At 55.0% G+C, this 45,199-nt stretch carries 40 protein-coding genes and 1 other annotated feature; of the genes, 23 read left to right on the top strand and 17 right to left on the bottom strand.

The genetic code is table 11. From position 1 onward, the window contains the following. Positions 1-21: 21 nt before the first annotated feature. The 3 genes from purE to mnmH all read left to right on the top strand — a co-directional run bounded on the left by purE (position 22) and on the right by mnmH (position 2,777). On the top strand, positions 22-531 hold the full coding sequence (gene purE, locus JTI85_RS06750) for a 5-(carboxyamino)imidazole ribonucleotide mutase (RefSeq protein ID WP_005125240.1): 510 nt from the start codon (positions 22-24) through the stop codon (positions 529-531). Then, on the top strand, positions 528-1,595 hold the full coding sequence (purK, locus tag JTI85_RS06745) for a 5-(carboxyamino)imidazole ribonucleotide synthase (RefSeq protein ID WP_219352314.1): 1,068 nt from the start codon (positions 528-530) through the stop codon (positions 1,593-1,595). Before purE ends, purK begins: the two co-directional genes overlap by 4 nt. Positions 1,596-1,691: 96 nt before the next feature. Continuing rightward, complete coding sequence (mnmH, locus tag JTI85_RS06740; protein ID WP_219352312.1) at positions 1,692-2,777, top strand: tRNA 2-selenouridine(34) synthase MnmH; 1,086 nt, start codon at positions 1,692-1,694, stop codon at positions 2,775-2,777. Here the strand turns inward: mnmH and JTI85_RS06735 are convergent, their stop codons facing one another. The 6 genes from JTI85_RS06735 to ybbA form a co-directional block, all read right to left on the bottom strand. Then, a complete protein-coding gene (locus tag JTI85_RS06735) occupies positions 2,778-3,437 on the bottom strand; it encodes a methionine ABC transporter permease (protein WP_048212383.1) in 660 nt (219 codons plus the stop codon). After that, entirely contained in the window at positions 3,430-4,446 is a 1,017-nt protein-coding gene (gene sfbB, locus JTI85_RS06730; protein ID WP_219352310.1) for a virulence-associated ABC transporter ATP-binding protein SfbB, read from the bottom strand. Before sfbB ends, JTI85_RS06735 begins: the two co-directional genes overlap by 8 nt. A 63-nt stretch (positions 4,447-4,509) precedes the next feature. Then, the gene (locus JTI85_RS06725; protein WP_040232652.1) at positions 4,510-5,340 is read right to left on the bottom strand and encodes a MetQ/NlpA family ABC transporter substrate-binding protein; all 831 of its coding nucleotides are present in this window, start codon (positions 5,338-5,340) and stop codon (positions 4,510-4,512) included. 256 nt (positions 5,341-5,596) lie between these two features. Then, positions 5,597-6,730 (bottom strand): porin, encoded by a 1,134-nt coding sequence (locus JTI85_RS06720; protein ID WP_048212385.1) that lies wholly within the window; start codon positions 6,728-6,730, stop codon positions 5,597-5,599. Between the two features lie 188 nt (positions 6,731-6,918). Then, entirely contained in the window at positions 6,919-9,333 is a 2,415-nt protein-coding gene (ybbP, locus tag JTI85_RS06715) for a putative ABC transporter permease subunit YbbP (protein ID WP_137364674.1), read from the bottom strand. After that, positions 9,330-10,016 carry a putative ABC transporter ATP-binding protein YbbA gene (gene ybbA / locus JTI85_RS06710; protein WP_219352309.1) on the bottom strand — a complete coding sequence of 229 codons (687 nt, stop codon included), beginning with the start codon at positions 10,014-10,016 and terminating at the stop codon, positions 9,330-9,332. The genes ybbP and ybbA overlap by 4 nt, the downstream gene beginning before the upstream one ends. On the opposite strand from ybbA, the gene tesA reads away from it, so the two are divergent. From tesA to JTI85_RS06695, 3 genes are read left to right on the top strand one after another with little or no spacing between them, the layout of a single operon-like run. Continuing rightward, positions 9,984-10,610 (top strand): multifunctional acyl-CoA thioesterase I/protease I/lysophospholipase L1, encoded by a 627-nt coding sequence (gene tesA, locus JTI85_RS06705; protein ID WP_101741825.1) that lies wholly within the window; start codon positions 9,984-9,986, stop codon positions 10,608-10,610. The two genes, ybbA and tesA, sit on opposite strands and share 33 nt — an antisense overlap. 28 nt (positions 10,611-10,638) lie before the next feature. Further along, positions 10,639-11,409 (top strand): SDR family oxidoreductase, encoded by a 771-nt coding sequence (locus JTI85_RS06700; protein ID WP_172743038.1) that lies wholly within the window; start codon positions 10,639-10,641, stop codon positions 11,407-11,409. 58 nt (positions 11,410-11,467) lie between these two features. Next, entirely contained in the window at positions 11,468-12,322 is an 855-nt protein-coding gene (locus JTI85_RS06695; RefSeq protein WP_080625608.1) for a co-chaperone YbbN, read from the top strand. A 45-nt stretch (positions 12,323-12,367) separates the two neighbouring features. On the opposite strand, the gene fetB is transcribed toward JTI85_RS06695, so the two are convergent. Both fetB and fetA read right to left on the bottom strand, forming a co-directional pair. Continuing rightward, positions 12,368-13,147, bottom strand: coding sequence for an iron export ABC transporter permease subunit FetB (gene fetB / locus JTI85_RS06690; RefSeq protein ID WP_016149725.1), 780 nt, complete (start codon positions 13,145-13,147; stop codon positions 12,368-12,370). Further along, on the bottom strand, positions 13,134-13,811 hold the full coding sequence (gene fetA / locus JTI85_RS06685) for an iron ABC transporter ATP-binding protein FetA (RefSeq protein WP_219352306.1): 678 nt from the start codon (positions 13,809-13,811) through the stop codon (positions 13,134-13,136). Before fetA ends, fetB begins: the two co-directional genes overlap by 14 nt. Before the next feature lie 330 nt (positions 13,812-14,141). Between fetA and JTI85_RS06680 the strand changes: the two genes are divergently transcribed. Genes JTI85_RS06680 through JTI85_RS06665 form a run of 4 tightly spaced genes read left to right on the top strand, consistent with a single transcriptional unit; the run spans position 14,142 to position 18,364 of the window. Continuing rightward, on the top strand, positions 14,142-15,059 hold the full coding sequence (locus JTI85_RS06680; RefSeq protein WP_003021835.1) for an SPFH domain-containing protein: 918 nt from the start codon (positions 14,142-14,144) through the stop codon (positions 15,057-15,059). Further along, positions 15,056-15,514 carry an NfeD family protein gene (locus JTI85_RS06675; RefSeq protein WP_061067452.1) on the top strand — a complete coding sequence of 153 codons (459 nt, stop codon included), beginning with the start codon at positions 15,056-15,058 and terminating at the stop codon, positions 15,512-15,514. The genes JTI85_RS06680 and JTI85_RS06675 overlap by 4 nt, the downstream gene beginning before the upstream one ends. A gap of 19 nt (positions 15,515-15,533) precedes the next feature. Further along, positions 15,534-17,678: a hypothetical protein gene (locus JTI85_RS06670; protein WP_219352304.1), complete on the top strand. Its 2,145-nt coding sequence runs from the start codon at positions 15,534-15,536 to the stop codon at positions 17,676-17,678. Beyond that, positions 17,648-18,364 carry a DUF3142 domain-containing protein gene (locus tag JTI85_RS06665; protein WP_219352302.1) on the top strand — a complete coding sequence of 239 codons (717 nt, stop codon included), beginning with the start codon at positions 17,648-17,650 and terminating at the stop codon, positions 18,362-18,364. The genes JTI85_RS06670 and JTI85_RS06665 overlap by 31 nt, the downstream gene beginning before the upstream one ends. Here the strand turns inward: JTI85_RS06665 and cueR are convergent. Further along, positions 18,361-18,771, bottom strand: a complete 411-nt coding sequence (gene cueR, locus JTI85_RS06660; RefSeq protein ID WP_219352300.1) for a Cu(I)-responsive transcriptional regulator — start codon at positions 18,769-18,771, stop codon at positions 18,361-18,363. The two genes, JTI85_RS06665 and cueR, sit on opposite strands and share 4 nt — an antisense overlap. A 290-nt stretch (positions 18,772-19,061) precedes the next feature. Between cueR and JTI85_RS06655 the strand changes: the two genes are divergently transcribed. The 10 genes from JTI85_RS06655 to ybaK all read left to right on the top strand — a co-directional run bounded on the left by JTI85_RS06655 (position 19,062) and on the right by ybaK (position 30,555). Then, positions 19,062-21,206, top strand: coding sequence for a TonB-dependent siderophore receptor (locus tag JTI85_RS06655; protein WP_219352298.1), 2,145 nt, complete (start codon positions 19,062-19,064; stop codon positions 21,204-21,206). Between the two features lie 2 nt (positions 21,207-21,208). After that, positions 21,209-22,033 carry a hemin ABC transporter substrate-binding protein gene (locus JTI85_RS06650; protein WP_219352296.1) on the top strand — a complete coding sequence of 275 codons (825 nt, stop codon included), beginning with the start codon at positions 21,209-21,211 and terminating at the stop codon, positions 22,031-22,033. A gap of 18 nt (positions 22,034-22,051) precedes the next feature. Next, a complete protein-coding gene (gene hutW, locus JTI85_RS06645) occupies positions 22,052-23,389 on the top strand; it encodes a heme anaerobic degradation radical SAM methyltransferase ChuW/HutW (RefSeq protein ID WP_219352295.1) in 1,338 nt (445 codons plus the stop codon). 12 nt (positions 23,390-23,401) lie between these two features. Beyond that, on the top strand, positions 23,402-23,896 hold the full coding sequence (hutX, locus tag JTI85_RS06640) for a heme utilization cystosolic carrier protein HutX (RefSeq protein WP_003847520.1): 495 nt from the start codon (positions 23,402-23,404) through the stop codon (positions 23,894-23,896). Further along, positions 23,896-24,519: an anaerobilin reductase gene (chuY, locus tag JTI85_RS06635; RefSeq protein ID WP_003021809.1), complete on the top strand. Its 624-nt coding sequence runs from the start codon at positions 23,896-23,898 to the stop codon at positions 24,517-24,519. The genes hutX and chuY overlap by 1 nt, the downstream gene beginning before the upstream one ends. A 51-nt stretch (positions 24,520-24,570) precedes the next feature. Beyond that, complete coding sequence (locus JTI85_RS06630) at positions 24,571-25,563, top strand: iron ABC transporter permease (RefSeq protein ID WP_219352294.1); 993 nt, start codon at positions 24,571-24,573, stop codon at positions 25,561-25,563. Next, on the top strand, positions 25,560-26,330 hold the full coding sequence (locus JTI85_RS06625) for a heme ABC transporter ATP-binding protein (protein ID WP_101741772.1): 771 nt from the start codon (positions 25,560-25,562) through the stop codon (positions 26,328-26,330). The genes JTI85_RS06630 and JTI85_RS06625 overlap by 4 nt, the downstream gene beginning before the upstream one ends. A 147-nt stretch (positions 26,331-26,477) precedes the next feature. Next, entirely contained in the window at positions 26,478-28,979 is a 2,502-nt protein-coding gene (gene copA, locus JTI85_RS06620; protein ID WP_219352292.1) for a copper-exporting P-type ATPase CopA, read from the top strand. Between the two features lie 100 nt (positions 28,980-29,079). After that, positions 29,080-29,874: a TraB/GumN family protein gene (locus JTI85_RS06615; protein WP_115600822.1), complete on the top strand. Its 795-nt coding sequence runs from the start codon at positions 29,080-29,082 to the stop codon at positions 29,872-29,874. A 201-nt stretch (positions 29,875-30,075) separates the two neighbouring features. Beyond that, the gene (gene ybaK, locus JTI85_RS06610; protein ID WP_003021794.1) at positions 30,076-30,555 is read left to right on the top strand and encodes a Cys-tRNA(Pro)/Cys-tRNA(Cys) deacylase YbaK; all 480 of its coding nucleotides are present in this window, start codon (positions 30,076-30,078) and stop codon (positions 30,553-30,555) included. A 181-nt stretch (positions 30,556-30,736) separates the two neighbouring features. On the opposite strand, the gene ushA is transcribed toward ybaK, so the two are convergent. Further along, positions 30,737-32,389, bottom strand: coding sequence for a bifunctional UDP-sugar hydrolase/5'-nucleotidase UshA (ushA, locus tag JTI85_RS06605; RefSeq protein ID WP_219352290.1), 1,653 nt, complete (start codon positions 32,387-32,389; stop codon positions 30,737-30,739). Positions 32,390-32,562: 173 nt separating this feature from the next. Between ushA and fsr the strand changes: the two genes are divergently transcribed. Both fsr and ybaL read left to right on the top strand, forming a co-directional pair. Next, entirely contained in the window at positions 32,563-33,783 is a 1,221-nt protein-coding gene (gene fsr / locus JTI85_RS06600; protein WP_003021788.1) for a fosmidomycin MFS transporter, read from the top strand. Between the two features lie 225 nt (positions 33,784-34,008). Further along, positions 34,009-35,688 carry a YbaL family putative K(+) efflux transporter gene (ybaL, locus tag JTI85_RS06595; protein ID WP_003835904.1) on the top strand — a complete coding sequence of 560 codons (1,680 nt, stop codon included), beginning with the start codon at positions 34,009-34,011 and terminating at the stop codon, positions 35,686-35,688. A 92-nt stretch (positions 35,689-35,780) separates the two neighbouring features. On the opposite strand, the gene gsk is transcribed toward ybaL, so the two are convergent. Continuing rightward, positions 35,781-37,085, bottom strand: coding sequence for an inosine/guanosine kinase (gsk, locus tag JTI85_RS06590; RefSeq protein ID WP_101741776.1), 1,305 nt, complete (start codon positions 37,083-37,085; stop codon positions 35,781-35,783). A 152-nt stretch (positions 37,086-37,237) separates the two neighbouring features. Here gsk and aes point away from each other — a divergent pair, with 152 nt between their 5' ends. After that, the gene (gene aes / locus JTI85_RS06585) at positions 37,238-38,197 is read left to right on the top strand and encodes an acetyl esterase (protein ID WP_115643759.1); all 960 of its coding nucleotides are present in this window, start codon (positions 37,238-37,240) and stop codon (positions 38,195-38,197) included. On the opposite strand, the gene hemH is transcribed toward aes, so the two are convergent. From hemH to dnaX, 6 genes are all read right to left on the bottom strand, one after another. Continuing rightward, on the bottom strand, positions 38,194-39,156 hold the full coding sequence (gene hemH, locus JTI85_RS06580; RefSeq protein WP_048212403.1) for a ferrochelatase: 963 nt from the start codon (positions 39,154-39,156) through the stop codon (positions 38,194-38,196). The two genes, aes and hemH, sit on opposite strands and share 4 nt — an antisense overlap. 180 nt (positions 39,157-39,336) lie before the next feature. Next, a complete protein-coding gene (adk, locus tag JTI85_RS06575) occupies positions 39,337-39,981 on the bottom strand; it encodes an adenylate kinase (RefSeq protein ID WP_003021773.1) in 645 nt (214 codons plus the stop codon). 231 nt (positions 39,982-40,212) lie between these two features. Then, the gene (htpG, locus tag JTI85_RS06570) at positions 40,213-42,087 is read right to left on the bottom strand and encodes a molecular chaperone HtpG (protein WP_048212404.1); all 1,875 of its coding nucleotides are present in this window, start codon (positions 42,085-42,087) and stop codon (positions 40,213-40,215) included. A gap of 110 nt (positions 42,088-42,197) precedes the next feature. Then, positions 42,198-42,803, bottom strand: coding sequence for a recombination mediator RecR (gene recR, locus JTI85_RS06565; protein WP_003021767.1), 606 nt, complete (start codon positions 42,801-42,803; stop codon positions 42,198-42,200). After that, positions 42,803-43,132 carry a YbaB/EbfC family nucleoid-associated protein gene (locus JTI85_RS06560; RefSeq protein ID WP_003021764.1) on the bottom strand — a complete coding sequence of 110 codons (330 nt, stop codon included), beginning with the start codon at positions 43,130-43,132 and terminating at the stop codon, positions 42,803-42,805. Before JTI85_RS06560 ends, recR begins: the two co-directional genes overlap by 1 nt. A 57-nt stretch (positions 43,133-43,189) precedes the next feature. After that, positions 43,190-45,115, bottom strand: coding sequence for a DNA polymerase III subunit gamma/tau (gene dnaX / locus JTI85_RS06555; RefSeq protein WP_219352289.1), 1,926 nt, complete (start codon positions 45,113-45,115; stop codon positions 43,190-43,192). Continuing rightward, positions 43,793-43,857: a sequence feature (DnaX frameshifting element), on the bottom strand. (Overlaps the previous gene by 65 nt.) Positions 45,116-45,199 lie beyond the last annotated feature (84 nt).

Raw genomic sequence — 45,199 nt, 5'->3', positions numbered from 1 at the left:
ACCACAGGAGTTTTTAGACGCATGTCTTCCCGCAATAATCCGGCGCGAGTCGCCATCGTGATGGGGTCCAAAAGCGACTGGGCTACCATGCAGTTCGCCGCCGAAATCTTCGAAATGCTGGACGTTCCGCATCATGTTGAAGTCGTCTCCGCTCACCGTACCCCTGATAAACTGTTCAGCTTCGCCGAAAGCGCTGAAGAAAACGGTTATCAGGTGATTATTGCCGGTGCTGGCGGCGCAGCGCATCTGCCGGGCATGATTGCAGCGAAAACGCTGGTCCCCGTGTTAGGCGTTCCGGTGCAAAGCGCAGCGTTGAGCGGCGTAGATAGCCTCTACTCCATTGTTCAAATGCCGCGCGGCATTCCCGTTGGAACACTGGCGATCGGCAAAGCGGGTGCGGCAAATGCGGCCCTGCTGGCAGCACAAATTCTGGCAACACACGACAAAGCATTACATCAGCGTCTGAGCGACTGGCGCAAAGCGCAAACCGATGAGGTACTGGAGAACCCGGACCCGCGAGGTGCGGCATGAAGCAGGTCTGCGTACTCGGTAACGGTCAGTTAGGGCGCATGTTGCGTCAGGCCGGCGAGCCGCTGGGCATTTCGGTCTGGCCCGTCGGACTGGATGCAGAGCCCGCCGCCGTCCCCTTTCAGCAAAGCGTCATTACCGCTGAGATCGAGCGCTGGCCGGAAACCGCACTCACCCGCGAACTGGCGCGCCACCCGGCGTTTGTTAACCGCGACGTTTTCCCGATTATTGCCGACCGTCTCACGCAAAAGCAGCTTTTCGACAAGCTCGGCCTGGCAACTGCGCCGTGGCAACTGTTGGCGGATAAAAGCGAGTGGCCTGCGGTATTCGACAAACTGGGTGCGCTGGCGATCGTCAAGCGTCGCGTCGGCGGCTACGACGGTCGTGGACAGTGGCGTTTACGCGCCAATGAAACCGAACAACTGCCGGATGATTGCTACGGCGAGTGTATCGTCGAGCAGGGAATCAATTTCTCTGGTGAAGTGTCGCTGGTAGGCGCTCGTGCGCACGACGGCAGCACCGTCTTCTATCCGCTGACCCATAACCTGCACCAGGACGGTATTCTGCGCACCAGCGTGGTCTTCCCGCAGGCTAACGCCAGACAGCAGGCACAGGCCGAAGCGATGCTCTCTGCCATCATGCAGGAACTGGGGTATGTCGGCGTGATGGCGATGGAGTGTTTCATCACCCCGGAAGGTCTGTTGATCAACGAACTGGCGCCTCGCGTGCACAACAGCGGGCACTGGACGCAAAACGGCGCCAGCATCAGCCAGTTTGAGCTGCACCTGCGCGCCATTACCAGCCTGCCGTTACCGACCCCGGTGGTGAATAATCCTTCGGTGATGGTAAACCTGATTGGTAGCGACCTGAACTACGACTGGCTGAAGCTGCCGCTGGTGCACCTGCACTGGTATGACAAAGAAGTGCGTGAAGGTCGTAAGGTGGGTCATCTGAACCTGAGCGACAGCGATACTGCACGTCTTAGCGCGACGCTGGAGGCGCTTATCCCCCTGCTGCCGCCGGAATATGCCAGCGGCATTATCTGGGCGCAGTCAAAGCTGAAATAAGCCATTAATGCCGGGGAGTTGATTTTATCCTTCCCCGGCCCCTCTTCTGGCGCGTAAAATCTCCTCCATTGCTGTTTTGTATTTTCAGGACTGAACATGAACGATGGAACGGACTATCGCGCAATTCTGCTCGCCGGTACGCCTTTAATCGATGTACGCGCCCCCGTCGAATTTCAGCAGGGCACAATGCCGGGCGCAATAAACCTTCCCTTAATGAACGATGACGAACGTGCCGCCGTGGGTACCTGTTATAAACGTCAGGGGCCTGAGGCCGCCCTCGCGCTCGGCCATCAACTGGTCTGTGGCGAGACTCGCCAGCAACGCATGAAGGCCTGGCTGAATGCTTGTCGCCAGCACCCAAAAGGATATTTATGCTGCGCGCGCGGCGGCCAGCGCTCGCACATTGTGCAGCAGTGGCTGCACGAGTCCGGTGTTGACTACCCGCTAATACAAGGCGGTTATAAAGCATTGCGTCAGGCGGCGATTCAACTGACTGAAGAGCTGGTGCAAAAACCGATCGTCTTAATTGGCGGCTGTACTGGGAACGGTAAAACGCAGTTGGTGCAACAACAGCCAAACGGTGTGGATCTCGAAGGTCTGGCGCACCATCGCGGTTCCTCGTTTGGTCGCACCGTTGAACCGCAGCTTAGCCAGGCAAGCTTTGAAAACCTGCTGGCGGTCGAAATGCTGAAAACCGACAGCCGTCAGGATCTGCGTCTGTGGGTACTTGAGGACGAAGGCCGCATGATCGGCGCTAATCATCTGCCCGAATGCCTGCGCGAGCGCATGACCCAGGCATCTATTGCGGTGGTGGACGATCCTTTTGAGCTACGGCTGGAGCGCCTGCGCGAAGAGTATTTTATCCGTATGCACCACGATTTCACCCACGTTTATGGCGAGAGTCAGGGCTGGCAGGAGTACTGTGAATATTTGCATCACGGCCTGTTTGCTATCCGCCGCCGTCTGGGTTTACAGCGTTTTGCCGAGCTGACCGCACTGCTCGACGTCGCCCTGCAAGAGCAACAAGCCAACGGCAGTACCGACGCGCATATGGGCTGGCTGGTGCCGTTGCTCAACGAATATTACGACCCGATGTATCGCTATCAACTGGAAAAGAAAGCCGCGAAAATCGTCTTTCGCGGCTCATGGCAGGAGGTGGCTGACTGGCTTAGCGTACAGTAATCAATGTCTGTCGCGCTTGTCTGCGCGTTTCGCCAACCAGTCGCCCAGCACCTGAACGACCTGCACCAGAATAATCAGCGCCACCACGGTGACTACCATGACCTGGGTTTCGTAACGGTAATAACCAAAGCGAATCGCCAGGTCGCCCACCCCACCGCCGCCAACGATACCGGCCATTGCGGAGTAACCGATCAAACTCACCAGCGTTATCGTCAACCCACGCAGCAGACCCGCGCTCGCCTCCGGTAACAGAACGGTGCAGATGATGCGCATCGGGCTGGCGCCAAAGGCTTCCGCCGCCTCGATAATGCCTTTATCGACTTCACGTAGCGCGCTATCAACCAGACGGGCATAGAAAGCAATTGCTGCTACCGAAAGTGGGACCGACGCCGCGATGGGTCCAATGGTATTGCCGAGCAAAAACTGGGTGAGCGGCAACAACAGAACCAGCAGGATCACAAACGGCACCGAACGGATAATATTCACCAGCACGGAGCTGAGCAGATACACAAAACGGTTTTGCCAGAATAAATGCCGATCGGTAACGAAAATAAGAAAACCGAGCGGCAGACCGCCAATAATCGCCAACAGCGTAGAGATGCTCAGCATCTGGAAGGTTTCATTGAACGCCAGCGTCAAATCCGGCAATAAATCATCCACGAATCACCTCCACCTGTGCAGTACGTTGACGAATATGTTCCACGGCGATATCCACCGCAGAAGGGTTATGCGGCGCGGTGAGTTGCACCACCAGAATCCCCAGCGCACGTTCGCCGATATATTCAATTTTGCCGTGCAGAATGTTCACCGCCACGCCAAATTTAACCGCCACGTCTGACAACACCGGCTGTTCTGCCGAATCACCGATGAACAGAATTTTCAGCAACTGACCGGGCAGATGCTGGCGCAGACGGTCGGGTAGCGTCAGATTGAGAGTATGCGACACCAGTTGCTGAGTGAAAGCGTGCTGCGGGTGAGCAAAAACATCAAACACCTCACCAGACTCCACTACCTTGCCACCGGACATCACCGCCACGCGATCGCAAATGGATTTGATCACGTTCATCTCATGGGTGATCAGCACGATCGTGATCCCCAACTGTTGGTTGATCTGCTTAAGCAACGTCAGAATCGTGGCTGACGTTTCCAGATCCAATGCGGAAGTCGGTTCATCACACAGCAACACATCCGGGTGATTAGCAATCGCACGGGCAATACCCACGCGCTGCTTTTGCCCACCGCTGAGCTGAACCGGAAAGCGGTTCGCCTTGTCTGACAGCCCCACCAGCGACAGGATTTCGCTCACGCGCGGGCCAATTTTACTGCGTTCCCATCCGGCAGCCTTCAGGCTAAAGGCGACGTTTTGCGCCACGGTACGGGTATGCATCAGATTAAAATGTTGAAAAATCATCCCTATACGCTGACGGGCTTTACGTAGATGCGCGCCTTCCAGTGCGGAAATTTCTACGCCGTTCACCTTTACGCTTCCCTGGCTCGGACGCGTTAAGGCGTTCAGGGTGCGCAGCAGCGTACTTTTTCCCGCACCGCTGGTTCCAACAATGCCAAATATTTCACCTGCGCCAATGCGCAAGCTGACGTCATCAACCGCCCGGGTTGATGCTCCACGGCCTGCGGCGAAGTCCACGCAAACCTTTTCTATCTCAATCATAGCCACCTCAGAAATGCGAAAAGGGCAGTCGTCGCTGCCCCTGTTAACCCTTGTGCGCAGCGATTATTGGGCTGCCGACATCCATTCCGGTTTCTGGAAGGCGCTGTAGATATTTTTCGGGTCGTCGATCACGGCGCGATATGCCGGAGATTTCACCGCCTCAACAATATCTTTGGCGAACGGTTTATCTGCATCTTCACTGCGTACCGCAATGATATTTTTCAGATTTTCATCCAGATGCTCTTGCTTGATGGCGCTGGCGAGATCCAGTTTTGCCGCCACGGCAAAGTTACCGTTAACCAATGCCCCGGTCACGCCGTCCAGCGTGCGCGGCAGCTGTGCTGCCTCCAGCGGTTTAAACACCAGCCCTTTCGGGTTGCTGGCGATATCGCGCTCAGAGGCTTTAGTCGGGTCGATGTTATCTTTGATGGTGATAAGGCCAATTGACTGCAGGAATCGCAGGCCGCGAGCCAGGTTGGTGGGATCGTTGGAAAGCGTGATCACATCCCCTTTTTTCAACTCATCCAGGCTTTTGATTTTATGTGAGTAAAAACCCATCCCGGCCGTTGGAACCACAATCAGCTTGCTCAGCTTCAGGCCTTTATCGGCGGTGAATTTGTCAAAGTAAAGCGAGTGCTGGAACAGGTTGGCATCAATGCTGCCGTTGGAGAGCGCCATGTTCGGCTGCACGTAGTCGCTGAATTCGCGCACCACGACCTTATAGCCTTTCTCTTTCAGCGTAGGGGCAATGGCTTGTTTTACCATATCGCCGTACGGCCCAGGCGCGACGCCAAATACGATGGTGTGCGGATCACTGTTCGCATGAGCAAATTGTAATCCACAGGCCAGTAACAGCGCCCCGGTCGCGACGCGTAAACTCTGACGCAATCCCATAATCTCTCCATTTTAATGTTGTGATGTCATGTCTCACACCGTTCTTGCGGCGTTGTTGTTGTTAACCTGTTTAACAGGCTGATTGTTAACATGACACAGATCACAACCTGCTGTCCTTGAAATTATTTCATGATGTTGCAGAGTGTGTTTTTAAATGTGAGATGGCATGAAAAAGCCGGATGTCGGCACAAGTGCCTTATCCGGCCTACAACAGCTTTCTTAGGCCCGATAAGCGCATCGGGCATCGGGCGTTTGATTAGAAATCGTAACGCAGACGAACCAGGTTCATATCACCCAGATTGTCGGTGCTGGAGGTGAAGACGTGTTCGTAATCCACACGGAAACCGTAATCCAGCTGGAAGCTGATACCCACACCGTTGTCGGTGCGCAGGTAGTTACGACCATTCACGTATTCAATACGATCGCCCATAAAGTATGGCTGAACGGATTTCAGCGCATACTGACCAACCGGGAAGGTGTAACCCGCGAAGTATTCCAGACCCCAGGCATCACCGGCAAAGTAGTCGTTAACCGAGACTTTTTTGGTGGTCATGAAGTTCTGATACCAGCCGCCGCCCATTGAGAAGGTCCAGTTGTCCGGTTTCCAGCTCAGCGCGGTACCGACGATGTTTTGATCGTAGGTTTTGCTGGTGTTACCACGCATTTCCGCACGGGTGTAGTTCCACGCCGTACCCCAGGTCAGGTCATCGGTAATGTGATAATCCACACCCAGCGAGCCGCCACCTTTACGTTTGTAACGCAGGCCGTTATTCGGGTTGTAGTCATCGCTGAACAGATAAGACGCGTAAAGATCAACATCGCCTACCGTATTTTTATACTTCAGTGACTTACGTGTACGATAGGAACCGTCGTAGTCGCCATTGATACCGTTACCTGGCGCCTGGCCGATCATGTCGTAGTCCCAGATATCCGTTTTCGCACCCACCACATCATAGTAAATGCTGTTCTGTTGACCGAAGGTCAGCGTACCCCAGGTCGCGCTCTTCAGACCGGTGTACAGCATACGACGCGTGGTATCGTTGGCACCGTTAGCATAGTGATTGTCCCAGTTGAACATCGCCGGGAAGTTAACACCCAGCTCGTAGTAGCTCACCCAACTGATGTCATCAAACAGATAGTAGTCAGCGGCGAAGCGGAAACGCGTCCCGCCGTCGAAGCCATTACGTTTGTAGCCATTCTTCCCATCGTCACCAGCCATATTCTGGAACTGCGGACGAATACTCCCGCCGACGGTGAAATTAAGACGGCTCAGCGGATTGCCCGCTTGCGGATCTTGTTTCAGGACCGTGATTTCCGCCTGAGAGGCGAAAGTCGTTAATGCCACTGCTGCGCCGATCGATACTGCCAGCGCCGTTTTTTTTATAGTCATTATTTGTACCTTGATAGATAGCCTGCCAATTATTCAGCATACAAATATTAACGTTTATTAATACACTCGTGTTGTCGGGTTTTTATTGATTTGTGCTGTTAAATATCAAGTAGTTATCAATTTGTGCTACATAGATAAAAAAACGCACCGATTTAAAAAAACCGGTGCGTAATCATCACGAATATGAATTAACTGCTGAACTGACGGAACAACGCTTTGCCTTTAAGAAGACGTGAACCGAGCCATCCGCCGCAGAGAGAGAGCAGCAATGCCCCACAAAGCGGCAACACAACCCACAGCCGCCAGTCTGGCTCCCACGGGAAATCAAACACGTGGGTTTGCAGCACCGCCAGCGCCGTTTCCGCCCCGATGGCCGCCACCAGGCCGGCGACCATCCCGAGCATCGCGAACTCGCACCACAGCGTGGTACGCAGCAGCTTCTTGCCCGCGCCCAGCGTACGCCAGACCACCAGTTCCTGATGACGCTGACGCATCCCCACCTGCACCTGCGCCAATAGCAGCAACATACCGCAGGCGGTAACCAGCACCACCATCACCTCCAGCGCGCGGCTCACCTGCTCCAGCACCTGACTCACCTGTTTGAGGATCGCACCGATATCCAACAGGCTGATGGTTGGGAACTCCCGATTAAGCTGTGTCAGCATGCCGTTGCCGTTCTCCCAACGAAAGCTGGTTAACCAACTTTGCGGCTGCCCGTCCAGCGCACCGGAGGGGAAAATGAAGAAGAAATTCGGTCGCAGGCTTTCCCAGTCCACTTTGCGCAGACTGCTGACTGTGGCGCTGAAATCCTGGGTATCGCCCATAAAGGTCACACGATCGCCAGGCTTTACGTTTAACCGCTTCGCCAGCCCCTCTTCCATCGACACTTCACCCGCTTTTGGCGGCCAGCTTCCGGCGGTAATCGGGTTATGATCCGGCCGGGTATCCTGCCAGGTCAGATTCAATTCACGATTAAGCGCCTCGTCCTGATTACCTTCGGTCGCTTTGTCATTGATTGCCGTCAGACGCGCCCGCACGATGGGATAGAACGACTCAGGGATCACCTGATGCTCAGCAAGGAAAGCCTTCAGCGGAGCCACTTGCTCAGTGGCAATGTTGATCAGAAAATAGTTTGGACTTTCCGGCGGCATTTGCTGCTGCCAGCGGTCGAGGAGATCGCCGCGCAGCACCAGCAACAGCGCCAGCAGCATAAAGGACAGCGAAAATGCCGACAGTTGGCTCAGCGTTGACCACGGCTGGCGCAACAGCCGGCTGACCGCTAAACGTAGCGGTAGCGACGTTAACGTCAGGCCACGCAGTACGTTGAGCAGCATCCAACCCAGCACGCCGCACAGCAGCGCCAGCACCACCGCCCCGGCCAGTACCGCCCACAGCAGCATACTTCCGCCCATCAATCCGGCCAGCAGCGCAACCACAACTATCGTTGCTACGGGCAGATAGACCTTAAGCGGCCAGACGTTTGCCACCACGTCGCGACGCAGTACCCGCAATGGTTGTGTCGCCAGCAGCAGGCGATAAGGGCGTAGCCCCACCAGCAGAGAAATGACGGTCATCGTACCGAGTGCCCACAGCCACGGCCACAGGCTGGCGGGCGGCAGCTCACCGGGCAGAACTGGCTTCAGTAATACCACCAGCACCCGCTCAAATAACAGCCCGAACAGGCCGCCGGTCACGCCAGACAGCGCCAGCACCATCAGCCACTGGCCGATAATCAGCTTGCGCAGCTGCGCCCTACCCGCGCCGAGCGTTTTTAATATCGCCACCAAATCGTAACGGCTACGGCAGTAATGATTCATCGCCACGGCAACGGCAGCAACCGCCAGCAGTAGCGTTAACAGTGCCGACAGCAGCAGGAACTGTTGCGAACGCTGCAGAGATTTCCCCAACGCCCCTTCATCCTGCTCCAGCCCATACCAGCGCTGTTCCGGCTTTAACTGCGGCAGCAGCCATTTTTCATAGGCTTCCAGTTGCTGTGGCGTACCACCAAATTTATAGCGCCAGGTCACCCGGCTTCCCGGCTGGACCGCCGCCGTTTTTTCGACATCCGCCATGTTCATCATCAGGCGCGGCGCTATCTGGAAGGGATTAAAACCGGAATCCGGTTCCTGCGCCACTTCTCCGGCGATGCGCAGGGTGGCATCGCCAACGTCGATGGAATCACCGATTTTTACGTTGAGCAGCGCCATCAGACGCGGGGCCAGCAGCACTGAGCCCGGCTGCGGTTTCAGCCCCGGCGGATTGGTTTGCAGCGTGCCGTACATCGGATACACATCATCCACCGCTTTGACGTTCGCCAGCTGCGGCGTATCCCGGGCAAAGGTCATGGTGGCAAAGGTGAGCTGTTCACCCACCTTCAGACCACGCTGTCGCGCCTCGTCAATCCACGCTTTCGGTACGGCGCGCGAACTTTGCAGCGACCGATCGCCCGCCATAAACTCACGACTTTGCTGGCTCAACCCTTTTTCCATGCGATCGCTGATATTGCCCAGCGCCAGTACGCAGGCCACCGCCAGGCTTAACGCCAGCCAGACAATCAGTAATGAAGGCGAGCGCCATTCGCGCCAGAACCAGCGTGCAATCATGCCTCCTCCTGCAACTGTCCGTTCACCAGGCGTAAACGCCTATCGCAACGCGCCGCCAGCTGCGGGTCATGGGTCACCAGAATCAGGGTGGTACCGTGTTCCCGGTTCAGAGAAAACAGCAGGTCGGCGATTTTGTCTCCGGTCTGCCTGTCCAGATTGCCCGTTGGTTCATCGGCAAACAGCACATCAGGGCGTCCGTTAAACGCCCGCGCCAGCGCTACGCGCTGCTGCTCCCCGCCGGAAAGCTGGGCCGGAAGATGATCAAGGCGTTTTCCCAACCCCAGTTGCTCCAGCAGCGTTTTTGCCCCGTCACGACTTTTCCCGCTGTTTTCGCCGCGTAGCAGCGCGGGCAGCTCAACGTTCTCCAGTGCGTTCAGGGTTGGAATTAACATGAATGACTGGAAGACAAAGCCTACGTGTCGCGTCCGCAGCTGCGCCCGGGCTTCTTCGTCCATGGCGTGCAGCGCCTGCCCCACCAGGCTGACTTCACCGCTGGAGCCATCGTCCAGCCCGGCGAGGATCGCCAGCAGCGTGGATTTCCCCGATCCCGACTCGCCTATCAGCGCAATGGTCTCGGCGCGTTTGACAACCAGTTCAACTCCGGTAAGGATGGATAGCTCATGATCACCCTGACCGACGGATTTCTTAAGATGATGAACTTCAACAATGTTTTCCGCTGGCATTGGCCTTTCCTGTTCCTGGTTCTGTTAACTTTCCGCGCCGCCGCAGCGGACACGTTATTAATTCTGGGTGACAGCCTGAGCGCCGGATACCGTATGTCCGCCAGCGCCGCGTGGCCTGCACTGCTTAATGATAAATGGCACAGCAAAACACCGGTGGTAAATGCCAGTATTAGCGGTGATACCTCGCAGCAGGGTCTGGCCCGCCTACCCGCATTACTCAAGCAGCACCAGCCGCGCTGGGTGCTGGTCGAACTTGGCGGCAACGATGGCCTGCGCGGGTTTGCACCAGCCCAAACTGAACAAACCCTGCGTACCATTTTGCAGGACGTGAAAGCGGCGAATGCCGAACCGCTACTGATGCAAATTCATCTGCCAGCTAACTACGGTCGCCGTTATAATGAAACCTTTAGCGCGATTTATCCCAAGCTTGCCAAAGAGTTTGATATTCCTCTGCTGCCCTTTTTTATGGAAGAGGTCTATCTGAAACCCCAATGGATGCAGGATGATGGTATCCATCCTAATCGTGACGCCCAGCCGTTTATTGCCGACTGGATGGCGAAACAATTGACCCCTTTAGTAAATCACGACTCGTAATTCAACGGAGATCCTGACAGGTAAAGTTATGCAAAAATCGGTCTTAATAACAGGATGTTCCAGCGGAATCGGTCTGGAAAGTGCGCTTGAGCTTAAACGCCAGGGTTTTCGAATTCTGGCTGGCTGCCGCAAACCTGACGATGTCGCGCGCATGAACAGTATGGGATTCACCGGCGTATTGCTGGATCTGGATTCACCCGAAAGCGTGGATCGCGCCGCCAACGAGGTGATCGCCCTGACCGATAATCGTTTGTATGGGATCTTTAACAACGCCGGATACGGCGTCTATGGCCCGCTGTCCACCATTAGCCGCGAGCAAATGGAGCAGCAATTTTCCGCCAACTTCTTTGGCGCACATCAGCTTACCATGCGCCTGTTGCCCGCTATGCTCCCTCACGGCGAAGGACGTATCGTGATGACCTCATCGGTGATGGGATTGATCTCAACGCCGGGACGCGGCGCCTATGCCGCCAGCAAATATGCACTGGAAGCCTGGTCCGACGCGCTGCGTATGGAGCTGCGCCACAGCGGCATTAAGGTCAGCCTGATTGAACCCGGCCCTATTCGCACCCGTTTTACCGAAAACGTCAACCAGACCCAGAGCGATGCTCCCGTGGAAAACCCCGGCATTGCCGCGCGTTTTACGCTGGGACCAGAAGCGGTCGTCGCTAAAGTGCGTCATGCGTTTGAGAGCGACAAACCGAAGCTCCGTTATCCGGTTACGCTGGTGACCTGGGCAGTGATGCTACTTAAACGCCTGTTGCCAGGCCGCATAATGGACAAAATTTTACAGGGTTGAGTTGAAGCACGCGCGTCAGCCCCCATGTAACAAGAAATCGACAAAAGAGAGTAACTCCATGTCCACACAGAATATTGTTAACATTAACGAATCTAACCTGCAGCAGACCCTTGAACAGTCGATGACCACGCCGGTCCTGTTCTATTTCTGGTCTGAGCGCAGCCAGCACTGCCTGCAATTGACGCCGGTACTGGAGAGCCTTGCCGCCCAGTACAACGGCCAGTTTATTCTCGCCAAGCTCGACTGCGACGCCGAGCAGATGATCGCTTCTCAGTTTGGCCTGCGCGCCATCCCTACGGTTTATCTGTTCCAGAACGGTCAGCCAGTGGACGGATTCCAGGGCCCGCAGCCGGAAGAGGTTATCCGCGCGCTGCTGGAAAAAGTGTTGCCGAGCGAAGAAGAGCTGAAAGCGCGTCAGGCAATCGAGTTCATCGAAGCCGGTAATCACGCCGACGCGCTGCCGCTGCTGAAAGAAGCCTGGCAGATCTCCAACCAGAGCAGCGAAATTGGCCTGCTGCTGGCGGAAACGCAAATCGCCCTGAACCGCTCTGACGAAGCCGAAGCGGTGCTGAAAACCATTCCGTTGCAGGATCAGGACACCCGCTATCAGGGGCTGGTGGCGCAGATCGAACTGCTGAAGCAGGCGGCGGATACGCCGGAAATCCAGCAGCTGCAGCAGCAGGTCGCCAGCAATCCACAGGATGCGGCGCTGGCAACTCAACTGGCCATCCAGTTACATCAGGTCGGACGTAACGAGGAATCACTGGAACTGCTGTTCAGCCACCTGAAGAAAGATCTCACTGCTGCCGACGGTCAGGCACGTAAGACCTTCCAGGAGATCCTTGCCGCACTCGGAACCGGCGATGCGCTGGCCTCAAAATACCGCCGCCAGCTGTACGCACTGTTGTACTAATCTGCCGCATTTGCCGGATAGCGCTAGCCGCCATCCGGCATCACATCACGTCTTCTTCAAATGCGTTACGACTAATTGGTGGCGCGAATTGTAGAATTTCCGATAGGTCAGGTAGCAGGCGATAATGGTTGACAGGCTGGCGGTAGAAAGCAGCATAAACGTCACCATAATCTGATACTTAATCGCTTTTACTGGATCAATACCCGCGAAGATCAACCCGGACATCATCCCCGGTAAACTCACCAGCCCTACCGTTTTAGCAGAGTCGATCGTTGGGATCAGCGAGGCGCGAATGCTGTCGCGAATCAGCGCCGCGGAGGCCACTTTCGGCGTCGCGCCGAGGCTGAGTTTTTCCTGAATTTGCTGCTGTTCGCTGTTAAACCGCTGCCCCAGATTGTTGTAACACAGTCCCACCGCCACCATCGCATTGCCTGCAATCATGCCGGAGATCGGGATGACCTGCATCGGCGTGAACTCGATAGAACCAGACAAAACCAGCACCGCCAGCGTTAATCCCGCCCCCACCGTGATAGCGATAAACGACGAGAGGAAAGCTTTATCAATATATTTACTGCGCTTTTGTGCGTTATAAGCCGCGTTAAAGCAGATAAACAGCACCATCAGTAAGGTCAGAATGCTGTGGTTAACGCCAAAAATATATTTCAGCACATAGCCGACGATAATCAGCTGAACCACTGCCCGGCAAACGCTCCAGAGAATATCTTTCTCCAGCGCCAGTTTTTCTTTGTGGCTAATCAGGATCGCCACCACCACCAGCATCATCGCTAATGCCAGGGACTCATTGGTAATATTATGCTCGTTCATTGCGTGCTTCCTGCATTTCTCCGGCGTGCGGTTGAAGGGTTATGACATTATCCGCATGCGTAATTTCATCTTTGTCGTGCGTCACCCACAGCACCGCAATATTCTTATCGCGAACATAGTGGTGAATTAATTCGTTCACATTACGTTTATTAGCCTCATCCAGCGCGCTGGTGATTTCATCAAGCAGCAGGATTTTGGGCAGAAACTGCAAATTACGAATTAGCGAGACGCGCTGCTTTTCGCCACCGGACAACTCATTGATGCTTTTTTTGAGGATCGTCTCAGGGAGCTCAAAACGGGCCAGATCGATCAGAAAAGCATCCGGCTCCGGACTTTTGTTACGGATTTGCCAGGGGAAAATGAGGTTGTCGTAAACGGTGTCACCAAACAAAGCGGGCGTTTGCGCGCAATAAGAGACCTGCTGGCGATACGTTTCCGGCTTGAGGGTATTTATCTCCTTGCCTTCAAAGAGAATTTCACCGGCTGTCGGACTCATTAATGACGCCACAATCTTGAGTAACGTACTTTTCCCGCAGCCGGACTGGCCGGTAATCAGCTTAAATTCTCCGGCGCGGAGATCAAAACAGATGTTATTGAGAACCTGCGTCTCCCCTGCCTGCCATGCGACATTTTTTAACTGAAGCAGAATGCTGCTTTCTTCCATTACATATCCCTTTTTTACCTCTTTCATGCAGACAGTCTATACCCAAAATAATTCGAGTTGCATGAAGGCGGCAAGTGAGCGACAAATTCGTCAGGAACGAATTTGACCAGCTTAAGGCTGGCCTCCGGTGAGGGACATGGATGTCCCTCATTAATCTCCAGGAGCATAGCTAACTATGTGACTGGGGTGAGCTAACGTAGCTAACGCACATGCAACTTGAAGTATGAAGGGTATATGCCTGTAATTTATTATAAGGGAACCCCCCTTGATTAATCGGGTATAATTTGATTAATGAGGCAGTAAAGGACAGCACAACAGGAGGTTTCATCAATGCTCATTTTTATTCCTATTCTTATTTTTGTCGCGCTGGTCATCGTCGGCGCTGGCGTCAAAATCGTCCCGCAGGGATATCAGTGGACGGTAGAGCGTTTTGGCCGTTACACCAAAACCCTGCAACCGGGTTTAAGCCTTGTTGTGCCGTTCATGGACCGCATTGGTCGTAAGATCAACATGATGGAACAGGTGCTTGATATCCCTTCTCAGGAAGTCATCTCCAAAGATAACGCCAACGTCGCCATTGATGCCGTGTGCTTTATTCAGGTGATCGACGCGCCGAAAGCGGCCTATGAAGTTAGCAACCTGGAACTGGCGATTATCAACCTGACCATGACCAACATTCGTACCGTTCTCGGTTCGATGGAACTCGATGAAATGCTCTCCCAGCGCGACAACATCAACACGCGCCTGCTGCATATTGTTGATGAAGCCACGAATCCCTGGGGCATCAAAATCACCCGTATCGAGATCCGCGACGTGCGTCCTCCGGCAGAACTTATCGACGCGATGAACGCGCAGATGAAAGCCGAACGTACCAAGCGCGCCTACATTCTTGAAGCCGAAGGGATCCGTCAGGCAGAAATCGTCAAGGCCGAAGGTGAGAAGCAGTCGAAGATCCTTAAAGCGGAAGGTGAACGCCAGTCCGCGTTTTTACAGGCTGAAGCGCGTGAACGTTCAGCAGAAGCCGAAGCTCGCGCAACGCAGATGGTGTCTGAGGCCATTGCCGCCGGGGATATTCAGGCCGTGAACTACTTCGTGGCGCAGAAATACACCGAAGCGCTGCAGCATATCGGCTCGTCAAATAACAGCAAAGTGGTGATGATGCCGCTGGATGCCAGCAGCCTGATGGGCTCCATTGCCGGGATTGCCGAACTGGTTAAGGACAGCGCCAGCGAGCGGAAAAAATCATGATAGCGATGATTCTGGTGCATCCGCACATCTTCTGGCTCAGCCTCGGCGGTTTGCTACTCGCCGCCGAGATGCTGGGCGGTAACGGCTATCTGCTGTGGAGCGGCGTAGCGGCGGTAATTACCGGCCTGGTGGTGTGGCTGGTCCCGCTTGACTGGGCGTGGCAGGGGGCGATGTTCGCCGCCCTCACCCTGCTGGCGGCGTGGCTGTGGTGGAAATGGCTGGCAAGGCGCGTTCAGGAGCAGAAACCCGCCGACAGCCATCTTAACCAACGCGGGCAGCAGCTGGTTGGCCGTCGATTTATTCTGGACACTGGCCTGGTCAATGGCCGTGGACATATGCGCGTCGGCGATAGCTCATGGCCCGTCAGCGCCCGCGACGATTTGAGCGCCGGAACGCAGGTTGAAGTCATAGCCGTTGAAGGGATAACCCTGATTATTAAAGCGGTATCACACTAAAAAGACAGGAAATAAGACTATGGTCAGGAAGACACCCCTTGCCTTTGCCCTTTGCACATTACTGACCGCCGCCCCGCAGGCATTCGCCTCTTTCGATATGGAAGACTGCAAATGGAGCGACGACAGCTGCCTGCTGAAAGGCACGCCGACCTTTAATCCGGAAAACGACAGCCGCGATAACCTGCTGCGGCTGCTGAGCCAGGAAAAATCATTTGCTCTGCCGGTGCAATCAATGCCAGCGGATATCACCCGCTCCCGGGATTTCTATTTTGCCTATCATCCGCAGTGGGATGACGTTGCCCCGCCGCCAGCCGCTACTCCAGTATCCGGCGAAAACAGCCCACTCTCCCGACAGATGGCCGAACTGAACATTAGCGCAGACGAAATAAACGTCAACGACGCTGAGCTTGAGAACCGTCATGTTTCGAATAACACCGGGAGCGTCAGCGCATTTTTTGCCGCACTGCTGGCCGACCCGACGTTAACGACGGAACAGCGCCAGGCCTTAGCCCAGGCGCGTACGGGGCTGCTATCCGGGGCAACCCGCGAGCAAATTGAGTCTTCGCTTGCCACACTCCCGGCTGATTCGCCCGCTCAGTCCTATAAAAATTATCTGGCCGCGGCCGCCAGTTTCTATGCCGGTGATTATGCCAGCGCCGAACGGGATTTTACTCAGCTTGCCAAAAGTGAGCGTCCGTGGCTAGCAGAGACCGCGCAATACATGCTGATGCGTGCGGCGTTGAACAAGAGCAGCCAGAACAGCGTGGGCGAATACGGCGATTTTGATATTGCAAAAATTAACCGCGAGGACGCGACTCAGGCTCAGACGCAGGCGCAAGCCTATCTGCAACGTTACCCGCAAGGCCTGTATGCCGACTCCGCGCGCGGTATGCTGCGTCGCATCAACTGGTATTTACAGGCGTGGCCGCAGCTGGCCGGGTTGTATGAGCAGACGCTCCAGCAGTCGACTGACGCTCGGCAACTGCGTGAAATTGTCATCGAATACGATAATGTCTACGGTATGGCGTTCTACGAACAGTCCGTGGTAGAAGCATTCCCGGACGCGCCGCTGGTCAGCTATATCGAACTGCTGCGCGCGCTGCGTCTGGATAACAACAGTAAACCCACGCTGACCCAGGCGCAGCTCGATGCCAGCAAACCGGTGTTTGAGCAGAGCCAAAAATTGCCGCTATGGCGCGATCTGCAACTGAACCTGTGGCTGGCGACGGAGAACTACGCGGCGATTATTCAGGCCGTTACGCCAGCGCAGAAACTTGCCGCTCACGATACGCTCGCCTTCAGTGAACAGGTACTGTACGGCGAAGCGCTGATGGGCCAGAAGAACTGGCGCGCGGCGCGTGATTTCTGGCAGCAGTTGCTAAAACTCAGCCAGGACAACGAACAGCAGCAGTATGTACAGGCTAAGCTCGCCGCAACGCTGGTTTATAGCGGCGACGTGGCAGCGGTTTTTGCCCCAGAAAGCGCAGTCACCAACCTGCGTTTTCGCTCGCAGATACTTAAAACACAGGCCTCGCCTGAACTGCTGCGCCAGCAGGCCGTCCATGGACCTAACAATGAAGAGCGTACCATCGCCCTGCATACGCTGCTGGTACGCGATCTTACCGAAAACCGCTTTGGCGACTGGTTGAATGACAGAAAGCTGGCCAGCGCCATTACCCCACCGGTTATTGGCGACGCGTTTGCTGACGTTAATCTGAGTATTTTCGACTGGAATGGCGATGCCGCTCAAGCCGGTTACACCTGTCGCAGCCTCAATGAAACGGTAACGGTATTGAGCAAAAAAGCGGATGATGCCCACGCGCTGAACTGCTTAGGCGAATTCTTCCGCACCACGCAAACCCACGTTGATTTGTGGAAAAACAGCGCCGGTAACGATGTACTTGAATCAGCAATCTCGCGCAAGGAGCCGTTCGGCCAGTTCGACAGGAAAAGCTACTATCAGCAGGTAATCACTTCGCCAAAAGCAGAGGTTGAAGACAAGAGCTTCGCGCTGTATCGCGCCATCATGTGCTATGCGCCGTCAGGTTCTAACGAGTGCGGCGGTGAGGAAGTGGATAAACTGCAGCGTAAAGGCTGGTTCACCCAACTGAAAACGCAATATCCGGGAAGTCCGTGGGCGCAAAAACTCAAATACTACTGGTAACCGCGCTGCTGGTCGGACAGGCACAGGCGGCGGATATCGTCGCCGCCCGTGAACATCCGGCCTTCTGGCTGTGGTCCGGCGTGAAGGCCAGTGATGAGCTGAAAGACGCACAAACGGTCTATCTGCATCAGGGTGAGGTGCTGATTCGTTCGGGTAACGTGGTTTTCCAGCGTCTCGGGCTGCCGGTCAGCCGCCTGTCTTTTCCCTCAATCTGGCTGACCGTGCGCTTTACCACGCTCGACGTACCGGAGGCGATCCCGGCTCGCATCATAAGATTGATGCAACGCTGGCAGACCGCCGGGAATCACGTGGTCGGCCTGCAGGTTGATTTTGACGCGGCGACCCATCAGCTTGCCGATTACGCCCGCTTTCTGCAGCAATTACGCCAACAGCTACCGGCCGAGTTTGCACTTGGCGTGACTGGACTTCTGGATTGGGCAAAAACGGGCGACGTCGCCACGCTGAATGCGCTGGCGGTCGATGAACTGGTGGTCCAGAGCTATCAGGGCCGTCATACGGTAACGAATTATCAGGCGTATCTGCCTGCACTCAGTCGTCTGCTCATTCCGTTTAAGCTGGGGCTGATGCAAAACGGTAGCCGGGACCCGCAGGCTGAAGCGCAGCTTGAGAAATCCCCGTGGTACCGCGGCACGGTGGTATTTATGCTTAATCCCCCTCGCCGTTAAGCCTTTGCTTTATGGTGGCAGCAGCCGGCGAGGTTATCGATTATCGGGCATTCGGCGCTGTCATCGCCAGGGCAACTCTCCGCCAGTGCCAGCAAATGCAAGCGCATGGCCTGCAGCTCGCTGATATGCCGCTCAATGTCCGCGACCTTTTCTAAGGTACGCTTTTTCACATCTGCGCTATGACGCGCCGGATCGTTAAACAGATTCACCAGTTCGCCGCACTCTTCGAGATTAAAACCCACCTGGCGTGCCTGGCGCAGCAGCGTCAGTTCATTCAGATGCTGTTGGTTGTATGTGCGATAACCATTTTCGCTACGCAGCGGCGGCGTCACTAAGCCTTTTTCTTCATAAAAACGTATCGCTTTGCTGGTCAAACCGGTTCTTTTCGCAACATCGCTAATATTCACATTTCCCCCGCGGATTTTGTTGGTACTGAGCCCCATTATAGCCCAGATTGTCGTAATGATTTACCCGAGAACTCTGCACATTTTCCACCATCACCGCGATGCACAAATCCTTTTAATTCACATTGTTATATCCGATTCAGATCACATTTATGCATTTAATGACTGCACGAAATTGACTCAAATCAAAAGATATATTGGTTCTACATCTTTCATCTTGAACAAAGGGAAACAATTTTATATATAAACGCGAATGATAATGATGATCATTTACATTCAATAAAGGTTCTCTTATGTTGCCACGGAATAACCAAAGGCCATTTATTCTTTCAGCCCTGACATTATGCATGTCCGGCGCCGCTTTTGCAGCTACCTCTCCAGCACACGCTTCTACGTCCGACGAAGACACGGTGATCGTCACGGCTAACCGCACAGAAAGTAGTCTTTGGGATAGCCCGGCAACCATCCAGGTTATCGATCGCCAGACGCTGCAAAATTCCACCAACGTTTCTATTGCTGATGATTTACAAGATATTCCCGGCGTCGAAGTCACCGATAACGCCCTCGCAGGGCGGAAACAAATTCGTATCCGTGGCGAAGCCTCTTCGCGGGTGCTGATTTTGATCGACGGCCAGGTCGTCAGTTACCAACGTGCCGGACAAAACTACGGAGCCGGTTTGCTGATTGACGAATCCGCGCTGGAACGGATTGAAGTGGTCAAAGGCCCCTATTCTGTCCTCTACGGTTCGCAGGCGATTGGCGGCGTCGTGAACTTTATTACCAAAAAAGGCGGCGATAAGCCCCTCGGCGGCAGCGTTAAGGCTGTTTATAACTCCGCAACGGCAGGATGGGAAGAATCAGCAGCGGCCTGGGGCAGCATCGGAAACTTTGACTACCGCATCAATGGCAGCTATTCCGACCAGGGCGACCGCGACACACCTGACGGAAGATTGCCCGACACCAATTTCCGTAATAACGGCCAGGGCGTGTGGCTTGGTTACAACTTCGATCGCCACAAAATCGGACTCTCCCTCGATCGTTACAAACTGTCCACTCAAACCTGGTTTGACGATCCGGAAGGCCAGTTCGACGACTTTAGCGTCAAAATTCCTAAGCTGGAACGCGAGAAAATCGGTCTTTTCTACGACTACGCGGCCGATGGGGATTACCTGAAGAACATCCATGTTGACGCATACACCCAGACAATAGAGCGCAAATTTGAAAACCGGGTCAAAACGACCCAGGTTATCCCCAGCCCGATGATTAAAGCGCTGACGGTCAGCAATCAGACCAATACCAACGACAAACAGTATACCCAGGGGGTAACGCTACAGAGCAACTTCTCCCTGCCTGCTAACAACGAGCTGGTGATTGGCGCTCAGTACCAGCATGACAAAATAAAACAGGACACGGACGGCAGCACGCGCCAGACCGCGGCTACCGGCTTCTTCGATACACAAACCCGCACGCTGTCATACAACGAAGCGGAGCAAAGTAACACCTCATTGTTCGCGCAAAACGACTGGCGCTTTGCCAATGACTGGACGTGGACCGTGGGCGCTCGCCAGTACTGGCTGTCTTCGAAGCTCAATCGCAACGATACGCAAACCCTGCAAAGCAGCGGCAGCACCTGGCAATCCACCGGAGGAAATTCCGTTCACGATGATGAACTGGTGACCTCAACCAGCCTACGCTATTCCGGTTTTAAAGATCTTGAACTCCGGGCTGCATATGCCCAGGGCTATGTCTTCCCTACGCTGACTCAGTTGTTCACACAGACGTCCGCAGGCGGCAGTGTGACCTACGGCAACCCAAACCTGAAGGCGGAACACTCGAATAACTATGAGCTGGGCGCGCGGTATAAAGGGAATATGTGGCTGATAGACGGCGCCATTTATTACTCCGAAGCTAAAGACTATATCGCCAGTCTGACTTGTTCAGGTCAACCCGTATGCAGCGGTAATACCACCTCTTCACGGGGCGGCTATTACTACTACGACAACATCGATCGGGCCAAAACCTGGGGCATGGAACTCACCGCAGAATACAACGGCTGGGCAGTTTCACCTTACCTGAGCGGTAATCTCATTCGCCGTCAGTACGAAGGCAATACCCTTAAAACCTGGGATACCGGCGAACCTACGCTGACCGGGCGCGTCGGCCTGAAACATACCTGGTTGATGAACGTCGCTAACCTGACGTCCGATGTCTTTATCCGCGCGGCGTCCAGCGCCAAAGATAATACCGGCACCACGGAAATCAACTACCCAGGCTGGGCCACGCTTAACCTCGCATTCAACGCCGAGTTCGGTCCGCAGGATCAGTATCAGGTCAACCTCGCGCTCAACAACCTGACCGACAAGCGTTACAGAACCGCGCATGAATCTATTCCAGACGCTGGTTTCAATGCCGCCGTTGGCTTTGCGTGGAATTTCTGACGATGAAAAATCTCTTGATTGGCTTACTGAGCCTCGCCTGCGTTTTTAGTGCCCAGTCCGCCGACCGCCTGGTGGTGGCGGGCGGCTCTCTTAGCGAACTGATATACGCCATGGGCATCGGCAACCGGGTGGTCGGCGTCGATGAAACCACCTCGTATCCGCCCGAAACTGCCGCACTCCCGCATATCGGCTACTGGAAGCAGTTAAACAGCGAGGGCATTTTATCGCTGCATCCGGACAGCTTTATCACCTGGCAGGATGCAGGCCCTCAAATCGTGTTGGATCAGCTGCGGGCGCAAAAAGTTAACATCGTGACGTTGCCGCGCGTACCGGCCACCGTTGAACAAATGTACGCCAACATCCGGGAACTGGCTCAAACCCTGCGCATTCCCGAACAAGGTGAGACGTTGATCGATCGCATTCGTCAACGTCTGGATCGCGTTCAGCACAGCGTGGCAGCAAAAAACGCGCCGGTCAAAGCCATGTTCATTCTCTCCGCTGGCGGCAGCGCGCCACAGGTCGCCGGCAAGGGTAGCGTTGCCGATGCCATTATGACCCTTGCGGGCGCACAAAATGTCGCCACTCACGCACAGTACAAAAGCTACAGCGCGGAATCGCTGATCGCCGCCAACCCAGAGGTGATCGTGGTGACGTCGCAAATGGTGGATGGCGGTCTGGCTCGTCTGAGCGCAATCGCCGGTATTACCCACACTGCAGCCTGGAAAAACCAGCGCATTGTGGCGGTAGACCAGGCGCTGATTCTGGGTATGGGGCCGCGCGTCGCCGATGCGGTTGAAGCCCTGCACCAGCAATTCTGGCCTCACTAACTGGATTTATAAAGAACAATGAAAACTGAACACTCGCTGGATCTCACCGCGCATTTTGCGCTCGAGGGAAGTCAGCCCTTTAAGGATCGCCGCGCCACGATGCCCTGGCGTGGGGCGATCCCGGTTGCCAAAGAGCTATTGTCACAAACCTGGCAGGATGTCATCAGCCAACCCACCCCGCCGCGTAAACGGCTGGTGTACTTGCATATCCCTTTTTGTGCAACACATTGTACTTTCTGCGGTTTTTATCAAAACCGCTTTGAAGAGGATCACTGCGCCCGCTATACCAACGCGCTGCTGCGCGAAATAGAGATGGAAGCCGATAGCCCATTGCATCAGTCGGCCCCGATTCACGCCGTCTATTTTGGCGGCGGTACACCGTCTGCGCTGTCGGCACGGGATCTGGCCAGAATCATCACCGCACTGCGTGACAAGCTACCTCTGGCGCCGGACTGCGAAATCACCATTGAGGGGCGGGTACTCAATTTTGACGATGCGCGAATAGATGCCTGCCTTGACGCTGGTGCCAATCGGTTTTCGATCGGCATTCAGTCATTTAACAGCCGGATCCGCAAGAAAATGGCGCGCACTTCGGACGGCCCGACCGCGACGGCCTTTATGCAGGGGCTGGTAAAACGGGATCGAGCCGCCGTGGTGTGCGATCTGCTGTTTGGTCTGCCAGGACAGGACGCCAAACTGTGGGGCGATGATCTGGCGATTGCTCGCGACATCGGCCTCGACGGCGTAGATCTTTATGCGCTGAACCTGCTCCCCAATACGCCGCTTGGCAAAGCGGTTGAAACCGGGCGTACAACGGTTCCCTCCCCTGCCGAACGTCGCGATCTTTATCTTCAGGGTTGCGATTTTATGGACAACGCGGGCTGGCGCTGCATCAGCAACAGCCACTGGGCGCGAACCACGCGGGAACGCAATCTGTACAACCTGCTGATTAAACAGGGAGCAGACTGTCTGGCATTCGGCTCTGGCGCAGGAGGATCGGTCAATGGCTATTCCTGGATGGTCGAGCGCAATCTGACCACATGGCATGAATCCATCGCCGCCGGAAAAAAACCGCTCATGATGATGATGCGAACCGCCGAGCGTGGTTTCCAGTGGCGACACACCCTCCAGGCCGGCATTGAAACGGCCCGCGTCCCGCTGGATGAACTCACGCCTCACGCACAAAAACTGGCCCCGCTACTGACCCAGTGGCATCACGCAGGACTGACGCGAGATGCCAGTACCTGTTTGCGCCTGACCAATGAAGGGCGTTTTTGGGCGAGCAATATTTTGCAGTCTCTTGATGAACTGATTCAAACACTTAACGCGCCGCGCATTGCGGTAGAGCAACCATAAAAGGAGTGAAGTATGAGCCATGTCTCTTTACAGGATTTTTTGAAAACTGAGCCGGACGGTACGCTGGAAGCTATCGCAGCCCAGTACAACACCACGCTGCTGGAGGTGGTGAAAAACCTCCCCTCCCCGACGCTGGTTTCCGGCAGTCAATTTGATACCGTCTGGGAAACCGTCAGCGAATGGGGCAAAGTCACCACCCTGGTCCATACTGCTGATGTCATACTGGAATTCACGGGTGAATTACCTTCAGGATTCCACCGCCACGGTTACTTCAACCTGCGCGGCAAAAAAGGCATGACCGGTCATATCAAGGCAGAAAACTGCACGCATATCGCCCTGATTGAACGCAAATTTATGGGCATGGACACCGCGTCCATTCTCTTCTTTAACCAGGCGGGTAGCGCTATGTTCAAAATTTTCCTCGGTCGGGATGAGCATCGTCAGCTACTGGCCGACCAGGTCAGCGCCTTTCACGCGCTGTCTTCATCCTTAAAGGAACATGCCTGATGGCTCCATGGCTCATTTTTGGTGCAGGTGGTAGCGGCGTCGGCGCGAAAACACTGGCACTCGCACTGGCGGAACAACGTCCGGTGATTGCCGTCGTTCGCAACGCGCAGGTCGCTGCCGGGTTGCAGGAAAAAGGTGTGCAGGTCTTCATTGGCGACGCCTGCGACAGCCAGGTCACCGCCTGTGCCTGTCGCGCAGCGGGTCAACATGCCACGGTGATCTCCTCCATGGGCGGTGCCCAGGATTATCTGGCCCACAGAACCGTCATTGATGAAGCAGAAAAAGCGGAGATCAAACGCATGATTCTGGTGACTTCGCTTGGCTGTGGCGACAGTTGGCCCTTTTTGTCCCCACGCGCCAGGGCCGCATTTGGTCAGGCGGTACGCGAAAAATCGTTGGCTGAAAGCTGGCTACAAACCAGTCAACTGGACTACGCCATTCTCCGCCCCGGCGGTTTGCTGAACGGTGCAGCCACAGGTCAGGCGCAACGGATACAGGCCGAGGAGTGCCATGGTTTTGTGATGCGTGCAGATGTTGCAAGGCACATTCACGAACTGGCTACAGCCCCGTCACTCAATAACCAGATTTACAGTTTGGTTGAGCCAGGACTGAAACCCGCGTAAACCCCTCGCGGCGCGGGAACTTCGCGCCGCAAAGACGTTATGGAGCGTTGCGTGCTTAAGGACTCGCTTTCTTCCGTCAGCATTCTGACGGGTCTTTCTCTGTTGTTGGTCGCTCTGATGCTCTTCGGAGCCAGCCAGGGGGCGCTGAACATTAGCTTCAGCGCGCTGTTCAACGACGAATACCGTGACATCTGGTTGAACATCCGCCTGCCCCGCGTGTTGCTGGACGTTCTGGTAGGCGCAGCGCTGGCAACGGCAGGGGTTATCATGCAGGGGCTTTTTCGCAATCCGATGGCCGATCCTGGCCTGCTTGGCGTCAGTAGCGGCTCCGCGCTGATGGTCGGCATCGCGATAGTTATCCCCTTTTCGTTTCCCGTGGTGTTGGTACTGTATGAGCAGATGATTTTTGCCGTCGCGGGCAGCATGGTGGTCTGCACGATTATTTTCCTGATAAACCAGCGTCATAGCCACGGCGGAATGATGCAACTGCTGTTAGCCGGTATCGCTATCAATGCTCTGTGCGGTTCAGCTATTGGCGTGCTGAGCTATGTGGGCGATGAGCAGCAGCTACGTCAACTTACGCTGTGGATGATGGGCAATCTCGGCCAGGCCCAGTGGCCAACGCTGCTGGTTGCCAGTACCTTTGTTCTTCCAGCCATTGCTGTCACCGTCTGTATGGCGGGCACGCTTAATTTGCTGCAATTGGGTGATGAAGAGGCGCATTACCTCGGCGTGAACGTCAAACGTAAGCGCCAGCAGTTACTGTTGCTCAGCTCGCTACTGGTTGGTGCTGCCGTTTCCGTCAGCGGCGTAATTGGCTTTATAGGCCTGGTGATCCCGCATCTGATTAGAATGACTACCGGCGCCGATCATCGCTGGTTGATTCCCTGCTCTACGCTGGCGGGCGCCTGTCTACTCCTGATTGCCGATACGCTGGCCCGCACTCTGGTGCAGCCTGCCGAAATGCCCGTTGGCCTGTTAACCAGCCTGATCGGAGGACCGTATTTTCTGTGGTTAATCCTGCGTAGCCGGAGGGTGTCATGATCGTCGCAGAAAATCTGATCTACAACATTCAGGGGAGACGACTGACCGACGATGTTTCCCTGACGCTACCCCAAGGAGAGATCGTCGCGATCCTTGGCCCGAATGGCGCCGGGAAATCGACGCTGCTACGCCAGCTCACAGGTTATCTGCAACCCCACAGTGGGCGCTGTAGCTTATTCGGCAAGCCACTAGACGAGTGGTCAATCACCGAGCTGGCAAAAACCCGTGCGGTGATGCGCCAGAACAGTCATATGGCCTTCCCGTTTAGCGTGCAGGAGGTTATCCGCATGGGCAGACATCCGTATCGCACGCGCAATACGGGCGATGAAACGGAGCACATCATGACGTTGTGTGATTGCCAGGCGCTGGCCGCACGCGATTATCGGCATCTGTCGGGAGGAGAACAACAGCGGGTACAGTTGGCACGTCTGCTGGTTCAGCTTTGGGAGCCCGAACCTGTGCCAAAATGGTTGTTTCTCGATGAACCCACCTCCGCCCTCGATATTCACCACCAGCAGCACCTTTTTCGTCTGCTGCGTCGTCTGGTGCGTGAACGGCAGTTTAGCGTCTGCTGCGTCCTGCACGATCTCAACCTCGCAGCGCGTTATGCCGACCGCGTGGTATTGATGGAACGCGGCAGGATTGTTGATAACGGGTATCCGCAGGATGTCCTGAAGCAACGGGCGCTGAACGCGCTGTACGGTGCCGATCTCACGGTCATAAATGAACCGGAGCATCGAACGCCGCTTATCGTCCTCAATCAATAACAGACCGGGAACGCTCTGAGGTGACGTTCCCGTTTTTCCCCCTTCGCCTCCTTTTTTCATCTTTTCTAAAAACGCCCTTGACCTTCCCCTTGMTGGRAGGTTTAACCTTTATCACAGTCAGTTAAACCTGCAATGAAGGAGTTGGTTATGTCTCAAACAATCGATCTAACCCTGGACGGTTTGTCCTGTGGTCACTGCGTAAAACGCGTTAAAGAAAGTCTGGAACAACGTCCGGATGTTGAGCAAGCGGATGTCTCCGTGACTGAAGCGCACATCACCGGCAGCGCCAGCGCAGAAGCGCTGATTGAAACCATCAAACAAGCCGGTTACGGCGCGGAGTTAAGCCACCCAAAGGCTAAACCGCTGACGGAGTCATCAATCCCGTCGGAAGCACTGGCAGCGGTCCCTTCCGAGCTTCCGGCAGCTACGGCTGATGATGACAGCCAACAGTTGCTGTTAAACGGCATGAGCTGCGCCAGTTGTGTGACCCGTGTACAAAATGCATTGCAAAGCGTACCGGGCGTCACCCAGGCACGGGTAAACCTGGCGGAACGCACTGCGCTGGTAATGGGCAGTGCCTCCGCCGCAGATTTAGTGCAGGCGGTGGAAAAAGCGGGTTACGGCGCAGAAGCCATTGAAGACGACGCTAAGCGTCGCGAACGCCAGCAGGAAACCGCCGTGGCAACCATGAAGCGTTTTCGCTGGCAGGCAGCCGTCGCGCTGCTGCTGGGTATCCCGGTCATGGTATGGGGAATGATTGGCGATAACATGATGGTGAGTGCCGACAACCGTAGCCTGTGGCTGGTAATTGGTCTGGCAACACTCGCCGTGATGGTCTTCGCAGGCGGTCACTTCTACCGCAGCGCGTGGAAAAGCCTGATGAACGGCACCGCAACCATGGATACACTGGTCGCGCTGGGCACGGGGGTGGCATGGCTCTATTCCATGAGCGTCAACCTTTGGCCGCAGTGGTTCCCGATGGAAGCACGACACCTCTATTATGAAGCCAGCGCCATGATTATCGGTCTGATTAACCTCGGACACATGCTGGAAGCGCGGGCTCGCCAGCGCTCGTCCAAAGCGCTGGAAAAACTGCTCGATCTGACGCCGCCGACCGCACGCGTCGTTACTGACGAAGGTGAAAAGAACGTACCGCTGGCAGACGTTCAGGCCGGAATGTTACTGCGCCTGACCACCGGCGACCGCGTTCCGGTCGATGGCGAAATTACCCAGGGCGAAGCCTGGCTGGATGAAGCGATGCTGACCGGTGAGCCGATTCCGCAACAAAAAGGCGAAGGCGATAGCGTCAACGCCGGTACGGTCGTCCAGGACGGCAGCGTCCTGTTCCGCGCCAGCGCTGTTGGCAGCCACACCACGCTGTCACGCATTATTCGTATGGTGCGTCAGGCGCAAAGCAGTAAGCCCGAGATTGGTAAGCTGGCCGACCGTATTTCCTCGGTGTTCGTTCCGGTCGTGGTCGCCATTGCGCTGGTGAGTGCCGCTATCTGGTATTTCTTTGGCCCGGCGCCGCAGATTGTTTATACGCTGGTCATCGCCACCACCGTCCTGATTATTGCCTGCCCGTGTGCGTTGGGTCTGGCAACGCCGATGTCGATTATTTCCGGCGTGGGGCGTGCCGCTGAGTTTGGGGTACTGGTACGCGATGCCGATGCGCTGCAACGCGCCAGCACGCTTGATACCGTCGTCTTTGACAAGACCGGGACGCTGACCGAAGGTAAACCGCAGGTTGTCGCCATCAAAACGTTTGGCAACACCGAGGAAGCGCTGGCAATTCGTCTGGCAGCGGCCCTTGAACAGGGTTCCAGCCACCCGCTGGCCAGAGCGATTCTGGACAAAGCAGGCGATGTCTCGCTGCCGCAGGTCAACGGTTTCCGTACGCTGCGCGGGTTAGGCGTCAGCGGCGAGACCGAAGGTCATACGCTGCTGCTGGGCAACCAGGCACTGCTCAATGAACAGCAGGTAGATACCACTGAAATGGAAGCTGAAATCACCGCTCAGGCTTCCCAGGGTTCAACCCCGGTGCTGTTGGCGATTGATGGTAAAGCAGCGGCGCTGTTAGCGGTGCGTGATCCACTGCGTAGCGACAGCGTGGCAGCGCTCCAGCGCCTGCACCGCGCCGGGTATCGTTTGGTGATGCTGACCGGCGACAACCCAACAACCGCCAACGCCATTGCCAAAGAGGCGGGTATTGATGAGGTGATTGCGGGCGTTCTGCCGGACGGTAAGGCCGAGGCGATCAAGCGTCTGCAGAGCCAGGGGCGCCAGGTCGCCATGGTCGGCGACGGTATCAATGATGCACCTGCGCTGGCGCAGGCCGATGTAGGGATTGCCATGGGCGGTGGCAGCGATGTGGCGATTGAAACCGCTGCGATCACGCTGATGCGTCATAGCCTGATGGGCGTTGCGGATGCGCTGTCTATCTCCCGGGCAACGCTGCGCAATATGAAGCAGAACCTGCTCGGCGCATTTATCTACAACAGCATCGGCATCCCTGTTGCCGCCGGGATCTTGTGGCCGTTCACCGGCACGCTGCTCAACCCGGTAGTCGCCGGGGCGGCGATGGCGCTTTCTTCCATCACCGTGGTGAGCAACGCGAACCGACTGCTGCGCTTCAAACCTAAAGAGTAACCCTTTGCCGGATGGCGCTATCAACTGCGCCATCCGGCAATTCACACATTGCGACTTTTCCGACCACGCGCTAGCATGGTTCTCCACTTAGGGAGGTCGTATGGATTTGTTATACCGGGTAAAAGCATTATGGTCTGCACTGCGCGGTAACCATTATACCTGGCCGGCCATCGATATCTCTTTGCCTGGCAACCGCCATTTTCATCTGATTGGCAGTATTCATATGGGTAGCCGGGGTATGGCCCCTCTGCCTGCCAGGTTACTGAAAAAACTCAGCCACGCTGACGCACTGATTGTCGAAGCCGATGTCTCCGGTGACGATACTCCGTTTGCCAATCTTCCGGCCTTTGCCACGCTGGAAGAACGCATCAGCGAAGAGCAATTGCGCAATCTGCAAAAAGTTTCTGCAGATCTTGGTATTTCCCCTTCCCTGTTTTCGACTCAACCCCTGTGGCAAATAGCCATGATCTTACAAGCCACGCAGGCGCAACAGCTGGGATTACGGGCGGAATATGGCATTGACTACCAACTGCTCAAAGCGGCTAAACAGGCGCAAAAAACCATTATTGAACTGGAAGGCGCCTCCAGCCAAATCGACCTGTTATGTCAATTGCCTGATAACGGTTTGGCTTTGCTTGACGATACCCTGGCGCACTGGCACACCAACGCCAGGTTGCTGCAACAAATGATGGGCTGGTGGCTTGAATCACCACCACAAAATAGCGCACTCACGTTACCCAACACATTCAGCCAGTCATTATATGACGTATTAATGCACCAGCGTAATGAGGCATGGCGGGACAAACTCAAGGCAATGCCTGCAGGCCACTATGTGGTCGCAGTGGGCGCACTGCATCTGTATGGAGAGGGAAATTTACCGGAGATGATGCGATAAAAAAATGGCCAATATTTCTATTGGCCCGTCAAAGAGGAATTTCATCATTATTATTATGCCGACGCTTAAAGCATCGGTGTAGGTCGATTGTCGCTCAAAGTCATCATCCTGCCAATACTATTGCGCAAGATGGTACTATTTTTTCCACCGCCATCAGGCGTATGCTTATGGCGTATTTTGTCTGGGCCAGGAAAAATTGCTATGACACCCGCCGTTAAACTACTCGAAAAAAACAAAATTTCTTTTCAGATCCACACCTACGATCACGATCCGTCCGAGACGAATTTTGGCGACGAAGTGGTCCGTAAATTAGGACTGAATGCGGATCAGGTCTACAAAACGCTGCTGGTTGCCGTGAATGGCGATATGAAACATCTGGCGGTTGCCGTCACACCGGTAGCCGGTCAACTGGATCTCAAAAAGGTTGCCAAAGCTTTGGGCGCCAAAAAGGTCGATATGGCCGACCCCATGGTCGCGCAACGCACTACCGGCTATCTGGTAGGCGGTATCAGCCCGTTGGGGCAGAAAAAAAGATTGCCGACGCTCATCGACGCGCCAGCCCAAACGTTTGACACCATTTATGTTTCCGGCGGCAAACGCGGACTGGACATCGAACTGGCAGCGAGCGATCTGGCGAAAATTCTGGATGCGAAATTCGCCGATATCGCCCGCCGGGATTAAGCGGTTATAGAATGACTGCCTGATGGCGTGCAGCTTTAAGGCCTACAAATCGAATACTCAACAGGGCGTTATTGGTGAAGGCAGTTTGGACTCGGCCAGCGCGCAGGAACCGGAGCGTACATGAAGTACGTGAGGATTCCGAGCACTGCCCGAGTTCAAAATGGCGAACAAAATAGCCCTGTTACTGCCAGCTCACCTCACCCTTCGGCTCATACGCACTGGCATCCAGCGGTGAGTTCTTCTGCACGTACTCCTTCAGCACTTCCGCATCAATAAATCCGGTATTCACATAGCCTGGTTTGTTATCAATACGCGGATAGCCATCACCGCCGGTGGCGTTGAAGCTCAGCGTTGCCATACGATAGGTTTTGGCTGGGTCAACGGGCTCGCCTTTGATTTTCAAATCGTTAAGCTTGCCGTCTTTCGCCACAAAGCTGACGTTGGCAAACTGCGGATAGGCCCCGGAGTCCGGCTTCATTTGCGCCACTGCGGTCAGATAGTCAATCACCTCTTTCCCACTCATATCGGCATACACCACGATGTTGCCAAACGGCTGTACCTTCAGCACGCTCTTATAGGTGATATCGCCGCCTTCGATGGAGTCACGGATACCGCCGCCGCTCATCACGCCAAAATCAGCGCTGGTCCGCGCCATTTGCGCAGCCAGCAGCAGATGTCCCATGTTGGTCTGCACGAAACGGACTTTGCTTCGATCGCCTTCGAGGCGCGCATTGACGCTGCCGATTTTCACGTCGAGCTGCGCTTTACCTTTATTCTGGAACGGCGTCAGCAGCGAAAGCATTTGCTGATTTTCAGCAATCTCCGGGGTGTAGAGTACGCGCTCACTTTTACCGTTGTCCCAGGTCACTTTTTTCTTCAGATTAACGGGAATGAGCTGGTAGTTAACCATTTTCATTTCGCCGTTACGGAACTCAAAGTCCGCCCGGCCCACGTATTTCCCCCACTCGTGTGCCTGTACAATCCAGATCCCATTTTGCTTATCTGGCGCACACGGCGTACCCGGTACGTAATCAACCTGCTTCTTGTTCTCTGAAGCCATACACACCGGATCCTGTGAGTGACCACCCACAATCATCGCCAGCGAACCTGCGGGCAGGCTACGCGCCATTTCGACATCGCCAGGGGCGTTCGAGCCGTGGTTGCCGTTGTCATAATGTCCCATATGGGTGGTCGCGATAATGATGTCTGGCTTTTCACCCATATTCAGTTCCTGAATAACCAGTTTGGCTTCATCAGCAGGTTTACGAAACTCAATATCGGTAAAGAACTCGGGGTTGCCTATTTTTGCCGTATCGTCGGTGGTTAAACCGAGTACGGCAATTTTTAAATCCTGGCGCTTAAAGATGGCCCACGGCTTAAATAAACGCTCGCCGGTGCTTTTCTGATAGATATTGGCCGAGAGAAACGGGAATTTGGACCATTTTTCCTGCTGGCGCAAGACGGTCAGCGGATTATCAAACTCGTGGTTACCGACCGCCATCACGTCATAGCCAATCAGGTTCATGCCGCGAAAATCAGGTTCCGCATCCTGCAGATCGGACTCCGGTACGCCGGTATTAATATCACCGCCGGAAAGCAGCAGTACGCTGCCCCCTTCCTCAGCCACCTCTTTACGAATACCGTCCACCAGCGTTTTTTGCGCCGCCAGCCCATATTCTCCGTATTCGCTGCGCCAGAAGTGACCGTGATGATCGTTGGTATGCAGAATGGTAATTTTATAGGTTTTATCTTTTTCGTACGCCTGTGCAGGCTGACCTGCCAGCGCAAATGCGGCTAATAGCGCCAGCGCCACGCCCCGTTTCAAAAACGTCATATTTCTCTCCCTGAGCCAAAATCAACGACTGAAATTACAATGATATAAAATAATAGTCGAAAATGTTTTCAGAAATGAGACTTCCTTCAAACACCTTCCGCAGGTATGTTAGGCAAGTAATAATAACAAATTAGATTACCCTCATAATCGCAACCAAACAGAAGTGACTTTCTATGGCAATAAGTGAACCAACCCAGCCAGTGGCTGGCGCGTCAGCGTCGGTTGCTAAAGCACGCACCTCATTTGGCATTTTAGGGGCAATCAGCCTCTCCCATCTGCTCAACGATATGATCCAGTCGCTGATTCTGGCGATTTATCCACTTTTGCAGTCAGAGTTCTCGCTGACGTTTATGCAGATAGGGATGATTACCCTGACCTTCCAGCTCGCCTCCTCGCTGCTGCAACCGGTGGTGGGTTACTGGACGGACAAATACCCGATGCCGTGGTCGCTGCCCATTGGGATGTGCTTCACGCTGAGCGGGCTTGTTTTGCTGGCCATGGCCGGCAGCTTCCATATGGTGCTGCTCGCCGCGGCGCTGGTTGGTACCGGCTCTTCGGTATTTCACCCGGAATCGTCCCGCGTGGCGCGTATGGCCTCCGGTGGTCGCCACGGCCTTGCCCAGTCGATTTTCCAGGTTGGCGGCAACTTCGGTAGCTCTCTGGGGCCATTGCTGGCGGCTGTCATCATCGCGCCATATGGTAAAGGTAATGTGGCCTGGTTTGTGCTGGCTGCGCTATTAGCGATTGTCGTCCTGGCACAAATCAGCCGTTGGTATGCCGCGCAGCATCGGATGAGTAAAGGAAAGCCGAAGGTCGCTATCGTTAATCCGTTGCCGCGTAATAAAGTGGTTCTGGCGGTAAGCATTCTGCTGGTGCTGATTTTCTCCAAATACTTCTATATGGCGAGCATTAGCAGCTATTACACCTTTTATCTGATGCAAAAATTCGGATTATCGGTACAAAATGCCCAGTTTCATCTGTTTGCCTTCCTGTTTGCCGTCGCGGCCGGGACGGTGATTGGCGGACCATTAGGCGATAAAATTGGCAGAAAATATGTTATTTGGGGGTCTATCCTCGGCGTTGCGCCATTTACCCTTGTTTTACCCTACGCGACGCTGGAATGGACCGGGATTTTAACCGTGATCATTGGTTTTATCCTCGCATCGGCCTTTTCTGCCATTCTGGTCTACGCACAGGAGCTGCTTCCTGGGCGTATCGGCATGGTTTCTGGGCTATTTTTCGGTTTTGCCTTCGGCATGGGCGGCTTGGGAGCCGCGGTGCTAGGGCTGATTGCCGACCATACCAGCATCGATTTGGTCTACAAAATATGTGCTTTCCTGCCACTTCTGGGGATACTGACCATATTCTTACCTGATAACCGACATAAAGCCTGATTTTCTGACGGCCAAAGGTAAACTTTGGTCGTCATCACTTACAGCGGCCATCAGCGTTTGCCTCAAACATCCCCCCGTAGTTTTCCGATCCGTGCTTTTTTTCCTTTAAAATCCTGTTTTCATCAAAATTCAATAATTATTCATCAACATAAACATCAAAATTGTCATAAACTATTACTCGGAATTTGGGTTTTCAGGATCAACACAGCAACCAAAGGAGACGGAATGCATCACGCCACCCCGCTTATCACCACCATTGTCGGCGGCCTTGTGCTCGCTTTTATATTAGGCATGATTGCCAATAAACTACGTATTTCTCCTCTGGTGGGATATCTGTTAGCGGGCGTTCTGGCCGGTCCATTTACACCTGGTTTTGTTGCTGATACCAAGCTCGCGCCTGAACTGGCCGAGCTTGGCGTGATCCTGTTGATGTTCGGCGTCGGGCTGCACTTTTCCCTGAAGGATTTGATGGCGGTAAAGTCTATCGCCATTCCCGGCGCGATTGCCCAGATAGCAGTGGCAACACTGCTGGGTATGGCGCTTTCAGCCGTATTAGGCTGGTCGCTGATGGTCGGTATCGTCTTTGGTCTGTGTCTTTCAACCGCCAGTACCGTAGTGCTACTGCGTGCACTTGAAGAACGGCAGCTCATTGACAGTCAGCGCGGGCAAATCGCCATTGGCTGGCTGATTGTCGAAGATTTGATGATGGTGCTGACGCTGGTTCTCCTGCCAGCCGTCGCCGGAATGCTGGAAAAAGAAGATGTCGGCTTTGCCTCGCTCGCCGTCGATATGGGCATTACCATCGGTAAGGTGGTGGCGTTTATCGCGATTATGATGCTGGTGGGGCGACGCCTGGTACCGTGGATCATGGCCCGCAGCGCCGCAACCGGGTCACGCGAGCTATTTACCCTGTCAGTTCTCGCCCTTGCCTTAGGTATCGCCTTTGGCGCAGTGGAACTGTTCGATGTCTCCTTTGCGCTGGGCGCATTCTTCGCTGGTATGGTGTTGAATGAATCGGAACTGAGCCACCGTGCGGCGCATGACACCCTGCCGCTGCGCGATGCGTTCGCCGTACTGTTCTTCGTTTCCGTCGGGATGCTGTTCGATCCGTTAGTCCTGATCCAACAGCCGCTGGCAGTGCTGGGTACGCTGGCGATTATCATCTTTGGTAAATCCCTTGCCGCCTATTTCCTGGTGCGCATGTTTGGTCACTCCCAACGCACGGCGCTCACCATTGCCACCAGCCTGGCACAGATTGGTGAGTTTGCCTTTATCCTGGCGGGTCTGGGAATGGCGTTAAACCTGCTGCCGCAGGCCGGACAGAATCTGGTGCTGGCAGGGGCAATCCTGTCCATCATGCTCAACCCGGTGCTGTTCGCGGTGTTAGAAAAATATCTCGCCAAAACCGAAACGCTGGAAGAGCAGACGCTGGAAGAAGCCATCGAAGAAGAGAAGCAAATTCCGGTGGATATCTGCAATCACGCCCTGCTGGTCGGTTTTGGTCGCGTCGGCAGCCTGCTGGGTGAGAAATTGATGGCTGCGGGGATCCCGTTGGTGGTTATCGAAACCTCACGTACCCGGGTGGATGAACTGCGCGAGCGTGGGATCCGCGCTGTGCTGGGCAACGCCGCCAACGAAGAGATTATGAATCTGGCGCATCTGGATTGCGCACGCTGGCTGCTGCTGACCATTCCAAATGGCTATGAAGCGGGTGAAATTGTTGCTTCCGCGCGTGAGAAGTGCCCGTCGATTGAGATTATCGCCCGCGCGCATTATGACGATGAGGTGGAATATATTACCGAGCGCGGTGCCAATCAGGTGGTCATGGGTGAGCGTGAAATCGCCCGCACCATGCTGGAGCTGATTGAAACGCCGCCTGCCGGTGAAGTTGCTACTGCCAGTTAATGTTACGTGCCGGATGGCGGCGTAAAACGCCTTATCCGGCCCACATATTGCTACGCGTAGGCCCGATAAGCGTAGCGCCATCGGGCAAGAACTCAGCGATCCCAGTACGACTCTTCGAGGCTGTCTTCACGTTCCGGCAAACCCCGCGTCAGACGCGGGGAATGCTGGTTCAGCACCTGATAACTCACGCGATTAGCATATTTACATACCTGGGCTAATGACGAATAGGTCAGCCAGGTGAACTTGTGCTTGCTGGAGTTAGGCACGTTACTGCGGTGGTAGCTGTTAGCGGTAATATCATGCAGCAATGCCGCCAGTGCGCCGTCGCCAGCACCGTTGGTATTCATGATCTTTTCTGGCCCGCCCATATACGGCGCGATGTGCGAATACACGCGCAGCGGATGAGTACAGTCTTTATGGCGCATGGCGCGACTAAACTCGTACTGGTTAAATTCGGCAATCGCCCCTGGCAGCAGTGGGTGCTGAGTTTTGCGTTTCGCCTCTTCTTCAGTAAAGCCGGCCATATACAGACCTGCCGGACCCGCAGTACACAGCACCAGATCCACCCAGTCCAGCGCCTTGTCAGACGCCAGCAGCGGATCGTTCTCGCCGGTCAACGCTTCGGCTTCTTCTTCGTTCATCGCCAGAATAGAGACATTCTCTTTGAGGAATGCCTGCCACCACTGCGGGTTATCCGCAATAACGAATTTGGTGCCCAGCGTCAGTACCACCGGCACGTTGTGCTTTTTGGCAAATTCAATCGCCTTCATGGTCGCTTCCGGCATCGGTTCGCCCGGCTTACAGCGCACCAGATAGGAGGTCAGCACCAGCGCGGAAGCCCCGGCAATGACTGATTCAGGGATGCTATCCGCGCGCAGTTGGTTCATGTGACCGGGGCTGATGGCAAATGTACGCTCTCCGGATTCACCAATCAGCGTAAAGCAGCGGCCAATAGGGCCATCTACACCCTGTAGATAGTTCAAATCGGTGCGGCTGGAGGTGTTGCATAAATAGCGATACGCGTAGCTACCAATTTCGATATTACTGCACATCACCCCCAACAGTACCGAACGGTCATCTGCCAGCACGGAGTAGTTATGCATAGTGTTACCGATGGTGCCACCTGCAAACTGATGGGTGATCAGGTTTTCGCGTACCAGCTCCTGGTAGAGCGCTTCCGCAACATCATCTTCAATCACCAGAGAGTGCCCGGCGCTTAATCCATAACGTTTTACAAAATCATCATCCACTTTGGCTTCAATATCTACCAGCGTCTGGTCGATACCGACAACCCAGGCTGCGCTGGTTTCATTTTCTGGCTGAATTTGTTGCAGCAACGGATCGCGCGCGCTGACGGGGAAATAGTGTTTGGATTTACGTTTACCGGGAAATTTCATGGTCGATTTTACGGGTGGTTAACTGAGCGATGCATGGTAGCACATTCCCTGCTGCGCATGCGATGCGGCGCTGAGTTTCAATATCGGACGGTGAGATCGCAGTTTATCCGGGATTAATTTCTACAATAACTCACCTTCACAAGGAGCGTTTTATGAAGCCGGAAAACAAAATCCCCGTACTCGACAAAATTTCGGATGAAATGAAAAGCGTGGTGAATTTTCATCGCGACGATTTGCCGCCGTGGCCCGCTGCCGATGACTTCGTGGCCCAGCGCCAACACTACATTCATGAGCGGCGACTGTGGAATGCCGATGCCCCGCAGATGCATACCCGAGAATGCGTGATTTCTACCGCGTGCGGCCCCGTTGCCACACGCATCTACGCTCCGCAGCCCCAAAGCCAGGCGACGCTGTATTACCTGCACGGCGGCGGTTTTATTCTCGGTAATCTGGATACCCATGACCGTATTATGCGTTTACTTGCGCATTACACCCAGTGCACGGTGATCGGCATCGACTATTCGCTGTCGCCGGAAGCGCGCTACCCACAAGCCATCGAAGAGATCGTCGCCGTTTGCCAGTACTATCATCAACATGCTGGCGACTATTCCCTCAATATCAATACGATAGGTTTTGCCGGCGATTCCGCCGGAGCGATGCTGGCGCTCGCCAGTGCGTTGTGGCTGCGAGATAAAAACATTGCCTGCGGCAAAGTCGCTGGCGTGCTGTTGTGGTATGGCCTTTACGGCCTGCAGGATTCACTAAGCCGACGGCTGATGGGCGGAGCGTGGGATGGTTTAACCCGCGAGGATCTGCAGATGTACGAAAACGCGTACCTACGTAGCGCTGACGATCGTGAGTCACCGTACTATTGCCTGTTTAATAACGATCTGACGCGCGACCTACCGCCGTGTTTTATCGCCGGTGCGGAGTTCGATCCGCTGATCGACGATAGCCGCTTATTATTCCAGACGTTACAGGCGCATCAGCAGCCCTGCCAGTACAAAATGTATCCCGGTACGCTGCACGCCTTCCTGCACTATTCGCGGATGATGAAAACCGCCGATGAAGCTCTGCAGGACGGCGCGCATTTCTTTAAGCAACAGCTTTAGCGGTAGGCTTCGGTCAGTTTCACCATCATTTCAATATGCTCCGGCGCGGCATTCAGCGCCGGAATATATTCATATTGCTTACCACCCGCTTCAAGGAAAATCTCCCGGTTTTGTACCGCTATCTCTTCCAGCGTTTCGAGGCAATCAGCCGCGAAGCCCGGACACATAACCTGGATATGTCGGGTTCCTTTCTCCGCCAGCATTTTTAGCGTTTCGTCGGTATACGGTGTCAGCCATGGTTCGCGGCCAAAGCGAGACTGGAAGGTCATCATGACTTTTTCCGGCGGCAGGCCAAGCGCTGAAACCAGCTCACGCGTCGTATCGCGACAGCGCTGCGGGTAGTCATCGCCTTCATCGGCGTAGCGCTGCGGAATGCCGTGATAGGAGAGCAGCAGTAAATCAGGTTCGCCATGTTGAGCGAATGAATCCCGGGCGCTCTTGGCCAGCGCATCAATGTAGCTGCTGTCATCAGCGTAATCGCGAATAAATGAGACGCCAGGAATACCGCGTTTACGCGCTAAAATGCGCGCCAGCTCGTCCCAGACTGCCGCCACTGTCGAACAGGAGTATTGCGGATACAGCGGTAACACCACCATGTGTTCTACTCCGCTTGCCAGCAGTTCATCGACCGCGCTTTCGAGCGACGGCGAACCGTAGCTCATCCCCAGTGCAACAGGCGTATCAGGCAGACGTTGTGCCAGCGCCTGCTGTTGCGCCTTGCTGTAGACCATCAGCGGGGAACCGTCTTCCATCCAGATTGATTGGTACAGCTTTGCTACACGCGGCGCTCGCAGCGGCAAAATCACACCACGCAGCAACGGCCACCACAGTGCGGGGGACGTATCGACGACGCGTGGATCGCTTAAAAACTGGCGCAGGTAGCGCTTAACGGCTTCGGGGGTTGGGGCATCGGGAGTGCCGAGGTTTGCCAGCAGGATACCGGTTTTCGTCTGACGCATTACCGCCTCTTATCGATTCAAATTGTTGATAATTGTAGCGGAAAAGCGGTAAAGAAGAACTAATTGCTGTGAGAGGTAAGACGAGAATTTGCCTGATGGCGCTGCGTTTATCAGGCCTACAAAAAATCGTAGGCCGGATAAGGTGTATCCACCGCCATCCGGCATTAACCGCGTTAAAAATTAACCGAGGATTTTTTCCAGCGCTGCGCGAACGTCAGCCACGGCCTGAGTGCCGTCAACTTTCGCGTATTTGGTGTTACCCGCCTGCGCTTCTTTAGAGTAGTAGCCGATCAGCGGCGCGGTCATCTGATGGTATTCCACCAGGCGCTTGCGTACGGTCTCTTCCTGATCGTCTTTACGGGTGGTCAGCTCTTCGCCGGTCACGTCGTCTTTGCCTTCAACCTTAGGCGGGTTGAATTTGATGTGGTAAACGCGGCCAGAAGCAGCGTGTACGCGACGACCTACAATACGGTCAACGATCAGTTCGTCAGGTACGTCAAACTCCAGAACGTAGTCCACGTTGATACCCGCTTCTTTCATGGCATCTGCCTGCGGAATAGTACGCGGGAAGCCATCGAGCAGGAAACCATTACGGCAGTCTTCCTGAGCAATACGCTCTTTTACCAGCGCGATCACCAGCTCATCAGTCACCAGCTTACCGGCGTCCATGATGTCTTTCGCTTGTTTGCCCAGCTCGGAGCCAGATTTCACGGCGGCACGCAGCATATCACCGGTGGAGATTTGCGGAATACCATACTTCTCCATGATGAACTGAGCCTGAGTTCCTTTACCCGCGCCCGGAGCGCCAAGCAGAATGATACGCATTACGAAAATCCCCTTAAAGGTTGTCGATATTTTTTAAAAAGCGCTAAACGATACCACCATCACGCAATTGGCTCAAGGAAGCCACCCGCGCTGAAACGGTTAATGATGGAAAATTGAGTTCAGAAGGCGAAAAAAAGCCGGATGGCGGTGTAAACACCGTATCCGGCCTACTATTACGAGATACTATAGGCCGGATAAGCGCTAGCGCCATCCGGCATTACATTACGGGTATCAGGACACCAGCAACTGGTTCATGCGACGGATGAACTGGTTCGGATCTTCCAGCGTGCCGCGCTCAGCGAACAGCGCCTGATCCAGCAGCAGTTCGACCCACTCTTTAAACTGCGCTTCGTCCTGGGTATCCGCCGTGCGTTTTACCAGCACGTGGTCCGGGTTCAGTTCAAAGATATATTTCACTTCCGGCACAGCCTGGCCCGCAGCGGCGAACAGTTTCGCCATCTGGGTGCTCATTTCATCCGCATCCGTGGTGACGATAGCCGGTGTGTCGGTCAGACGGTGAGTCAGACGCACTTCTTTTACGCGATCGCCCAGCAAGGTTTTCACGCGCTCAACGAACGGCGTCAGCGCTTTTTCCGCTTCTTTTGCCGATTCGTCAACTTCATCTGCCAGTTTGTCGATGGACTCGTCGGCTTTCGCCACAGACTGGAACGGTTTGCCATCGAACTCGGTCAGGTAGTTCATCATCCACTCATCGATGCGGTCAGAAAGCAGCAACACTTCGATGCCTTTCTTACGCAGCAGTTCCAGGTGCGGGCTGCTCTTCGCCGCCGCATAGCTGTCTGCAGTGATGTAGTAGATTTTCTCCTGCCCTTCTTTCATCCGCGCAACGTAGTCTTCCAGAGATACGGTCTGTGCGGAAGAGTCAGTGTGCGTAGACGCGAAGCGCATCAGTTTGGCGATGGTTTCCTGGTTGGCATGGTCTTCCGCCGGGCCTTCTTTCAGCACCAGGCCGAACTGCTTCCAGAAGGTCTGGTATTTTTCCGCGTCGTCTTTCGCCAGTTTTTCCAGCATCTGCAGTACGCGTTTGGTCAGCGCGCTACGCAGGTTACGGGTGACGGTGCTGTCCTGCAGGATCTCACGGGAGACGTTCAGCGGCAGATCGTTAGAATCTATCAGACCGCGGACAAAACGCAGGTAGTTCGGCATGAACTGCTCGGCGTCGTCCATGATGAATACACGCTGGACGTACAGTTTCAGACCATGCTTGTGATCGCGGTTCCACATATCCCACGGCGCCTGCGACGGGATATACAGCAGGCTGGTGTACTCCTGCTTACCTTCCACACGGTTGTGGCTCCAGGTCAGCGGATCGGTGAAATCGTGGGCGATATGCTTATAGAATTCGTTGTACTCGTCGTCTTTGATTTCCGACTTGTTGCGCGTCCACAGCGCCTGCGCCTTGTTGATCTTTTCCCAGGAAACCACGGTCTCGCCGTCTTTCTCTTCGGATTTTTCGATCTCGACCGGCAGCGCGATATGGTCGGAATATTTGCTGATGATGGAACGTACGCGCCAGTCATCGAGGAACTCGTCTTCGCCTTCGCGCAGATGCAGAGTAATTTCGGTACCACGGTCTTCTTTGGTGATGTCGGCTACGGTGTACTCACCCTCGCCCGCAGACTCCCAGAACACGCCGTTTTCCGGTTTATCACCCGCAGCACGGGTACGCACGGTGACTTTGTCCGCCACGATGAAGGCTGAGTAGAAGCCAACCCCGAACTGGCCGATCAACTGGCTGTCTTTCGCCTGATCGGAGCCCATGGATTCGAGGAAAGATTTGGTGCCGGATTTCGCAATGGTCCCCAGATGATCGATAACGTCATCACGGTTCATCCCCACGCCGTTATCGGCAATGGTCAACGTACGCTTATCTTTATCGAAGGAAACACGCACACGCAGCTCACCGTCACCTTCATACAGGTCCGGGTTAGACAGTGCGCGGAAACGCAGCTTGTCTGCCGCATCCGAGGCGTTAGAGATAAGCTCACGCAGGAAGATTTCTTTATTGGAATACAGAGAATGGATCATCAGGTGCAGAAGCTGTTTTACTTCTGACTGAAAACCACGAGTTTCTTGTCCTTTCATGTAGATCTACCTCAACAATGCCATTTTCAATGGTAAAAACACGTTGAGGGTGAAATGGGGACAAGCGGGAAGGATTTCAAGCGGAAGCCGCCGTCGCGGCCTCCGTTTGTTCAGAATTTAATCTTGTGTCGTCCTGCCAGAGAGTGCGATAGCGTGGTGCCATCGACCATTTCCAGCTCGCCGCCTACCGGAACGCCATGGGCGATACGGCTGGCTTCAACGCCATATTGCATGCAAAGCTCAGCAATATAGTTGGCGGTCGCCTCTCCTTCGACCGTGGGATTGGTCGCGAGGATCAGTTCGTTAATTTGCTCAGACGCCAGTCGCTGTTCGAGACGATCCAGCCCAATGTCATCAGGCCCGATACCGTCCAGCGGCGACAGGTGTCCCATCAGCACGAAGTAACGTCCGGAAAATTGCCCGGTTTGCTCAATGGCGTAGATGTCCGCCGGACTCTCCACCACGCAAATCTGACCGTTTTCCTGGCGACGCGGGTTCGAGCAGATGTTGCAGACGTCCTGCTCGGTGAAAGTGCGGCAATCGGCACAGTGGCCGATTTCCGACATTGCCTTCGTTAACGCCTGTGCCAGACGCATCCCGCCGCTGCGATCGCGCTGAAGCAGCGTGAACGCCATGCGCTGCGCAGACTTCGGGCCAACGCCCGGCAGACAGCGCAGTGCTTCCATAAGCTGAGTTAACAGCGGGCTGGTTTGCATCAGAACGGCATCTTAAAGCCAGGCGGCAGCTGCATTCCGGAAGAAACAGAGGCCATCTTCTCTTTCTGCGTCTCTTCAATGCGACGCGCCGCGTCGTTGAATGCCGCAGCAACCAGGTCTTCCAGCATCTCTTTGTCGTCTTCCAGCAGGCTTGGATCGATCTCCACGCGACGGCAGTTATGCGCGCCGTTGATGGTCACTTTTACCAGACCCGCGCCAGATTCGCCGGTCACTTCCAGCTTGGCGACTTCTTCCTGCATCTGCTGCATTTTTTCTTGCATCTGCTGGGCCTGTTTCATCAGGTTACCCAGACCGCCTTTACCAAACATAGGCTTCTCTCTCAATCACGTTAAGGGATGACGACCGTCAAACCATTGGGCTGACGATCAAATGGGGCGAATACTTTCTTCGTCCAGCTCCGCATCGAAAAAACGACGCAGCGTCTGGATGTTATTATCCGCAATAATCGACTCACGCGCCTGCGCGAGCTTCTCTTCATAAATGGCCTGACGCCACTCCAGCGGCGTGCGCACCGCGGGATTATCATCTTCAACGATGGTCAATTCAACCGTTGACCCCGTTAAGGTACTCAATGCTTCGGCCAGTTTTTGCTGCGCGCCGCTGGAATTAAGGTGCCGCTGCGTGGAACGCAGGTGCAGGCACACCACGTTGCCATTCTCTTCTTTCCAGGCATTAAGCGCCACCTGCTCCACCAGTTTAGGCAGCGAGAGCTGACTCACCTGGGCGGCCCACGGGTCGCGTTCAATGGCTTCAGCCGCAAGCTTTGCCGCCAGTTCCGGCGTTTTTTCATGCTCAAGCGCTTTTTTCAGCGCTTTCGGCGTGGCGATGACTTCTTTGACCTCTGCAACAGGATTGGTCGCTTTCCAGCGATACGCTTCTTTCTTCGCCGGTGCTTTTTCCAGCGCAGAGACTGCCGGACGCGCCTGAACACGTTCCGACACCGAAGCCAGTCTTTCCAGCGCAGCATTATTCACCGGCCGCGCGCGGGAAGCGGCTGCCGGTTCACTCTTTTTTGGTTTGGTTACTCCCTGAGCGCGTTGCAACTGGCTGCGTGCCGCCAGCACCTGGCTGGTGGCGTCGGAGAGCGGCACATTTTGTTGCGCTGGCGCAGGCTGCTGCTGTGGCACCTGCGCCGGGGTCATCACCGCTGTGGGTGCGACCGGGGCAAACGACTGGCGCGGGACTTCAGGTTCCGGAAGCGGCATGCGCGGATGAAAAGCCAGCGCACGCAGCAGTGTCATTTCGACGCCCATTCGCCTGTCCGGCGCATACGGCAGTTCTTTGCGCCCGATTAGCAGGGTCTGGTAGTAAAGCTGCACATCGGTTGGCGGGACGATTCGCGCCAGTTCACGCATACGCTGTTCAATGGCGGCCATATCGCTGCCGAGCGCGGCAGGTGAAAGCTGAACCATGGCTATACGATGCAGCAAAGCCGACATCTCAACCAGCAGCGCTTCCCACTCAATACCGCGCGCGGCGGCGTCGTTCACCAATGTCATCACGCGTTCGCCGTCGGCGGCCACAACTGCTTCAACAAGCGAGAGCGCCTGGTCGTCGTCCAGCGTGCCGAGCATGGTGCTGACCGCGCCGGTCGAGACCTGACCATCGCCGCTGGCAATCGCCTGATCGGTCAGGCTCAGCGCATCGCGCAGGCTGCCGTCTGCGGCGCGAGCCAGCAGTTGCAGCGCACGTGGCTCATGGGCGATATGCTCTTCTTTGAGAATATGCTCAAGCTGATGGCGAATCTGTTCGACATCCAGCGCTTTAAGATGGAATTGCAGACAGCGCGACAGGATGGTCACCGGCAGCTTCTGCGGATCGGTGGTCGCCAGCAGGAATTTGACGTGCGCGGGCGGCTCTTCGAGCGTTTTCAGCAAGGCGTTAAAACTGTGGCGCGACAGCATGTGCACTTCGTCGATCAAATAGACCTTAAAACGGCCGCGCGCAGGCGCGTACTGGACGTTATCCAGCAGATCGCGTGTGTCTTCGACTTTGGTGCGTGAGGCGGCATCGATTTCAATCAAATCGACAAAACGCCCCTGCTCAATTTCCCGACAGTTATCGCACACGCCGCACGGCGTAGCTGTGATGCCGGTTTCACAGTTTAATCCCTTCGCCAGCAAACGGGCGATAGAGGTTTTTCCGACGCCACGGGTGCCGGAAAACAAATAAGCATGATGAATACGCCCTAACGACAAGCCGTTCGCCAGTGCCGTCAGCACATGTTCCTGGCCGACGACGTCAGCAAAGGTTTGTGGGCGCCATTTTCGGGCTAAGACCTGATAACTCATTGGCAGGCTCTGAAAGGCTGGAGGGTGGATTCACAGGAGGGTAATGCTAACACAACCTCGCAGCAACGGCGAGGTTGTGTCGTC

Source organism: Citrobacter sp. Colony219 (genome assembly GCF_019382635.1).
Lineage (GTDB): Bacteria > Pseudomonadota > Gammaproteobacteria > Enterobacterales > Enterobacteriaceae > Citrobacter > Citrobacter youngae.
The sequence above is the reverse complement of the archived record's forward strand: the minus strand, read 5'-3'. Positions and strand labels throughout refer to the sequence as shown.

What these genes read in the sequence shown, in the direction of transcription:
- purE (WP_005125240.1), top strand. Translation starts at nt 22, where the DNA reads ATGTCTTCCCGCAATAATCCGGCGCGAGTCGCCATCGTGATGGGGTCC.
- purK (WP_219352314.1), top strand. Translation starts at nt 528, where the DNA reads ATGAAGCAGGTCTGCGTACTCGGTAACGGTCAGTTAGGGCGCATGTTG.
- mnmH (WP_219352312.1), top strand. Translation starts at nt 1,692, where the DNA reads ATGAACGATGGAACGGACTATCGCGCAATTCTGCTCGCCGGTACGCCT.
- sfbB (WP_219352310.1), bottom strand. Translation starts at nt 4,446, where the DNA reads ATGATTGAGATAGAAAAGGTTTGCGTGGACTTCGCCGCAGGCCGTGGA.
- JTI85_RS06725 (WP_040232652.1), bottom strand. Translation starts at nt 5,340, where the DNA reads ATGGGATTGCGTCAGAGTTTACGCGTCGCGACCGGGGCGCTGTTACTG.
- JTI85_RS06720 (WP_048212385.1), bottom strand. Translation starts at nt 6,730, where the DNA reads ATGACTATAAAAAAAACGGCGCTGGCAGTATCGATCGGCGCAGCAGTG.
- ybbP (WP_137364674.1), bottom strand. Translation starts at nt 9,333, where the DNA reads ATGATTGCACGCTGGTTCTGGCGCGAATGGCGCTCGCCTTCATTACTG.
- tesA (WP_101741825.1), top strand. Translation starts at nt 9,984, where the DNA reads ATGATGAACTTCAACAATGTTTTCCGCTGGCATTGGCCTTTCCTGTTC.
- ybbA (WP_219352309.1), bottom strand. Translation starts at nt 10,016, where the DNA reads ATGCCAGCGGAAAACATTGTTGAAGTTCATCATCTTAAGAAATCCGTC.
- JTI85_RS06700 (WP_172743038.1), top strand. Translation starts at nt 10,639, where the DNA reads ATGCAAAAATCGGTCTTAATAACAGGATGTTCCAGCGGAATCGGTCTG.
- JTI85_RS06695 (WP_080625608.1), top strand. Translation starts at nt 11,468, where the DNA reads ATGTCCACACAGAATATTGTTAACATTAACGAATCTAACCTGCAGCAG.
- fetB (WP_016149725.1), bottom strand. Translation starts at nt 13,147, where the DNA reads ATGAACGAGCATAATATTACCAATGAGTCCCTGGCATTAGCGATGATG.
- fetA (WP_219352306.1), bottom strand. Translation starts at nt 13,811, where the DNA reads ATGGAAGAAAGCAGCATTCTGCTTCAGTTAAAAAATGTCGCATGGCAG.
- JTI85_RS06680 (WP_003021835.1), top strand. Translation starts at nt 14,142, where the DNA reads ATGCTCATTTTTATTCCTATTCTTATTTTTGTCGCGCTGGTCATCGTC.
- JTI85_RS06675 (WP_061067452.1), top strand. Translation starts at nt 15,056, where the DNA reads ATGATAGCGATGATTCTGGTGCATCCGCACATCTTCTGGCTCAGCCTC.
- JTI85_RS06670 (WP_219352304.1), top strand. Translation starts at nt 15,534, where the DNA reads ATGGTCAGGAAGACACCCCTTGCCTTTGCCCTTTGCACATTACTGACC.
- JTI85_RS06655 (WP_219352298.1), top strand. Translation starts at nt 19,062, where the DNA reads ATGTTGCCACGGAATAACCAAAGGCCATTTATTCTTTCAGCCCTGACA.
- JTI85_RS06650 (WP_219352296.1), top strand. Translation starts at nt 21,209, where the DNA reads ATGAAAAATCTCTTGATTGGCTTACTGAGCCTCGCCTGCGTTTTTAGT.
- hutW (WP_219352295.1), top strand. Translation starts at nt 22,052, where the DNA reads ATGAAAACTGAACACTCGCTGGATCTCACCGCGCATTTTGCGCTCGAG.
- hutX (WP_003847520.1), top strand. Translation starts at nt 23,402, where the DNA reads ATGAGCCATGTCTCTTTACAGGATTTTTTGAAAACTGAGCCGGACGGT.
- chuY (WP_003021809.1), top strand. Translation starts at nt 23,896, where the DNA reads ATGGCTCCATGGCTCATTTTTGGTGCAGGTGGTAGCGGCGTCGGCGCG.
- JTI85_RS06625 (WP_101741772.1), top strand. Translation starts at nt 25,560, where the DNA reads ATGATCGTCGCAGAAAATCTGATCTACAACATTCAGGGGAGACGACTG.
- copA (WP_219352292.1), top strand. Translation starts at nt 26,478, where the DNA reads ATGTCTCAAACAATCGATCTAACCCTGGACGGTTTGTCCTGTGGTCAC.
- JTI85_RS06615 (WP_115600822.1), top strand. Translation starts at nt 29,080, where the DNA reads ATGGATTTGTTATACCGGGTAAAAGCATTATGGTCTGCACTGCGCGGT.
- ybaK (WP_003021794.1), top strand. Translation starts at nt 30,076, where the DNA reads ATGACACCCGCCGTTAAACTACTCGAAAAAAACAAAATTTCTTTTCAG.
- ushA (WP_219352290.1), bottom strand. Translation starts at nt 32,389, where the DNA reads ATGACGTTTTTGAAACGGGGCGTGGCGCTGGCGCTATTAGCCGCATTT.
- fsr (WP_003021788.1), top strand. Translation starts at nt 32,563, where the DNA reads ATGGCAATAAGTGAACCAACCCAGCCAGTGGCTGGCGCGTCAGCGTCG.
- ybaL (WP_003835904.1), top strand. Translation starts at nt 34,009, where the DNA reads ATGCATCACGCCACCCCGCTTATCACCACCATTGTCGGCGGCCTTGTG.
- gsk (WP_101741776.1), bottom strand. Translation starts at nt 37,085, where the DNA reads ATGAAATTTCCCGGTAAACGTAAATCCAAACACTATTTCCCCGTCAGC.
- aes (WP_115643759.1), top strand. Translation starts at nt 37,238, where the DNA reads ATGAAGCCGGAAAACAAAATCCCCGTACTCGACAAAATTTCGGATGAA.
- hemH (WP_048212403.1), bottom strand. Translation starts at nt 39,156, where the DNA reads ATGCGTCAGACGAAAACCGGTATCCTGCTGGCAAACCTCGGCACTCCC.
- adk (WP_003021773.1), bottom strand. Translation starts at nt 39,981, where the DNA reads ATGCGTATCATTCTGCTTGGCGCTCCGGGCGCGGGTAAAGGAACTCAG.
- htpG (WP_048212404.1), bottom strand. Translation starts at nt 42,087, where the DNA reads ATGAAAGGACAAGAAACTCGTGGTTTTCAGTCAGAAGTAAAACAGCTT.
- recR (WP_003021767.1), bottom strand. Translation starts at nt 42,803, where the DNA reads ATGCAAACCAGCCCGCTGTTAACTCAGCTTATGGAAGCACTGCGCTGT.
- JTI85_RS06560 (WP_003021764.1), bottom strand. Translation starts at nt 43,132, where the DNA reads ATGTTTGGTAAAGGCGGTCTGGGTAACCTGATGAAACAGGCCCAGCAG.
- dnaX (WP_219352289.1), bottom strand. Translation starts at nt 45,115, where the DNA reads ATGAGTTATCAGGTCTTAGCCCGAAAATGGCGCCCACAAACCTTTGCT.